Raw genomic sequence first — 57,671 nt, 5'->3', positions numbered from 1 at the left:
CGGTGACGTCCTTGATGTTCAATTCCTTCTTCGCTTTGTCCAACTCGTGCTGGATGGGCTGGTTTTCAGGAACCGGATTGAACCCGTCGGCGGGATAGAAGCCGGCCGTGGTCGAGATCGAGACCTCGATGTGATTCTTCTTGGCTTTCTCGATCTCTTCCTCTGCCTGTGCCAATTCGCCGCGCGCCTTGGCCATTTCCTTTTCGGCGTCGGCGTAAAGAGCCTCTGCCCGTTCAAGGTCCGCACGGGCCTTGGCGAGATCGCGCTCAGCCTTTTCCAAATCGTCGCTCATGATCCTCCTCCATGCCGGGAAACCATCTTGGATCACCAGATAATACATATTTTTTATGTAGTCAATGGCCAATTACAATGTAAAAAAAGTTGACTTTATAGCCGGACAACACATAGTACAGCCCTGCAACGAGCAAATTCGTAGGTTTGGGCCATGGATCGCCGGCAAATGACGCTCATCTTGAGCGACAAGGAGATGGAAGTTCTCGATGAACTTTCGCAGCGGCGCGGCATGTCGAAGACCGCCGTGCTGCGCCAGGCGCTCCGCCTGTATCAATCGGTCACCGAGCGTATCGGGCGCGGAGAGAAGGTCTTCGTGGAGCATCCGACCACGAAAGATAAGGCCGAGCTCGTCGTGCTATGAAAAAGCTTCTCGGCGCCGCAGTTCTGTTGAATCGGCACACGGGTGAGATTGAGCCTGCACAGATATTCTCGGGGTGCGACGACGCGAACCGTCGACATTACGAAGAGCTGTGGAAGCCGGAGCTGGTGCGGCGCAACGCCGATTTCACGAACTGGGATGAATCCGCAGAAGGCAACGCACAAGACTCGCACTGGGAATGGGATGAGATCATGACATCGAGCCTTTCCTATGAGAGTTTTGTCATCGAATGCGGCGGCGTGATGCAAGGCTTGATAAACGTCAACGTTGCGACCAAGTTTGCGAAGCTCCCGCCGCACAACGGGCGTGAGCTCGCTTATATCGACCGTATTGCGACCGCACCCTGGAATAGGCACAAATTCACCGAGACACCGAAATACAAGGGTGTAGGTCGCGCGCTCGTCGCCACCAGTGTCAGCTTGAGCTTCGAACTTGAGTTTCGCGGCAGGATCGGCCTGCATGCGCTCGAACAATCCGAGACCTGGTATCAGGAGTTAGGTCTTACCGATTGTGGCTTCGACGAAGCAGAGGGAATGCGCTACTTCGAGATGACCGAAGAACAGGCGATCGAATTCCTCAAAGGAGCGGAGGTTTGACCATGAAACTTCTGTTTTCGACGCAATGGCTTGAGCAGAAGATCAAGTCGGATCCGGATATCGAGACGGATGCCGGCAGGCCACTTGAGCGGAATGCAGTGGCGGACGACCTGGCAAGCGGAAAGTCATCCATCGTGGCGCCGCGTACCGCGCTTCAATTGAGGATTGCGTTAGGTGCGCTCGTTCGCCAATTGCGCATGCGGGATCGCCTGACGTTACCTGAATTGGCCGTGAAGGCTGACGTCTCAGAAGAAGAGCTCCGACAGGTCGAAACCAATCCAAGCTACACGGCGCGCCCTCGTCTTCTCCATAATCTCTCCAATTTTTTTGGAGTCTCGCTGAACAATCTTTCTCAGATGTCCGGCGCGACGGTCGCAATAGATCGAAAACTGTACAATACGGCGGTCCAGTTTGCGGCTCACTCGGACGATGTTTCCAATCTTTCGCAAGAGCAGTTGGAAGTGTTGGAAGCGTTCGTCGGGGCGTTAAACGAATTGGCATAGGTGAGTGCGAGTGATGATCGAGGCCGAGGTCGGAGAATACGAAAGGCGCGAGATCGACGCTCAGGTCAACCGCATCTTACGCGACTTGGGAAATCCGAAGCCGCCTGTCCGTCTCGCGGAAGTACGAAAGCTCCTCAAGCTCGATCTTCGCTACTACAAAAGTACTGATCCCGGATTTCTCGATGAAATCACTCACCGCTTCAAGCTATTCGCCAGAAAGACCATCCCCGACGTAGGCAGAATACTGAGCGACGCATTGACCCAGTCAAAGCTGACGGCGTTCTGGGTGCCGTCGTCCATGCGTATTCTCCTGGACGAGACCGTACCGGAACCAAAGCACCGCTGGATCGAGAGCCACGAAATCAGCCATAGCGTCATCGGATGGCACAAAGACTTTTTGCTGGGTGACAACAGAGTCACCCTTGATCCGACCTGTCACGCCACGATCGAGGCCGAAGCCAACTACGGAGCAGGTCGCTTGCTGTTCATGTCGGATCGGTTCACTGCGGAGGCTCGGGACTTGGCACCGACCTTCGACTCGGTCAAAAAGCTTGCCAAGCGGTACGAAAACTCCATCGTGTCGACGTTCTGGCGCTTGATCGAGAGCCGCGACCCCGAGCACGCCGCGTTTGGTGTTGTCAGTTCACATCCCAAGTTTCCGAAGATCGGTGCTCACGATGGGCCGTTAGCATGGCGCTACTTCATCAGGTCTCCCGCCTTCAAAGGCAAGTTTTCCAACTTAAGTCCCGACATGGCATATTCTCTCGTCAAAGCACACGCTACCAATCGGACGAAGGGCCCTGTCTTCGAGGTAATCGACATACTTACGGACGATGCGGGTGAGAGTTGGGAATTTCGGATCGAGTGCTTCTCGACCACGCGGGCGGTGTTGACGTTGGGCCTCGCATCGAAGAAGAAGGCCTCCGTATTTGCATAGCGGACTTTATCGAAGCTGCCCGGGAGCATAAGATTTCACGCTGGGTAAATGGAACACTCGATTTCTTTCGTTCGATCCTTCCTCGCCGGAGGCGAGGAGCCCGCCGTCTCGCAATAAGGCGGCAGGTCGACGGCGTGGACCGGCCGCAACGTGGTGCTTGGTGTCCGTGTCATCCGTCCACAAGGGAGCGTTTCAAGGCTACGATGGCCTGCACATCAGGGCACGTTCTGACGCTGCGAGGGCACCGCGTGGACTCGGAAGGGAATGTCTTTCCGAGCGTAGTATGCCCTGAACCGGGATGTCGTTTCCACGCATTCGTCCGCCTCGAAAATTGGACATTCGGAAGCGTCGGATAGTCCACCCAAGCAGCAGCCTAGTAGTCGCCGGAACTGACTTGCGTTCTCACGTTCTTACTAACAGAAGGCATATGCCCACAAACCGCCGCTCATATGGACTGGTTGCAGGTTGAAGTCCTTCTGGTCTTTCGTATTCCAACTAGCCGGCATCAAGCGGGTCAGAGCGCAGGTTGTATGGAGACCTGCACGGATCGAGATGCCTCCTCTTCGGAAACTTCTCACAACCTTCTCTCGGTTTCAGAGGTCACGTCGTGCCGCCGCGAAAGGCGCGGAAGCAATTTCATCAGGTTGAGTGATGCCGCACATCCCTCGAACCTGTGCCCTCGTCACTACGAATGACCTGCGTTAGAAGCCGACCGCGCTTCCCGTCGCCGTGGTAGCTATTTGGTAGCTAGCGCTAGCTGACTGATTTCGTTGGTACAGTTGGGTGGGCTCGAACCACCGACCTCCTGTTCCACAGACTAAAGGTCGAAATTCAACCGCACCAATATCGCACCAGAAACGGCGTGAACGCACCGCAAAGAAAGCGATCGAGCTCGAACGAAACTGCAGCAAAATCAACCAATCCGATCGATAGTCTGCCGCTCATAATGGTCTGGTGAGGTTCGAGTTACTCGCTCCACTAGGAATCAGAAACCTATATAGCGCAAGCCAAAGAGCGCCGCCACAGTGATCGCGTCGAGGCGATAGCTGCTGTCGAGCGGATCATCCGAGCAGCATTTGTTGTAGAGAGCCCCTCCTCCCGTGCGATTTACGTTCGGGCCGCTATCGCTGAACAATGCCGCGGAGATCGCCGTGCAACAGCCTGGAAAGAAAAACCCGACGGACTCGGAACTTGTGGATAGGTTGTGGTCAGGCTGTATGAGGAGATTGTCATCGCGATCACGATATTACCGCGGCCTGAGGGCAAACATATACCAGGCAGGTGCCGATGATGAATCGAAGAGTTGTTCCCGGCTCGTGTAAACTCTCGATCGCAAGACTCGACGGGTGGCTCGCGACGTGCGGAGCTCACATCTGTGAGCTTGCTGAAGAGAGGACTTCCCGGTCATATCGGCGCTCGTCGGCAGATAGGCCCAATCCGTTGTGGTGCTTTCTGTGTGCGACTTTGTACCGTGCCGCCACCGCCCTGTTTTGCCGTGCTCGTCTTGATATAGATTTCAAGGCGATGTTTGTCAGCAAGAAGTCAGCACCCCGTCGCTGCGATCGATCGACCAGCCTCACGCGACGTCCTCTCGAGTGTTGGCTTGCGCGTCATAGATTCTCACTCGCAGCATGAGAAACCTCTTCTTCAGCTCGCGTGCGCCTGTTTTGGCCCCGTCTCTCGTCGCAAATTCAGTGTTGTGTCGCCCATCGATTTCGAGTGCGTAATCTGAACCGGCATTCACAGGCGTGAGGGACCATTTTTTTCCTTGACAGTAAGAAGACGCGGTCGACCACTTAGCGGAGCCGCGCAAATCGCGCCAGCTCACTCCTATGTTGAGTAACGTTTTTAACCGCTGAAGTTCGCGATTTGCTGCACGAAGGTGAACCTTTGCAATCTCGACCGGAGCCAAGGGCATTCGCAATCGGAACTTCGCGGGTCGATGCCAACCATCATGATGACGTGGTGCTCGGGGCAGGCTACACCGTCAAGATTCATAAGAAAGCTGTCATTCAGCTCATTTTCGAGAGAGCTTGAATCGTACGTAGCGTCATATTGTACTCTATCGATTGCGTCGAGTTTCACCTCGGTCGCGCATTTGGGAGGACATTCATCGCGGACGTGTCGAGTTAAGGACAGTACCGCCAATGGCATGAGAGATGCTTCTTGAAATAAGCGAGACGTTAGACGAGCCCCATCGACGGATGTGCATTCGGCAGCCGTCCAATCCTGCTGGACTGGGGTGTTATGGGAGAGAGCCGTGGCGCATTCTTCATCTGCCGCGATCGCGCTTGCGACCATGCCGAGTCGCGCTGGTGGACGACGAACCGAGAACTGAAGCATGAGCGAACCGGCATGAGATGCAAATCGACGGTCCCCTCAATATCTCTTTGTTCCAAACGCGGAGCGCGGAAGTGGACAATATAGAATCGATGACTCCACAGGAGCTGCGCTCTGCAATCAGCGGCGGCAGGGTCTTGGAGATAACTACGACAACGGGCTGTGTCGTCGGATGTTCTTATTGCCCACAGGACAAGTTTGCCGAACGGCAAAGAGCGATATCCGACGTGAAGCATCTTTCTCTCCAAGATTTCAAGCGATGTCTGGCGCGCGTACCAGCAGCTGTCGACATCAGCTTTTCCGGATATTCGGAGCCTTGGCTCAATCCAGCTTGCACCGAAATGGTTGAGCATGCCTATGCGTGTGGCCATGGAATCCGAATTTTCACAACCCTGGCAGGAATGAACGGGCGGGATCTAAGACGTTTGCGTGCGATGCAGTTCCGCGTTTTCCTGGTGCATGTTTTTGATGACGGCACGCACATGCATAGTGGTCTCGTCAGGCGCAGCTATGTCGATTTGATGCGCCAACTTGTCGATGCCGACTTTTCATCGTTGCTCTTCATAGTCATGGGCGAGGTGCATCCCGAACTTGTCGGCATAATTCCTGACGAAGCGCTGGTTCGTTCGCGTCCGCCGCGCAGCAGGGCTGGCAACGGCGAGAAGATGGTTGGGGCGCGGCAGCCAATCGTTGGAGCACTGACATGTCCTGACGAACGGCAATATCGTAATGTTCTTCTCCCAAACGGCGACGTTACTTTCTGCTGCATGGATTTTGAGCGACGACACGTTTTGGGCAACCTCCTCCGCGACAGGTACAAGGATCTCTTTGAGGGGGCAGCTTTTTGCAATATTGCCGATCGCATGAACGGAACGGATGGCTTTCTGCTTTGTCGATCGTGTGAATTCGCCGAACCAATAACGTCGGAATGCTGATCTTTGAGAGAAGTTGACCCCTGCTCGAAGCGAATCGCGAGCCCCGGCAAGGATGGCGCCCAGCTCATCACCACATCAGCCGCGGGGGCGACCCTGCCATGAACGGAGGGCCGCCATGGCCTGGAGCATTTTGTTGGCCGCCGGCCTGCTGGAGGTCGCCTGGGCAATCGGCCTCAAATACACCGAGGGCTTTACCAAGCCCGTTCCGTCCGTGCTCACGCTCGCGGCCATGGCCGGCAGCGTGATCCTGCTCGGCCTTGCTCTAAAGACGCTGCCCATTGGAACTGCTTATGCGGTCTGGACCGGCATCGGTGCGGTCGGCACCGCAGCGCTCGGGATCATCCTGTTCGGAGAACCGGCCGCCGCGTTTCGCCTTGCCAGCATCGGGTTGATCGTCGCCGGCATTGTCGGGCTGAAGCTCGTGTCCTAACGAAAACACCGAAAGCATTGACCCCACCAGGTCAGCGCCGCAACGATCGCCGAGGCCGGCACGCTAATTCTCCAGGCATGGACGATCGAGCTGGCCACGTTCCAACGCACCGCCGAGCGGCGCGGCGCCGACAGTGGCACGGAAGTCGCCAAGAACAACGAGCGGATGCAAGGCCTCTGGGCCGAGACCATCTGGCCGCGACTTGGTCGTCACGCGAAAGCCCTAGTGCGGACGAGACGCCAGCTGCCCATCAGGGTCCCACCTGCATCGGTCTGGCACAATAGCACCACCCAGAACGGCACGAACAATTCGCTGCCGAGCTCGCCGTGCGAATAGAACAGCTATGAAACACAGCTATGGGGCTGATCTCGGGGAGACGGTCAAGACGTGAGCTTGCGGTCTTTGACTGAGCTCAGCACTGCGCCTCGAATTAAGGTGCGACTTCGTTGTGTGGTTGCAAAAAAACTCGATCACCTAATCTCTTTCGCAGGAGCGTTCACTGAATCTAACCGGCGGTGCCGGCGCCCGGCATTCGATTCGTGTTCGACCTCAAACCCGGGGCTTGTTTGAGCAATGACTGCTATTGTCGGGTTGGCGACATCGCGATCGAAAAAGGCCAGGAGCTTGCATCGTGCCCGTCGGCACAGAGTCTGCACACCACTAGGTTATGGGAGCGACGCTGCGCGTTCAGTGGCTCACGTTTCGTTCTGGAAGGCGCGCACTTCGTGTTCGGTAGGTGATATGCGATCTGACGTTCTTGTTGGGGCTGCCGCAGCAGTTGTCCTCGTCGCATGCGGTTTTGCTCATTCAGCGGATCTCCGGCCAGTCGTCAGCGAGCCGTGCTGTTTCCAACCGAACGAGCAGCTGCATTGTCTTCTGAGGCATTGTTGTGATCGGCGCCTGCAAGGCAGGTCCACACGTCTTTATCGCCGAAACCGCGCGTGTGGTGTTCAGCTTGTTACGCGCCCGGCCAAATTCTGGCGTAAATCGGAGCAGCCGTTGCTTGAAAAGGCAATCGCCGCCGATATCGCCAACAGCAGCGAAGTCCGGGAAGGGACCTATGCGGCGTTCCCGCGGCAAAGGGCCCAATTCGATTACCGTCCTTTCGATACGCCCCGCGGAGCCGGCGTTGAGCAAGCGCTCACACCGGCTTGCTGCATCAGATTTGAGTGCGAGTGTATGAGTTTTGGTGGACGGCATCTGGCGACCTCTGGGAATCAGGCTGCGAGCCCTGGGCATGTCAAAACCTGAAAGTTTGCGTCGAATGGAGTGGAGGTCGGCTGCATCCCAAGCCTCATTCGTGTTGCCTACCGCGCCCAATGGTGCCTTGAACGCCACTGGCCTTCTTTCTTCCGCTCAACCTGTACCCGGCGAAACTGATTGTTTTCCGTGCCACGCCTTTGCTTTGTCCGGAGAGCCCGCCATTCTTCCGAGTAAATGCGGCTCTTTCGAACTCAAAAGGCGCCGCCTTGGCATGACTGCAAGTCCATGATTCCGAAGAATTAGGGCGAGAACCATGGCGTTCCTGTGGAGCTCGCGATTTTCTGTCTTGCGACTTTCGCGCTTACGAGAGCTTGAGACCATCTTACCCCTTTTGAGCATGGTGGCGCGGCAGTGGTAAGCTTGCTCACTCGCGGCCGACGCCAGCTCGCCCGTGACGGTCACTTTGTGCGGAACGACTCTGGCGTATATTCTGGTGTGAGGAATACCGGTCAAGGGTGAGCATTCGCGTCGTCAGAACAGCTGGCTGGTCCACCACCTAACCGAATGCACGCTCGATATAGCCAAGGTACGGCAAAGCTGCCCGCCCACAAGCCCAGTCCGGCACGATCGGCCGCGCGTTGCGCAGCGTGGTATCGGCGCCTGGAGTATCGCTCCCAATCGAGCACGAGACCGTTGCGCACCAACCATTCTCCGAGATCGATGCCATCAGCTGAACAGATCGCCAATGTCCGTCCACACTCATCCTCCAGGACTGACAGACAACTGACTTCGCGCTCTGCAATGAAGGCTTCAAGATCGCTCGCGGCCATGAGGCCACATCGATAAGGATTGAGGTTGATATCTCGGCACATTTGAGACTTGTCCGGCGCGTCGATGCCCCAGAGCCTAACGCGTGTCCCGTGAATTTCAAGGGTGTCGGTGCTGATGACCTTTGCCGGCCCGGTCAATTCGCCGGCAAACACGATGCTGCACAGTGCGAGCGTGGTCAACACCACGATCAATCCATACATGGCGATCTTCTTTGTCGAACTGCGAACATTCCGGCCGAGTGCAGCAGAGCGTGGGAAGCCGCCGAACGGCGGTCCATCGCGGCTGTGCTGAGGAGGCTGCCAATGTTGCATGGATAAGCTCGTTCGACGGATGACTCCCAGTGTATCAGCAGCGCAAGACGCCCTCGTGTCCAACCTCGTCCCCGATGCTCTGCGACCAGGCTGCTGCCCTGAGCGCTTCCCGCCATTCCTCCACGTCGTGGCGGCAGTTCGCCTTCGCCACATCACGCACCAGCAGGTCGAAATCGGTAGTGCGCGTCCGATCACCAGCGACCGGGCCGGCGCAGACGGCCGGCCGCAATTCGGCGAGAAATGATTTCCTGGTCGCCTTGTGCGGAATGAGCCTAAAGTCGGCCCCCTCGCGGACAACAGCGAGTGCGCGTCGCCCGGGATCGCTGCAGCCGGCTGCTATCGGGGAAAGCGTACGTATCGCTTGAGCAAAGCGGCCGAGATGGCGGCCATCGTTACTTTCGACCGCAACATGCCTTCTGGGAGCGGTAGGCGACAGATCCCCTCACAGTCACGCCGCCCAATTTGTTTCCCGAGCGCCAGCGCAGCCAGATCAGCCAGCGGCTCGACCAAGGCCACAACTGCATAGTCAACCGCGAGCGATGCGACTTTACCGAGGTTGGCGGCGCCGAAGCCCGCGCGATAGAGCGCCAAAGACGCGATCCAGACAGCGATACCGGATTGATACGCAGTCGAGAGCGAAAGCGCCTTGCTGTACTGCAGATCGCGATAGGCAGCCTTGGATGGAATGAGGCGCTTTGCGAGCGCCTTGATCGCAAACAGCGGTATTAGAGGCGTCGTGACATTCATCCGATATTGCGGCAGGTCCGTCGGAACAAAGAGGACGCTTTGCAGCAAGAGGCCGAGCGCAAGACCTAAGGCCGCCGGCGCCGCGCCAAACAAGAGGAACAGCGTGGAGCCCAGGACGAGGTGCACTTCCGATGCCCAAACCGCAAAGTGCGGCAGGAATTCGAATAACGTGAACACAAGACCCGTCGCGGCGATGGCTTGCACAGCAAATGACAGAGCGCGCCGCTCGTGTATGGTCTCGACCACAAGCTTGGCGACGACGCAGCCCATCGCAATGCCTGTCGCGCAGCTCAATACGAACTTGGCGCCTGTTACTATTCCCGGTTCGATATGCACGGTCTCTAGTCCTTTCTGCCGTTGTACTCGGGCCTTGGCTCAAGAATTTGCCGCGACGTTCGTGTGGCTGACGGTTGGAAACGGCACTTCACCTTTCCCATCCTCGGTCCACGGGCAACGTGCTGTTTTCGCCCGATCGGACCAGGTCTGCACTCAGCCTTCGCTCGGTCTTTGCGACATTTCATAGCAACAGCTATGCCAGCGCCGCTGCCGCGGTTAAGGCTCTGATTGCGCTTTGAAAGCTTGTGCGGCGCCCAAGATCCGCCGTGTTCTGTAGCCGACATGCTCTGGAGGAAATTGAACACACATCGCGACCAGCTTTTTGATCAACCTGCGCCGTTCCAATCGATCATTTTCGCTCGCCCATTGAAGCGGAAATCCTGACGCCGCTGGCGCGAAGACACCGGTTCGGCATCAATCTTGCTCGACGTTGTTCGAGGAAGGCGCCTACGACGCAGCCAAATGTTTGGCGGCCGGGGATCGTCGAATTCCTCGAAGAGCTTTGCTGGGCGTTCGATTGAGCTTGCGGGCAAGCATGCACGAACATGAATTAGAGACCACCCATCCAAACTCTGGAGCCGGCATTTGCTGGATCTCAGCGTCATCTCTCACCAACGCGCTCGGCAAATTCCGCTGCACCATCTGCGACGAAGTTCTGGACGTGTTTCTGGGGAACGCTATCGCGTCGCAGTGGCGCCAAACCGGATGCTAAAGTGAACATGGATCAACTTACGCCCGGTAAGGCTGTGGTCTCCGGACAGACGGCGGCCGCCTCGGTGCTGCGCATTCGGGCAGTCATGCTGGGGGATCGTATCAACCCGTCGGCTCTGGAAATCGGAACGCTGGTGTCCTCGACGCCGGTCGCTTTCCGCATTCATGCGGGCCTTGTCGTGGTCTTCCGCTATGGCGTTGTAGTGCTCATCGGGTTGTCGCCCTCGGAGGAAACCGCTCTGATCGAAACCCTGATACCGCGCGTCATCGGTGAACTCACCTCCTATGAGGAGGATAGCGCGCAGGCGCAGCTCTGCAACGAGCAGAGCGCTGAGGTCATCCTGCCGGGCGGGCGGATTTGTGTTAGAAATTTTAGTGACGATCGGCTGCTGCTGATCGCCGATACGCTAGCCAAGAGCACGGCGCTGGAGCGAGATGAGCGCCGTGTCGCCGCGGTGTTCGACGTGATCGAACCCTTTGCACGCGAACTGGCCGAGCGCGGCCGGACGCCGCGGGGCCGCAAGGGCATTCTCCAACTGATCGGCAATGCGCTCCTGGTCGAGCAGCGCGTCGCGGGCCGCATCGCGATTGCCGAAAAGCCCGACGCACTCTGGGAGAAGCCGGAACTCGAGCGGCTCTATGCGCGTCTGAAAGACGAATACGAACTGAAGGAGCGTCTTGAGATGCTTGAGCGCAAGCTGTCGGCCATCTCCGGAACGGCTAACGCACTGACGGACATTATCGACACACGGCGCTCGCTGCGTCTTGAGTGGGTTATAGTCGTGCTGATCGTGATGGAAGTTGCGATCGGATGCTTTCAGATTATTGCAGCAGGTCGCTGACGTGCCGCTGGCCGCAGCGCGTGAGGCGCCTTCGTGGGGTTTGAGCGGGCCTACTGACCGACCTGGCCGGCATTGACGTGGGACGCGCCGTTCGGCCGTACTCAGCTGCGGATTTCGGCTGTGTCTTCGGCGTGCTCGTGGACACGACGTTCGGCGAAAGCCGGTACGGCTCGCGAAGACAGCGAATAGCCGACGCGAGTTCGGCGTATTCCCGGCCTCGAGCAAGGATAGGGGGTTTATGGCAGACGCTCGGCGGAGCGTTCATGTCGACGATCCAGCGCCACCCAAGAAGGCCCTTTCGTCCAATTTGCAGTGGGCCGCCACTCAGCTTTTCTGCTATTCTCGACTTGCTCGCGGAATACTTGCCAGCCTTGCCTCGCCGCCCCAGGGCGCAGCCAGCGACTACCGAAACAAGGGCTATCGATTTCACCAGGACGCCTCACCGAGTTGAGCGACCGCCTTTCGCCGCTTTGGCACATCGCCGCGGCTCGGTCGACGTGTCCTGCCGTGATTTCCCTTGCATGGCTGTTAGCGAACGGTTCCATGATCCGCCAGCGGGCAAACGCGCGCTGCAACTGAACATGAAAGCTCAGAATGCGGATCTCGTCCTCGCTAACGCGAAGGTCGCCGAGCTTGACGCGGCCGGGGACTGCGACCGGACGTGCATAGCGGCTCCGCGCCAGCGATAAACGGGAAACGGATGACAAAGGAGCTACGCCGCGAATTTCGAGGCGGTTTTGACCTCGCAAGCAGGCGCCGAGATTTTCTGACGTCCCCATCCGCTCTGGACATTCAATCTTGCAGGACTGTCCCTCAAAGCGCCCTGGACACTCACGCACGCTCGGCAGCTCCTCTCAAATCCGCTTCCGAACCGATCCCGGCATGGCGATCCTTCGCTGGCTGGTTCAGGAGCCCGGCGAGCCTAGAGGCCTTCAAGGACTCCTTCGAGCCGGTGTTCGCGAATGATTGCGGCCAGTAGCGAAACGGCCTCCTCCCGATGGACGGTGAAGCAGACGTCAGGCGCTCGCTCAACCAACAGGTCCAGCAAGGTCGGAAGGTCAGCAACGTGGTGGCGTAAGGTCGAGACCACATCATTTGCGAGATAGGTCGCGAAATCAGCATTCGGCGGCGGATCAAAGTCCAAGTCGACCTCGGCGCGCTTCTCGATCGCATGTCGTATCAACTCGCCCTGCCGTCTTGCATTCATCGAGAGCATGAACACCGCATCCGCGAGCTTCTCGCGCGGCAAGCTTCTCAGTTCGGCTATGCGGGCCTGGATGTCGCCCACCGAACTCTCACGGCGTGCCTCTGCTCGCCGCGCGTTAGCGGCTGCCCTGCTCTTTTGTAATCCAACCATCGTCATGCTCTCCGGCCGACCATATGTCCCGGCGATACAGGCGAATGAAAGGGCAAAATTGTGTGCTGCATGCGCGCAGCCCGCCTGACGATGCGCAACCCGGCGGTCGCGCGGAGGAGTCGCAAATCGCTAATTTTGTGATCCGCCGTGCTTGTCTAGTCTACAAGGCGCTCGATGGCACGTTGTCGGGTCGGCGGCTATGGCGAAGCGAAATCCTGCTTCCAGCGTTCCGTTTGAGGTGATAGGCAGCGTTGCGAGGCAGTGGCGACAGGCGGATCGCCTCGAACTCCAAGAAGGACGAAACCGGCGAGATTTTGGGGAGAGAACCAGGATCGGTCGATCCGAGATGGACGACCTATTCCCGCCAATGAGTTGAGCCCTGTCTCGGATCCGGCTCGCTTTGGGTATCTCCGGGCATATTGTAGCGGAACCTGGGAAGGGCCCGCCCGGTAGATGGAAAGATCGGGACTCGATTGAATCAGGTGAAATCTCAAACTCGCGCGTGATCTCGTTGTACCGCCACAACGCCGCAGCCTGCCAATCAGCCCCTACCCCGAAGCTTTAACCAAATTTGAATAGCACACCGTAACCGCCACGTGGGTAGCTCCACTCGATATCACCACTTTCTTCGCAGATCACCCGGCAGGTGCCGCACTCGACACACCCGTCGACTGTCACCTCAACATGACCTTTATCGCTGAGCTCGTAGCACCGTGCAGGGCAGGCCTTCAGCATCGATAAGAGCCGCGACGAAGGTGTGGTGTGCGGCCGCACCTTGATATGGGCGCGGCCGGAATCAACGAGATAGCGGTTGTAGAATAGTTTGTCTTCGACACGTCGGGATGGCTCGCTCGGCATTGTTTCTGGCTCCGTCGTTCGTCGTTGTCTTTGGTTTATGATCACCGCCAGGCCCGGGCAATGCGCAGGGCATCGCTGAACAATCCACTCCACGACCGCGCCTTGATGAACGAGCTCAGCATCAGCTTCTCTTTCTCAAGCTTTGGTGTGCCGTCGACGCGCACGTAATCCTGCATCGCCTTGGAGAAGAGCTGCGGATATGTGAGAAAGAAGTTCTGCGAGTGGGTGTGCATCAGTGCCGGCATATCCTTGTACTTCTTCAGGTCCTTGATCACGAAGGATTCATTCAGGAGTTTTTTGTAAAGCGAAAGATTTTTGGCCGTCATCGGATCATTTCGCGATTTGATAAGACAGATCGCTTCCGCGGCGATACGGCCCGACGTCATCGCCAGATTGGACCCCTCGCGATGGATGGCGTTGTTGAGCTGGGCGGCGTCTCCGACAACGACCCAGCCCTCACCACAAAGCTGCGGGATCGCTCTGTATCCACCTTCGGGGATCAAATGCGCGGAATATTCCTTTACTTCCGAACCCTCGATCAACGGCGCGACGGACGGGTGACGCTTGAAGCCCTCGAGGAGGCCGTAAGGCGTCTCGCCAGTACGCTGGAAATCGGCAACAAGACAGCCGATACCGAGCGATATGCATTCCTTGTTGGAATAGATGAAGCCCATACCGGTCATGCCGCGGGAGATGGTTCCGGCGGCTTCGATGACGAGCCCCTCGTCGCCTTTGAGATTGAAGCGAGCATCGATTGTCTCGCGCGACAGGAAATGCATCTCCTTGACCGCGAGTGCGACCTTGTCCGGTTTCGGCCGCCCTCTTAAGCCCGCACCCGTCCCGAGCACTCCGTTTACCCCCTCGGCCAGCACGACGACATCTGCATGGATTTCACCCCCATCTCGGTCTGTGCGCACCCCGACGACCCTCCCATGGGAATCCTGGAGGAGCTCGGTCACCGTGGTCTCGCACAGCACCGTGGCGCCGGCCTCGCGGACCTTCTGCGAGAACCATTTGTCGAACTGCGCGCGGATGATGGTGTAGCGGTTCGGCTTCTCCTCGTTGAAATCATCGGAGCGATAGTGAATCCCCGTGTGCGAACGCTCGTCCACGATCCAGAAGCGTTGCTCGACGAGATGCCGCTCAAGCGGTGCATCTTCTCGGAAATTCGGGATCAGCTTCTCCAGCATGTCGGCATAGAGGATGGCGCCTTGCACGTTCTTCGACCCCGAATACTCGCCGCGCTCCAGCTGCAGCACTTTTAGGCCCCGCTCGGCCATGGTAAGCGCTGCCGCATTTCCGCCCATCCCAGCACCGACGACGATCGCGTCGAATCTTTCCTCGATCATAACAAGCTCCCCTAGCCAGCGATGCGGTCGTGCGAGTGCGGCGACAGCTGCGCGCGGAATGCAGAGGTCAACGCGGGCAACAGTCGAATGGCGTCGGTGACGATGCCGATATGGGCGAAGTCGAAGATCGGAGCGTGCTTGTCCGTGTTGATCGCAACGATGAGGTCGCCCCCCTCCACGCCAACGCGATGCTGGATCGCGCCGGAAATACCGGCCGCGATATAAAGCTTTGGCCGAATGGTTTTCCCGGTCTGGCCGATTTGTCGGTCCGCGGTGACCCAGCCCTTCTGGACCAGCGGCCGCGAGCAGCCATATTCGGCGCCAAGCACGTCCGCGAGCTGCTGTACCAGTTGGAAGTTCTCAGGCGATCCCAGACCGAGCCCTCCAGCGACGACCACGTCGGCATAGGCAAGGTTGGACTTTGTAGAATCGCGGTCCGGGAGGAACGACAGCACTTTTGTGACGATATCTTCCTCTACAAGCCCGAGCGGATGCGAGATCACGCGCCAGACGGCGCCGGTCACGCGCTCGGGCATCGGCATCACGCGCGGACGGACGGTTGCCATCTGTGGACGATAGTTCAGTGTGTAGATCGTGCACAATAGTGAGCCGCCAAACGTCGGCCGGGTCGCTGCAAGCGAGCCGTCGGCATCGACATCGAGCTCGGTGCAGTCGGCGGTTAGACCGGTGAGCAGTGTGGTGGCCACTGAGCCGGCGAGGTCGCGGCCCAGTGTAGTTGCCCCTAGGAGTAGGATTTCCGGCTTGTACGTATTGACCAGCTCTGACAGGGCCTTGGTGTAGGATTCATTGCGATAATCGGCCAAGAGATCATCCGCGACGATATAGGCAAGATCCGCGCCGTAGCAGAAGGATTCGGCGATCGCCTGCTGCGTTGTCTCTCCGACCGGGCCGATGACAACCGCGGCGAGGTCAACGTTGAGCTTGTCGGCGAGCCGGCGGCCGGCACCCATCAGCTCCCAGGAGACGGGATGCACTATCCCGCGTTCCTGCTCGATGAAGACCCAGACGTGCCTATAAGCCTTGAATCGTTCGGGCAGCTCCCTCTTGGTCGCCGCGCGACCACCACCCGCGGCCGGAGCTGCGCTTTTGGGTGCGGTGCTCATCATCTGTACTCCCATCCGTGTTCAGTAGCGGCTCGCCAGCGAAGCGTGCTCCGCCTCCAGCTTTGAATTCGCGCGTGAAGATTGCTTCAGTTAAGAGTTCGGCCGCGTGCCCGCCGCCATTTTTTCAACACTGCCTGGCAGCAGCGCGGGGCCCAGACACCCGTTGCTGGACCTTTGTCGACGAGCCCGGAAGCACCCCGCTTGGGCGTTCTTTCCCGGTTCGGCATTCTGGGCCACCGTTTGGCATTGGAACTAGTGAGGCACGCAACCGCGCGGTCACTCGATCCGATCGATTGGTCCTCCTCATCTTCGAGATGCAACCGAGTTGGAACAGACCGAGGACCTGCCAGAGGCTCGGCTGGTCCTATTGTCGGCCGCGAGCTTGCCGGTGAAAACGCGATCCATTGCTCCGAATGCCCTCGCAATATTTCCGATTGCAGCGACACGCCCGCAACTCTTGGCGAGGGCACGAGGGCCGGCGGTGAAGCCGCCCGTCAACGGCGCCGCGCGACCAGCGCCGGAGAGCAAGGGCGCCGCCCGCAAAACCTCGGCCATAGATCGGCCAGCGGGAGTGATTTCGTCCACGAATCTTTGGCGCGGATCAAGCGCAGCTTTCAGCTCAGCCGGGCCGGAATATGCAACCATCGCTTTGGCGTCGCGACGTATCATGGTGTCGACAGGCAGCGCGCGCGAAACTGCGCGGCGTCAAAAACAAACTCGATGCGGACCAAGATGTGCATTCGTTTCTCCAGACTAGCTGAGTAAATGTCAGCAATTGTCGTACCAATTGCGCAGACGATGAAAATTGACCGCCAATACAGAATCTTACTGAAGGAAATCGGATTGGCAGCCTCTCACGAGGATCGGAACATTCGACACGGTGCTGGACCTATGTCCAGAATGCGACAGAAGACAGTCATCCGCATCTTGGTGCTCTTTCCTCGCCAAATATGTGCTCCCCGCTGCCGGCGTACAATTGCAGGAGATAGGTGCACCATGGGCACCAGCTTGAAACGACGGAAATATCAGCGCTGAGCCGTGATTGGCTCTTAGGGAGCCGAGTGTCCAAGCTGCGGACCCGCGGCCGTAACTGCAACTTGCGTTTGAATTCGACGCCCTGGGTGGTTGGCAGGTTCTCTGAACCTTCACGCTCCAGAGCACGATATAAACTGAATTCACTCCAAAGAACCGAGCTGCACCAATGCTGGATGCTTGTTCGATTGTGGTGCGGCCGCATCCTTCAAGACCTTGAACACGCGCTGTTCGATCGGGGAGGACGTGACGAAATCGGCATAGGCGCGCTCGAGCGTGGCCTTGCAACGCGAGGCGATGTCGGGATCGGATGCACCGGTAAACTCCTCGCCCGCGAGATATTCACCCATGCGACGCAGAATATGAAGCCGCGCCACGTCGATGATTTTCGCATCGTACTCGACGCCGAGCAGTGCAAAAAACTCCTCTGCCGCGGAGGCCTTGTTCAATTGCGAAAGGATCCCGTCCGTCGTCATTCTCAACCTCCATCTAGATCCGCGACCAGAAGCCGTCCTGGCCCGAATGTTCCAACCTGATCGCGCGAAGCGCATGGCTGACCACCTGATCGCCTCCGTTGAGGAGCGATCTCTCATGAATGTCGCGCCACATCGCCACCACCGTTTCCTCGGAAACCGGGCCTTTGTGCTCGACGGCATGCTTACGGACGCGCGCGAGAATGGTTTGGGTTTCGTCGGCGGTGACCGAAAGCTGCAAGTCGGACAACAGCGAAGTGATAGCGGCAAGCTCTGAATGCTCGCCGATCACAATGCGGTGGGTCGATCAGGAAGTTGACATCGGCACGCGAGGAGTCTTCGCCACCTAGCGCGACACCCAGTCCCTTGTCGCGAGCGTGGGCCACGACGCGCTTCACCCGCTCCAGCACGGCCAAACGGCGCCACCGAGTTTCGCCGCAATCTGCGCGTCCGACGATGGAATCGATAGGATTACCACCGAAACACCGGCCTCGATCTCCGCATCGACATCCGCGGGTTTTATCTGGCACCAGCCGATGATCGTGGCCGCGAGGCCAGCTTCGGCGACCGCTCGGATCGCGGCAATCTCTTCCTGACCCATCGCCGGCGTGCCGGCCTCGATCTCCGTGACTCCGGCCGCGGCCAGCGACACGCGCCATCGAGACATTTTCCGGTGTCGCGAAGGCCACGCCCGGTGTCTGTTCGCCGTCGCGCAAGGTGGTGTCATTAAGGACTATGGACCTCGACTGATCTTTGTCGGGCGCGGTGATTGCGGCAGCTAACGCCATCAGCGGCTCCGTAGGTTTATTCCGGAAGCTGTACAGCAACTGCTGTGCCAAACCGCTCGAATTCCCGAGAACTTGTGAATGACGTCGAATTTCAGATTAGTCCGGTGTGTCGCAAATCCGCCAGGGTGGAAACGGCGGAGCGCCAGGTCCGGTGCGCTTGCGACCGAGCTGAAGGCAGGCGCCGAGCTTGGAAGCTTGGCAGCCGGGCAACGGTTCGGGCCTGACCTCAAGCTGCAACACTTCAGGGAAAGGCGCGTGCATCCCGGCGCTGATCGAAGAGGATTCTTGAGCCATCCGGTCGTCCAACCACAAGTCGTCGTTCGTAAAAAGTCAGCGGGCGCGATCGAGAGGGCGGATGTTGGCCTCGATCGCGCGTCAACATAGAACATTTGGGCGGTAAATGTGACGGTCGCATCCACCAGTTATCAAGCTCGATGATCAGGCGCCGCCGCGTCCTGCTTAGGCTGCCTGCGCGAAGTTGTTTACCCGGTGTCTTTTCAAACCCTCAGTCCGGTCATGTGACCGTTGGCCGAAAGCTGGTCCGATACACCGGGACTCGCGCCGAGGAGCGGGCATCCATATGAGCTCAGCCCTGCGAACTTCGGATGGCTTGGACGGGGTCATCGAGACGACGCAGATGATCCCGCCGGCGTCCGGCCATCCGGCTCTCCCCGCTCTCCTCGCCGAAGCAAAGATCAAAATCATTGCATTCCGTGCAGACCGGCGTGGTACACATCACCAGACCGTCATCTTCGCATAGCGTGCGATAGAAGAAGCGCTTCCACCGCATGTTCTTGGTGTTGCGAGCCGCCAGCGGCCCGAAATGGCGCATCAGGAGGCGGGACAATTCGTCACGCTCCCGCAGACCGAGATCTTCCCACAGGTGATTAGGCTCCATGGCGCGCCGCGCGATCATCGTCGCGAGCCAGCCGCCGACCTCTCCATGAGTGGAACGTTGCGCAAGCAGGAGGTCTCGCACCATAATCGTCTCGTCAGGAGCCGGTAACGCGGACTGTTCGCGCCAGGTACAACTCCTGATCGGCGTCGATGGAAAGTATTGCACCAACAGCGCATCGAGCTCCTGGTTAGTCAAGCCAGCCCATTCGGGAAGTTGGCCGCCATCCATAGCGGATGCGGCGAGAGCGCAAGCGAGCACATGGCGATCGAAATCGTTATCGTCGCTGATGTCGACTTCTGTTGGATGGCGCCCGGTCAGAAGCCCGTAGAGCTCACTCGCATCGCGCTGCTCGGCGACGTGAGCTGCTGATACAGGAGATGACACTGTATTGGCAAATTCGCTTTGTGTGCCAATCATAAAGGTCCCGCAGTGGACGATGTCGGCCTTCCCCGGTCGAGAAGGCCGACAAGATGAACTATGCCGAAACAGCGGCGAGCTCGGCGGCGGTCTTGCCGACCAGGCTCTCGTCGACAGGCTTGATGATGCCGTGCTCCATGAGCATATCCTCGAGCTCGTCCATGCTGATTGGCGTCGGGATGGCGCCTTGTCCCGCATTATTGTGGATCTTGGTCGCGAGATTGCGATAGTGATCCGCCTGCTTGGACTCTGGCGCGTATTCCAGCACAGTCATGCGGCGCAGCTCCGCGTGCTGCACGACATTGTCGCGTGGCACGAAGTAGATTAGCCGGCTGCCGAGCTTCTTGGCAAGAGCATCTGCCAGCTCCAGCTCCTTGTCGGTCTGGCGCTCGTTGCAGATCAGGCCGCCGAGGCGCACGCCGCCGGAATTGGCATACTTCAGAATACCCTTGGAGATGTTGTTGGCGGCATACATGGCCATCATCTCGCCGGACATCACGATGTAGATTTCCTGTGCCTTATTCTCGCGGATAGGCATCGCGAAGCCGCCGCAGACGACGTCGCCCAGCACGTCGTAAGAGACATAGTCGATGTCCTCATAGGCGCCATTCTCCTCCAGAAAGTTGATCGAAGTGATCACGCCTCTTCCGGCGCACCCGACCCCCGGCTCTGGACCGCCGGACTCGACACATCGAATGTCCTTGTAGCCGAGCTTGATGACGTCCTCAATTTCGAGGTCCTCAACGCTGCCGGCATTCGCCGCCAGACTCAGAATGGTGTCCTGCGCTTTGGCGTGCAGGATGAGGCGAGTCGAGTCCGCTTTGGGATCACAGCCGACGATGAGAATCCTTTGGCCCAGCTCAGCAAGAGCCGCCAGCGTATTTTGCGACGTTGTCGATTTGCCGATGCCACCCTTGCCATAAAACGCGATTTGTCTCAGCGAAGACATGTTGCTCTCCATCAACCGATTGCCAATTTTGCGCGCCGAACGCGCGAGGCTGTTTCTCTCTCAGAAACGTGGGCACATGGGTTTCGGGAAGGAGGCCATCGCTCGCCATCGGCGTCGGCGTGCCCTCAGCCCTCACTCCTTGTTGCTGCATTCAGTTAGCAACTGGCGTGCCATTCGTTCGCACGCGCGTTAAGCATCTGATTAGGCTTGACTAATAGCGCAGCGCCCGAGACCGGAAGCTGTGGTGGACCCGACAGCGGCAAGGGCTCTGACAGAAAACCGACAAAGCGGGGCGCGTGGATTCCCCTGCGAGAGGCGGGCGAAGGAGCGCGCAACGGGGAATGCCGGGCCGAGACAATTGAGGAGACCACACGGTGCAGATAGGGTCCGAGGACACCGCCATCATCAAAGGCGAATGTTCCACGACCGGCATGATGGGGCTTACCATCAGCGGGGTGGCATATCGCTTGCTTTGCCAGTCGCGGAACGCTGTTTCCGTGTGACGCGATGCTGTGAGGACAATATGCCTGGAATTGGAAGTAAGTTGCCGCCGTTCGACATCACAGGCGTGAAGCCCGGCTTTCACCTGCCAGAGGAGAACGGGCAGAGCGCCTTCGAGACGCTGACTGAGAGGAGTTTCCCCGGAAAATGGAAAATTATCTTCTTTTACCCGAAGGATTTCACATTCGTCTGCCCAACCGAAATCGCTGAGTTTGCTCGCCTGTCCAAGCATTTCGCCGATCGCGATGCAATCGTGCTTGGTGGCTCGACCGATAACGAGTTTTGCAAGCTCGCCTGGCGGCGTGAGCACAAGGATCTGCACCGTCTATCGATCTGGCAGTTTGCGGACACCAAGGGCGCACTGGTCGATGGCCTTGGAGTGCGATCGCGTGATGGCATCGCGCATCGCTACACGTTCATCGTCGATCCTGAGAACACGGTCCAGCATGTCTATGCGACAAGCCTCAATGTCGGCCGCAGCCCGACGGACACGTTACGCGTTCTGGATGCGATACAGACGGATGAGCTCTGCCCTTGCAACCGCGAAATCGGCGGCGACACGCTTAAAATTGCCTGAGGCAACATATCGAAAGTGCAGCAAGGAGCAGCTCCCGAATTAAGGACGTCAGATTCAATCGTTTCTGGATACGGACGATCTTACCGCAAATGCGGCCTGCTGCTAGCGAGTGCGGCATGCAATTCAATTCTCATTGCCACCATCGAGTCTACCGCGACCGCCGCGCTGTCCGCGCGCGGCAGTCGTGGCGGCGAATCGACAGTCTCGATGATGACGCTGAACAAGGTTCACCACCGCTCTTGCTCACCTCATAACAAATCCCGCATACAAGAGGATGCCGAGGCGGCTCCGCATGAACATACAAAATACTTGTACGCTTCTGCGCCTACTCGACGCACATCTCCTGCCGAAGTTCCTTTATGTTGTCGCCATAGGCCGGACCGCGGCTATTCCCTTCTTTCTGCGCCTTGCCGGCCGGCAGCATCATCGGAGCGATCTGCGTCAGCCGCAGGCCGCTAATGCTGTAGGCTGACATGCCGGCACCCACGGACTCGGGCCAAGCTCCCTCTTCGGGGCAACTAGGGTTCCAGTAGTCGCGCCTCGAGAAGGATGGAGGCAGAGGGAGATAGCTCAGCGCCGAATGACGTCTACCGGCCGGGATGATGATCCGCCGGCACGCTCGCGGACCGTATTTCCGGGCTCGATAAATCTATATTGACCGATGTAAGCCGCACTATGAGACGAACGAGTCGGGCTTATCAGTCCCTGATTAAAACCATGACTCGACGAGTTTTAGGCCAAGTGAGCCGGTCTATCAGGAAATCGGTCAGCTCGTTCATGGCGAGCTGACCCTTGGGCGCAGGGACCTGAAGCGATCGGGTGGCCTGGCGGTCGTAAGCCGCCTGGCCGTCTCGATCATCACGCCGGTCAATTTCCGAACATTGAGGCGGATCTCAGCGCTGGTGACCCAAGCCAATCCCCAAGGTACGTGCTTTCTGTCTTAGAGAGCCCTCGGATCGCTTCATAAGCTTTGAAACCCTAGCTACAGGGGTGCGGGCCTTTGAGTGCGCCTTGAGCAGCTTGACGTCATCCTTACTATACTCTTTGCGCTTGGTGCTTTTTGCCACGTGTTCTCCGATTTCGCTTTGCACATCTGCCTGGAGCGTCTTGTTTTTGGCGAAGACGCAACTGCTTCCCATTACCATATCAATGGTCATCGACAACCATTCAAGCGGATTTTTCTCTTTGAGATAAGAACTGGAACTACACGCGAATTTGTCCTCTGTCATCTGGATCTTTATTCGCGTGACAAACCTGATTTTCTACGTGCACGTCAGCGCCTTCAACATGGAAGCAAGCGATAGAGATGGGACACTCGATGCGTCTTCGAAACAACAACTCGAAAAGCGCTTCTGCTTGAACGCGCCGACTTCACTCAGTAGTTTGTAGTATGATATTTCCAAGCCCCAATACTATTGGTGCACTAGAGAGAGCGGATGGGCCGGGACAGTCGCACTGCCTCACTTGCGCGCGCATCATCAACCGGCCTTCACGGCGAGTGCACGGCGGTGGACCTAAGGGCGAGTACTCACAAAGGCACATCTTACAAAGCCTGAGCGTTATTCCTCGTCAGCAGATCGAGCACGGCTCGCTGATCCAAACTTCATCTACCGCAGTATCCTTGGTTTAATAAGCCACGTTGACGTTCCCAGGCGATTCCGTCCTCAGCGAACAGTTCTGGGAGACCATCGCCTGTCCCCGTCTTATGGACCCGATGGACGAGCGAGCGACCTGATCGTGATATTCCCGGGCCGGGCACTACGGCATGGCAAGCAACCCGCGGGCCTAGCCGTCCTGTGTGAGCTTGGCACCGGCAGGCGATTGCTTGATCGGTTTGCCAGAGCGCTTGGCCAGCACAATGCCGGCGCGCTGCGGATCATTCGTGATCTGTAGCAGTGACCTGGTGACCTTCACTGTCGAGTAGATGCAGGTCGAACCTCCAACCCGGCGGAACGGATTCTGCGTCATCTCGGACGCCTCGCAACAAATCCAGGCAAGATGTGGAGCTTTCTGCCGGAGCGTCAGGCAGGGCTCAGAGGCTGTATGAATAGCGGCGAGCGTCTACTCGATCTCCGTCAAGGCGCCTTCGAGCACCATCTCCACGATCTATTGCCAGAACAAACGTTCAGGGTCGGCGTTCAGAACCGCTGTCGCCAGGCCAAGCCGTTGATGGGTTGAATGCCACTCCCAAAGGCCCCTGCGGTGATCTTTGCGGAGCAGCTGCCATGCCGCCGCAGTCCTATCGTGGTGCAGCAGCGCGACGTCGACGAGGCCGCCCTCCGCATTGATATTGCCTGAGCAGCACGGGCTCTCGACCAGATAGCCACCAGCAACCGCTGTCACCTTTGGCGAGACATATCGGTAGTGCTCGCGGTTCTTCAGCGCGCGCACGATCCGCCACCGGTCGAGCTCGTTGGGATGCGCAGGCAATCCGGAATGATGTCGTCTGATGATTGCTGCGTTCATTGCGCGATGTCCTAGACTGCAGAGATTTCTGCCTCGAGGCAGCCAACCACCAACTGCTTGCCGAAGTCGACCATATAAATGGGTAGGTTCGCTCCCGTATGGCGACCGACCTGGACGATCTGACCAATATACCCGACGCTGACCAGACACTCTTCGGCCGACGCGCCGGGAAAGGAACCGTCGTTGAGCAGATCGATTGCCGCCTTGACACGTTGGCCTGACCGGTATTTTGGCGATCTTGGTTCGATCATCGGGGTGCCGCTCCTGGCAAGAACGGCTCCTCGCCTTCGTGGCTTGGCGAGACTAGATCGAGCTCCTTGCATTTCATGCCGACGCGATTGCCGGAGCCGAGGAATTCGACTCCATAAATATAAAATTGTTGCAGGAACGTGCCGATCGAGACGACATAGCCAAGCTCCCCTTTCTTGACCAGAACCTCACCGATCTCCTTGCCCACATAGGTGCCGTCGTTGCGGATGGTGCGGTTGGCCCGCACGTTGTCACCATAATCAAAGAAGGGGGCGTCCGTCAGCTCGACGATGTCACTATCACGGGCGATGTTGCTCATGCTGCCGTCCCCGCTCCATGGTTCAACTGTACCGCGCCTCGCGAGCGCCCGGGCTTACGAACCGCCCTATCATGATGCTCGATGGACCCCCTCCATTCCCGCACGGCGGCGCTTGGGGTCGCGGATTGCATGAGCCTGTCGGGATCCCGGTGCAGCAACATCAATGCCCGCAGCCTAAAATCGAGACGATCGAGACAACTATCCGTGAGCCCATCGTTGATGTTGAAGAAGCCGTCGACGCGGCACGCGCGTCTGTCATCGAGCCGGGCGTGCTTGAGCCGGCCGCGAGCCGCGTGCTTCAGCGCGGGATGCGCACAGCTGACAGAGTCGACCTGATTACCCCGCCAACCGAGGGCATTGTGGACGTGATCACTCACGGTCCCGCCCATACGCTCGCCCAACAACACCTTGGCGCTAGCATCGTCCGCCGGACAAAGCCCCAGCAGCCTCCGACAGTTGCCGTCCTTCGCCGGGTTGCCCGAGACGCACCTGCAAGTCGGCAATAGGCGTTGAGCGAGAACAGGAAGACCCGCACGAGGTGCTCTCATAGCAGCCGAATTCCAACTTGGTGGCGCCGACCGCACCGGTGGCAGGAAATTCGTTTCCGCATCACGTGATCGGGTCCGAACGCCCTGCCGTGGCGCAGGTGTATTTCTGCACCTTCATCGAGGTGATAGGATAGCCCTGTCGCCCTGTGATGATGCTTAGCCGGCTCGATACCGTGCGACCAAGACACGGCTCGGTGAGGACGCCCTCTCTCGGATGACCAACTGAAGAAGGCCTCGGGCATGAATGTCGCCTGTTCAATGATGGCCGCACATGACTGGATTGATATCGTGGAAGACGGGTCAGCCCTTTGTGGGTCCATCGGCGAAATTGATCCTTGACGCCCAAGACAGCGGCCTTCGGGTCGACAGGAATAGCTCGAGCGCTCCCGCCCACGTGCGCGTTGCCAGAATATGGGTCGACAACTGGCGAAAAGGTTAGCGACCAGGGAGAGCCGTCCACCCGGTCTGAGAAGGGGAAAGCCGTGGCCGGCGCCTCGTGAAGGCGGAGCATCATCCGCCCGAGTTTCTGAACGAGTGTCGTAGTGACATCCATCGTGGCCCTCAAGCAGCCTGGTGACGCGGCAGCGCCGTATCAAGCACGCATGTATTGTCAACCGGGCAAACCGCCACGCATTGGGGCTCATCAAAGTAGGCGGCGCACTCGGTGCATTTCTCAGGATCGATCAGGAAAATGCCGGCTCGCTCGGAAATAGCGAAGTTCGGGCACTGCGTTTCGCAGGCCGAACAGCCCGTGCATTGCGAGGCGATGATCTTGAACGGCATTGTCTGAACCCATCCTCAGGCGGCGGAAATCAGCGCATTGCGGCGGGCCGCCGGATCGACCCGCTCAATGTGCTTGATCTTCCCCTCATTGACTTTATGGAGATAGAGTTTGAACCAGGCGATCGCCGAGCCATCAATGAACTCCCAGGCGTACTGATCGACCGGTTCGATTCCGGCCTTGATCAATTCGGCCTTCGGGCAGCCGCCGATCTTTGACACGAGCACGGCATGGCAGTCGTTGATGGCATCGATGGCGATTTCGAGCTTGCTGTCCTCGCCATCGCCGCCCTGGCAATAGGAATGAATAGGACGATGGCCAACGAATTTTGCGCCCGAAGTTGAGAGCTCGTAGATCTGGAACTCCTTGGCATGACCGAAGTGCTGGTTGACCAATCCCGAGCCCTTGGTTGCAACCGCCACCAGCACCTTGATTTCGCTGGACGCGCTGGCAAGCCCAGCAAGCTGCTCCTGCTTGGCCGCAAGCTTTGCAATGCGCGCCTTCTCGACTTTGGCCTGATACTCCTTTCGGGCCTGTTCATCATATTTGATGTCCATGGCCATGATCTTTTCCATGGTGAACTCGGCGCCGCGGTCCTCCCCGAGCAGTCCGACGGCGTCGGCGCGGCACTGGCGACAGTGGCGCATCATGTTCATCTCGCTTTCGCAGCTATCCTGCAATGCTGTCACTTCCTGTGCGGTCGGGCCGCGTTGCCCGCTGAGACCGAACACGGTGCCGTGCTCGGGTGACGAAATCAGCGGCATCACGTTATGCAGGAAGGCGCCGCGCGACTTCACGGCCTTGTTAACCTCAACCAGATGCTGATCGTTAATCCCGGGAATCATCACCGAGTTGACTTTGCACAGGATGCCGCGCGCGGTGAGCATCTCCAGGCCCTGGAGCTGCCGATTGCTGAGGATGCTTGCAGCTTCAATGCCGGTGTAGCGCTTGTGGCGGTAAAAGATCCAGGGATAGATTTTTGCGCCAATATCGGGATCGATCATGTTGATCGTGATCGTCACGTGATCGACCTTAAGTCTTGCAATCGTGTCGACATGATCAGCTAGCGCCAGACCGTTCGTCGAGAGGCACAGCTTGATATCTGGCGCGAGTTTATTGACGAGCTCGAAGGTCTTGAATGTCTTGTCCGGATTCGCCAGGGGGTCGCCGGGGCCAGCAACGCCGACCACGCTCATCTGAGGGATGGCGGAAGCGACCGCCAGCACCTTCTTGGCGGCCTGCTCCGGCGTCAACTTCTCGCTGACAATGCCGGGGCGCGATTCGTTTGCGCAATCGTATTTACGATTGCAGTAATTGCACTGGATATTGCAGGCGGGTGCGACGGCGACATGCATCCGGGCATAATGATGGTGCGCCTCCTCGCTGTAGCAGGGATGGTTCTTCACCTTTTCCCAGACCTCATTTGGCACATTGCCGATGCCGGCCTGAGATCGGCACCTGGCCTTGTCGCTCCCACCGACCGTACCGCAGCTGTTGTGCTTAGCCATGACTTGCATGGTCTCGCTGATGTCGCTGCCGCCGCAGGCTACCTGGTGTTGCGCTGAAGTACTCATTTTTCCAATTCTCTTCGCAAGCCGAATCCCTCCAGCAAGCATCCCCAGAGTTCTGAAAAGGCAAGAGCAACTGGCGTGCCATACCTGCCACAAACGTATTTTGTGTTTCGCTCCAAGCAGTTAAGCATCGTCCGTTCGAATGTCCGTTTTACCAACTCATGTTCGAAAGCTGACAGAATTGCGATCACAACAGCGCCCGGCAGCGCTATTACGAGGGCGGTACGCTGGTTCATCTATGCCCTTGGGCAAAGACATGGCGGCTGGTGTCGTTGAAAGTTGATCTTGTCGCCGAAATGTGACGCGTATGCAAAGCACAATCCGCAAAAGACGTTCCGGACGCTTTGAAGGACAACTTGAACCGGCGATGCTTCCTAGATGCAGACAAGAAACCCGTTACCGACCTATGTCGTGAAGATCACGCGGGCCCTTTCCTGACACTCCGGACGCATTGTCGGGCAGGTGAAGAGAAACGCCTGGTGCCCAGAGTCCCGACGGCCACGAATTGGACCGTGCGTCCAAACGTTGGTAGGCATCTCGAATAGGTGGTGCGGGTGTGGACGCCTCAGATTCGTAAAGCTGCAGCCGCCTCGGTCGACATCGCACGAACTGCCGTCCAACAACTACACTACGTCGCTCCCGTCCTCGGTATCCAGCCAGCCGATCCTGCTCTTCAGGAAACGCAGGCCCAGCACCAACAAGCCGGCGTGCTCCCTGTTGTCCTTGCCACAGCCGTGGCCGCCGGCGGCATGCTCGTATAAATAAGCCTCATAGCCCATCGCCTGCAGCTTCGCTGCCATTTTGCGCGCATGTCCGGGATGGACGCGATCGTCCCGCCGCCTGGTGGCCATCAGGATCGGTGGATAGGACTGCCCGGGTCTTGCAGCATGATAGGCAGAATAGGTCTTCAGCCACTCCCACTCCTCAGCGTTGTCGGGATCGCCATATTCGGCGAGCCAGTTCGCCCCGGCGAGCAGTTTGGTGTAGCGGCGCATGTCGATCAGCGGGACGGTGCAGAACAGTGCGCCAAAGAGCCCAGGATATCGCGTTAGCATGTTGGTAATGAGGATGCCGCCGTTCGATCCACTCTCGGCCCCGATCCGCTTGGCCTGTGTCACGCCGCGCTTAACGAGATCGGCGGCGACGGCTGCGAAATCGTCATGCGACAATCTCTTGCCGGCCAGCCGGCCGGCGTCGTGCCAGCGCGTGCCGAACTCACCGCCGCCGCGCAAATTTGCCTGAACCGTGGTGCCGCCGCAGTCAAGCCAAAGCTTACCGAGCGCGGAATTGTAATACGGTTTCACGGACGTTCCAAACCCGCCATATCCGCTCAGATGGACCGGCGCGTTGCCGGTCTGTCTGACCGGGCCGGTCTGTAGGTAGGGAATTCGCTCACCGTCGATCGAGACGGCCTCGTGCCGCGTGACTACGCAGTGCTCCGCGGCAAACGTCTTCGGCGCCTGCTTCAGCACGGCGGGACTGCCAACGCCGCGCTCCAGCAGGATGAGGGACGGCGGGGTGAGCGGATCCTCGACGTGAGCCAGCAAGTCGCCATTGCTCTCGGACGGATCGCGATCGAGAGACCAGATGTCGACGACGCCAAGATCAGGAAGCCCGCCCAATTGCTCGCGGTTCCAGCGATGATCGGATGGCGTGCAGATCTCGAACACTGGGCGGAGTTCGTCGAGAATGCAAAGCACAAGCTTGCCCGCACTCCAAAAGAAGCTCTGCAGCGCACGGCGCGGGCCCGGCTCGAATAGAATGTCGAACTGGCGGCTGCCCGCCAGGAATGCCGGCAGCGCGATGACGAGCACCGTATCCGCGGCATAGGTCTGCCCTGCCACAGACCAGGATTCGCGCGGCTTCAGGGCAAGCCAATTGCGATGCGACCGCATCCAGATGTTACTTGGCAAATCGAGCCTCGTCTTGGCTCCCGTTTCATCGCCCAGCCAGACCACGCAATTGGAGACGTCTGTCGCATCGAGGAACCAGATCCTGGGCGGCACGACAGTGTCGTCAACACTGCAACCGACTGACACATGAGCGGCCTTGGTCTCAAAGATCACTGCCGCGTTGTCAACATGCGTACCACGCCGCCACAGCCTCACCGTGCGCGCATAGCCGGTGGTCGCGGCCATGCCGTCACCATGGGAGCTTAACAACACCAGCGTATCAAAATCGAGCCATACGCCGCTGCCTTTGGCTTCCGGCAAGACAAAGCCGTCGTGGATGAAGAGCTTCGTGTCTGAGTCGAATTCACGCAAGGTGACGGCATCGCTTCCGCCGCGCGATAGACTCAAGATCCATCGCGAGTGATCTCCAGGCGGTGCGGCCGTGGCTTTCAGAAGCCAGTCTTTGCCTTCGCTGACCGCAAGTTGATCGAGGTCGAGCAGGATGTCCCATGATGGCTTCAGCCTGCGATACTCTTCCAGAGTGGTTCGCCGCCAGAGGCCGCGTGGATTATTGGCGTCCCTCCAGAGATTGTAGAGATACTCGCCGCGCCGGCTGACATAGGGGATATTGTCAGGTCGGTCGTAAATCGCCGTCAGCGCATCTCTGTCTCGTTCGGCTGCGGGTCCGCCAAACACCTCCAGGGTTCTGCTATTCTGCCGCTCGACGAAGTTCAGCGCCCGCGCGCCTTCTATTTGTTCCAACCACAGATAGGGATCATCGTCAGGAGCGGAGGGCGTTGGCCTTCCAGTTCGCGAGTCGTCGACGCTCCTTGTATGACGATGCGTCATTTACAACCTTAGTCTTCGCGCAATTCGACTGATTCAAGGATTTGCATCGCGACCGTTGCATCACGATTTGCGAGCTACGACTTGGCCCGGTGCGAGATCCAATCCTCTCGAAACTGTATCTTGCGGAGTTGCAGCGATTGGCCTGACGCTGTGAAGATGTGCGGAATGTAACGACCGGGCTGGCGATGTCAGCACAATGGGCCCTCGCGAGGCCTCCCCGGCAACGCCATCTCGCTGGCCCAACAGTGCAGGCCTAGGCCGAGTATTGCGTTTGACACCATGCGTCGGCGCCATCTTGGGTCCCAAGGACGGTTCGACCGCTTCCGGAGTCATCGGCAGGTTCGGCTGGAACCTTCGACCACGCCAAGCCAAAGCCAGGGATTGATGGCCTTCCTCGCAAAGGCCGGACCGCTACGCCAAGAACAGCTTCCGCATCCGCTGGTTTGGCGAGGTTCTGTGGAGTCGCAGCATTCATCATTCGGTTGCTTCGCCGCCGCGCTTTCTGGCATTGATCGTAATTGGAAGGATGGTGTCACTCGCCATCGCGGGTAGGTCGAGCACCCACCCGTTCGCGATTCTAATCCAACCACCCCACAGCGTCTCGTGCTCACATTCGACAATCGACTCCTCAAGATCCTTCTTGGGCACATAAATCGAAAGCCCCGTCTCGGGCGAACGGCGAATCATGACCTTCATAGGAGCTCCGCAACTTGTGAGCTCTCGCCCGCGCGCTCCTGACACGCACGCCACAAGGCTCTCTGTTTGGCATTGATGTCCGCCAGGACTTGCAGAACACGATCGATCTCATCCGGCGCCGTCTCGCGCGACAGCGAGAAGCGAACCGCACCGCGCAAAAAGGCCGGTGGTACTCTCATCGCGCGCAGGACATGGGACGGCTCCATCGAGCCGGACGCGCAGGCTGAACCGAGCGAGGCGGCAATTCCGTTGCGGTTCAGGTGGTCGACGATGGCCTCTGCTTCGAGATGCTCGAATGCGATGTTGGACGTATTTGGCAAGCGGTTCTTGATATCACCAAGCACGATGCAACAGCCGAGAGCGAGTATGCCTTGCTCCAGCCGGTCGCGAAGCATGCCAATCTGCGTCTGCTCTTGTATGAGGTGTGCCGCAGCGAGTTCCGCCGCCTTGCCCAGCCCAATAATGCCCGGAACGTTTTGGGTGCCAGCGCGGCGATGCCGCTCCTGTGCGCCGCCGAAGATCAGCGGTCGGAACCTGGTGTCCTTGCGCACATACAGCGCGCCGATCCCCTTCGGACCATGGAGCTTATGGCCGGAGAGCGACAGCATGTCGACGTCCGTAGTCTTCAGGTCAATCGGAATCCGCCCGACCGCCTGGACCGCATCGGTGTGAAAGAGCGCGCCGACTGAGCGCGCCATCTTGGCGAGGGATTTCACCGGAAAGATCGTACCGGTCTCATTATTGGCCCACATGACCGAGGCGATTGACGTCCGCCTCGACAATGCGTTGCGATAAGCCTCGATGTTCAATCGGCCGCTTGCATCGACCGGAATGACATGGGTCTTGATTCCGCGTCGGCCCAGCTCCTCGGCAAGGGACAACACGGCTGGATGCTCAACGGCCGTAGTGACGATCTCGTCGCGTCCCTCCTGCACGGCGAGCGCGGACAGGATCGCGGTGTTGTCGGATTCAGTCGCGCCCGAGGTGAAGACGATCTCGTGATCGAATGCCGCGCCAACGAGGGCCTGCAGCTTCCGGCGCGCTTGTTTCAATGCGAGCGCAACCTCAGTGCCGAATGCATGCCCGGACGACGCATTGCCGAATTGCCCAGAGAAGAACGGCAGCATTGACGCGACTACCGATGGATGTGCACGGGTCGTCGCGTTGTTATCCAGGTAGATCAGCTGCACGGACTGTCCGCTCTGCACTTAAGGCCCCTCTTTGGCAGCCGCGGCGAGCGGGATCAGGCGGACGAACTCGCCGAGCCGCTCGATCAGGCGCGCCTGATTGGCCGCGAGCGTCGTTCTCGCGAGCTTGCATAACATGCAGGCGCCGGTGAGCCTGACCATGATCTTGTTGCCTTCGATTTCGACGAGCTCACAATCCCCACGATCACGCCTGAGGCTTGGCCGAATCTCATCGAGCACGGCACGGACAATCCGCTCGCGATCGGAAGCCTCTGCACTCGAAGACTGCTTCGTTCGTTCAGCCTTCAGGCCCATGTTCGATGCTCCTTCCATTGCGAATGGTCCGAAGGCGGCTCAGCTGAACGATTTGCCGCAGGAGCAGCTCGATTTGGCATTTGGGTTATCGAAGCGGAACCCTGATCCTTCGAGCGACACCACGAAATCGATCGTGGTACCGTTGAGATGCGCCCGGCTCGCCTTGTCGACGAAGACTTTGATCCCGTCATGCTCAAACACGGGCTCATCGGAGACCGGCTCATGAGCAAGACCCATTTTGTACGTGAACCCTTGGCAACCGCCGCCTTCGACCATGACCCGCAAACCGCTTGCCGGCTGGGCCGTCGAGGAGATTGCGGCCTTCAGTGCGTTGATGGCGCTATCCGTTAGGCTGATCATTTCTGGCTCGCTCTCAGTTTCTGTCGGAGGCACAATTCGCAAATCCCATGCCAATCGAGATGCAGCTGAAGTCCATTGGTTTTGAACGCGGCGACCATTCGATTTGCGACCTGTCTGATTTGCGACAGGCGGTTTTCGGGCGTCCCGCCCTTATCCGGCCGAGACCTCGTGATGGTGCCAGCACGTATTATCCCTGCACATTGCGCCAATCCGCCGCTTACCGTGTGCGTCGCTGCAGACATGGGCGCACGGCAAACAACTTGCATAAGGTCAGCGGACACGCCGCATTGGCGATGCATGTACACGACAGATTGATGAGGAGCCTTCCATGACGTCGATCGACAACACCGCTCTTGGCCAGTTGGACAAGGAGGGGCGGTTGCTGAATGCGGTGCTTAAGACCGAGACAACGAAGCCGGGGCGATTTGGATTTCGGGGCGACATCGCGCTGAAGTTCCAAGCCCAGCTCGCCGACGAAAAACGACCGCCGGACTATTCCATTGAACAAGTTCTTGCAATCGCGCAGGAAGGCGAACCGACTATCCCAGTCCTTGCCGGATATCTGCATTCGTTCGGGTATCTACCTGAGGCTGCAAAGGTTCTGGATGGCAGGCTGAGCCCCAAAGGCAGCTATTTCATTTTCTGCAACAACATTGATCTGCTGGCGAAGTACCGCACCAAGATAGGCGACATCACCTTCCGCATTCTGCCTTGCGACGAATCAACTGTCTGGAAGGAGATGATGGACCTCGCCGGCGTCGACAAGAATGACATCAAGAAGCTCGGTACGGCCGGTAGGCTCGACTACCTGCTCGACGCGGCCAAGGACATCGGTGGATCATACAGGGAAGTTTCATACGAGGACGGCCTGGCCAAAATGGAGCCGGTGAAAAACAGAAGCGAAAACCGCCCCGTCTGAGGCAGACCTCTCTCTCGCCAGCTCGACGACTATGCCGCGGAGAGAGTCACCGCGCCCGCTTCACCGGGACTGGCTCTGACAAACCCTGGTGATGGACTACCGGCCTCCCTTTCGGGAGATCACACCGCCACTCTGCTAGTCGTGTGTCGGCCAAGAGCACTGTCGTCAACTGCACTGAGGGGCGGCTGGCCACGACCGTGCGCCTGACTGCATCCATGGGGATCAGGACAATCCAATGCTGATCGGCTGATGGTCGCGGTCACATTTCAGAGGGCGGATCGCCGATGTATGGTTCGGCTTTGGCGCTGTGCTCCAGGCCTTTGCCAGCCTGCGTGGCGCAGAGATGTCGCGCGTTCGATGCTCGCCAACCGATCAACGAGCTGCGCCCATGAATGATGGAGACCGAACCGAGGACTGAGTAACGCACACGTTTGCATCGTTCGAGAGAACCCAGGGAGCCAGTGTCAAGCGGTTTGCCTCGTACATGCAATTCCGCAGAGCCGTAAAACGCGACGGCGGGGTGCCGGTTGGTCGAGCCAGGCCAAGCGATAGCTGAGCAGACTTTGCCGCACGTCTTCAATGTTGTGAGAACGAAGCGAAGCTATGCAGCATGTCGCAACTGAGTCTGTCCTGGGAAGTTGCTCGAGGTCGCGAATCGCGCGGCCGACCCGCCCATCCCACAGACGCCACTTCACAGTTCTGACGTCCCTGCCGATGGCTGGAAGCACTCAAAAAGGGCCTGATCGGAATCGTACGATGCGATCGGCGATCTGCTGTATGGGCTGGATCTCCATGGCAATATGAAACCAGTCGATGATGTGGGTCGTTGGTTTCGGCATGGCGCGGGGCAGCCGCTTTAAGATTTCGGCCCCGTCCGAGATCACCGTCACATCCCCAAAGCCGCGATATTCCGACTTCCTAGAGAGGGCGAAGAGCACGATCGCGGATTGCCTGATGGTCGGTGCTGCCGGTTAAGAAATAGCAACCGCCCCTTTCTCCCCGTCCCCCGCGGGCGCATCTGGCCACGACGAGCTCGAAAATTCGCGCCGAATGTTGATCAGGCGCTACGAACGTACGCCGTATCGATGCTGATGACGAACTCTTTGCGCCGAGCTCCGGGAAGCTGCATCTCAAGGTGCCATCGGTCATCCGTTTGGGACCTCGCACGCCAGTTTCCTGCATGACCTGGTCGTCGAGCCGCTTGCCGATCCTGATCGTACCTTGCGCACGATCGCATGCGTCTCGGTCGGTTCAGTCGGCAGGAATCGGCCAGCACCTTTGGCGCCTGCCGCTAGGGCAGCATGCTTCCTAGCCGCGCCATCAGTTCCATCAGCTCCGGTGTCGTTCGATCGGCCTTGGATGGCAATCGGGGATTGCGAACCTCAATGGTGCCGCAGACGGTTCGGATCCGGCGTGTCGTCTAGTCGCTGACCGGTCGGAGTGTATGGCAGTCCGGGCAAAACCGGCGAGAAGGGCATATGTCTCCGCCTCATGATTCACGACCGCGCTCTGCAGCGCTGCCATGATCCGGCGCATCGACAAGCAAGATGTCGCCGTCGAACAGGCTCTCCCAGCTCTTTGTCTATGCGGACCTCCTCCGGCATGTGTCGTCAAATTCGTTCCGCCCTCGATCGTAACCTTCATTCCACCGCCACCGCTTTGTCTCAAAACGATGCTGACAAACTGCTTGAGCCTAACAACCTTGTTTGACACCACAGAAAGTCTCCTCACGACGGATCGCCCATGACTCGGGGTCGATCGCTACTCCTTCATTGCAATGGACTTGCACCATCTACTCCTTGCCGGTCTCCCGGCGCACCTTGTTCCGGCCCCGTCAGGGGCTCAGCTCGTTCGGCGTGGCCGATCACCCCGATCAAAGCATCGACATAGGCGCCGAATGCGGCTTCACTCTCGGCTGTCCAGTCGGGCATGGCGGGGCGCTTCCCTGGCACGAAGCAGCACCCGAGCAAATCCGCCACCACCGCGAATCCCCGCATCCGCGACTTTCTGGCTGAGTAAGACTAGGCGCCCGCCGCAAGTGCGGACGACGCCGCCATCAACCGGCGGGCAGATGCGCCGATGGCAACAAGCGCGCGTGACGCAACGCCGCCAGATCAGCCGAGCCGGTGCAGAAGCAGGCGACGGCCAACTGGCGGATGACGATCTCGAAATGCGCGACAACCGCCTCGGTGGATACCGTAGCCGCGCGCAGCACGCCGGCCGCCTGCCCGGCCATGTCCGCGCCCAGGCGAATGGCCTTGGCCACGTCGACGCCGTCGCGGATTCCGCCCGACGCGATCAGCTTCACCGTTGGCAGCGCCTCACGTACCGCCTGCAGGCTGGCTGGGGTCGGAATCCCCCAATCGGCGAACGCCATTGCCACTGTACGGTCGGCGGCATCGCGGGCGCGCTCGCCCTCCACCGCGGCCCAACTGGTGCCGCCGGCGCCGGCGACATCGATCACCGCCACGCCCGCCGCAACGAGCGCACAGGCCACCGAGGCGGACAGGCCCGACCCCACTTCCTTGGCCACGATCGGCACGCCCACGCTGCGCGCGGCGCGAGCGATCTGCGCCAGGACGGCGCGCCAGTCGCGGTCGCCCTCCGGCTGTAGCGCTTCCTGCAGCGGATTGAGATGGACGATGAGTCCATCGGCCTCCAGCGCATCTACCGCCCGGCGCGCCAGGTCCAGGCCGTCGGCCTCGCGCAGTTGCGCGGCGCCGATATTGGCCAGCAAGGGAATGTCTGGGGCTAGGCGGCGCAGCGCGCGCGTCAGCCCCTGGGAGTTGCGGGATTGCAGGCTCACGCGCTGCGAACCGACGCACATGGCAATCCCCAAGGCTTGCGCTGCCTCGCTCAGATGCCGGTTGATGGCCTCGGCGCGTGACATGCCGCCGGTCATGGAGCTGATCAGCAGCGGGGCGCGCATGGTCTTGCCCAGCAGCGAGGCGCGCAGGTCGATCTGCGTCAGGTCCAACTCGGGCAATGCGCAGTGTTCGAAACGGACGTACTCCCAACCGGGGGCGATCGTGGCCGGCGCCGTTCGTCGGTCCAGCACGATGTCCAGATGGTCGTCCTTGCGCCGGCTCAGGGCGGTGTCGCTCATGCTCGCTCCGTCCGTCGCATCGGGCGACGGCGTTGCGTCGGATCGGACCGACGGCAGCGCGCGCACGCCGCCGCCTCCCGCGCCTTCAGGCCGGCGCACGCTGGCCTCCCCCGCAGCGTCGCTGCGGTAGCGGCTGCTCGAGGTCTGGTAGTACTGCGCGCGGATGGCCGCCATGGCCTCGATCAACGGTCCCCACGGCGCGGGAAAGCGTTCTTCCGCCATCACCCGGTGCAGCATGCGCGTATGGCCGGCCAGCTCGTCGTTGAGGAACTCCACCGCAGGCATAGCCGGATAGCGCTGCAGCAGCAGGATCGCCGCGTTGTCGGCCTCGCCGGCCGACCTGTCCTTGTCGCGTCCATGCAGATCGTTGTGCAGGCGCCCTATCGCGCAGATGAGCCGCAGGACCTCGCGAAACGCCGGACGCGCGCGCAAGGTCGCCATGTCCAGCCCCCACAGCAACGACAGGCAACAGAACACGTTCGTGTAGGCGATCGAATCGATGCCGTTGTGCAGGTACTCGGCGTAGGACCAGCGTTCCGCCCCTACCGCCTGCGCGTGTCCGCCGCGCAGCGCCGCGCAGTAGCACCGGGTATCGTCAAGAAGCTGAACATAGTCGCGACGATCGTAGGCGAGCGCGGCCAGCGAAGCGCGCAGCACAGCGCAGCCCTCGAATCCGGGCAGCGCGCACGGCACGCCCTGCCCCAGCGCCTGCTCCACGGCAGCGAGCTGCTCCGGCGCGATCAGGCCAAGGTCGTTGCAATCGTCGAGCCAGAACAGCAGCGCCAGTTCGCGATAGAACGCCACGATCAGCGTTTCGTCGTGCGGATCGCGGCCGGTGCGGGCGCTGGTGTCGCGCAGGCTCGCCTGGATGCGCTGCAGGATGTACTGGCCGCCCCTGACCGCTTCCACGGCATGCTCGTCGGCGAACCCGGTCAGGGAACGCCCCCACTCCAGCACCTGCTGCAGCGCGCGTTCGGTCTGGATCATGGCGCCGCTCCTGCTCCCTCGGCCGGGACGCGCCGCCCCCAACCAAGCGCCAGCCACAACCCGGCGAGCTCGGCCACGCGCACGACCCGGGTGGGGCAATACAGTTCCTTACCGATCCACAGCGGCGTCTGCGGCAATGCATGCGCCGCATGGCGGGCGAGCATCCACTCGAGCGCACGCGCCACCGCCTGCGCGATGCGCCGGCGCCCTGTCGGCTCTTCGCTCCGGTCCATTGCGTACAACGCGAACAGCGCATAGGCGGTTTCCTCGAATGTGGACGCGCGACCGGCGCCCCAGCCGCCGTCGTCGCGCTGCGCCTGCAGCAGCGCCGCCAGCGCGCGCTCGTCGCGCCACTGGGGCTTGCCTTGCGCCAGCGCAGCGACCGCATGCGCGGTGGGATACAGCCACGAAACGTGCCATTTTTCGTTGTCCCATACACCATGCGGGTTGCGATTGGCCTCGACGTAGGCACTGGTCCCGGCGGCGGGCTTTCCCAACAGTCGCAACGCATGCAGAGCATGGATGTTGGTCGACACCGAGGCATTGCGCTCGCCGGGGAAGGTGACGAACAGCTCGCCGAGTTCGAAATGGCGTAACGCATCGACCGCCGGGTCGCGGCCTGCAAGGCGCAGGACGCACAGCGCAACGGCGGTGTCGTCCGCATCGGCCGCGAAGTGCAAGGCCGGGCCCAGACCGCGCACGCCCAGGCGCGCGTCGAGCTGCGCGACGATCACGCGCACCGCCTCGGCGAGCGCGGGATGCGCGAACAGCCCGGCCAGATGCAGGGTGTACAGCGACCAGCATGGCTCGAACACATTGATCGGCCAGACATTGGGAACGACACCTTCGATGCCGCTGCGCGTCGCCCGCGATGCCGCTAGCAGATACGCGTCGGCGCGCCCGACCTGCGGCGTGCTCCCCTGTGTCACGGCGTGCGCACGACACGCGGCGGTGGCCGCCGGACTGATGCCGATACTGCCGTCGTCATCCGGGCATGCGGTGCTCAGCGAGGTTCCCCAGGCTTCCCAGGAGTGCAGCAACGGATGGCCGCTCGGCAACGTCGCTACCGCCCCCAGCTTGACCAGGCACGCTTGCCGCAACGGCAACAGCGCCGGGTGGCGCGGAAACGCCACGCCGCCCAGTAAGGATGCGGCCTCGCCGCGCAACTGCGGCAGGATCAGCTCCGCGGCGATCGGCGCGTCTTCCGGCACCGTATGCGCGTAGGGATCGGGCTCGCGCTCGAGGAACCGTGTTGCAGCCTGGACTGCGTCGGCAGCGCCGGGAAGAGGATCGGCACGCTGCAATGCCAGCAACGCCGCCCAAGTGGGCGCATGGCGGAACAGCGGGAAGTCCGCGCTTCCCCATCCGCCATCGGCCTGCTGCTGCGCGATAAGCCATGCGTATGCGTCCTGCCGACCGGTGACGTTGCCGCGGAACTGTAGAGCTCGCGCCGTGTCATAGACCGACGGGCCGACGCTGCCGCCGTCGCTCATCTCGCTCAGCAGGTGGCGCAATTCGGAAAGGATCTGTTCGGAAAGCGCGTTCACTCGGGATTTTCCTTCTGCAGACGGTCCGGGCAGACGCCGCGCACGTCGCCGCGGGCCGGTCGCGGCCCCGCGCATGGGCAGCGCCGGACGGTCGCCCTGCTCCGGTGCGGCGACGCGCCGATGCTGGCGCCGGTCCGCCGCATAGGCTTGCGCGCAGCGCGCCGCGGCCGTTCTGGGCAACCGCTGCGATTGGCGCCGCGGACTCGGACACAGTGCAGCATGCATCGCTCCCGCCCGCCGATCGCAGCGGCACAGGGGCGACTCCACGCAGACGGGCGCGCTCATGCGCATGGCGCGTGCTTGAACAGATACGCGTTGGCCCGCAGCAGCATCTGCGCCAACCGTTCCGCACGCGGCCCCAGTGGGGCGATGGCCTCCCCGGCGTCGCGCAACAAATCCAGCGCGAACTGGCGCGCTGCCTGCAGCCCCATGATCGACGCGCAGGTCGGCTTCTGCGCCGCCGCGTCCTTGCCGGGGGTCTTGCCCAGCGTCGCGGTATCAGCTGTCGCGTCGAGAATGTCGTCGACCACCTGCAACGCCAGGCCGAAACAGGCGGTGTAGCGATCGAGCGCACAGTACAGCGCAGCGTGCGCGGCATCCTCGGCGATGGTGCATAGCGCGCCCATGCGAACGGACGCGCGCACTAGCGCTCCGCTCTTCATCCGGTGCATCGCCACGATCCTGTCCAGCTCGACGTGCTTTCCGACCAGCGACAGATCCATGGCCTGCCCGCCTGCGGCACCCTCGGCGGACACCGCCTGCGCCAGTTCGCGCACGAGCGCGATACGGTTGTCGGCCGGCACATCCAGGCTCGCCAGGGTCAGGAAGGCGTGCGCCTGCAGCGCATCGCCGACCAGGATCGCAGTGGCTTCGCCGAACTTGACGTGCACGGTCGGAAGGCCGCGGCGAAGCACGTCGTCGTCCATCGCGGGCAGGTCGTCGTGGACCAGGGTACAGGCATGGATCATCTCGATGGCGGCGCCGATGTCGTCGAGCATGTGCGCCGGCGTGTCGGCCAGTGCGCCGGCAGCCAGACAGAGCAAGGCGCGGGTGCGCTTCCCACCATTCAAGGTGGCGTAGCGCATCGCCGCCATCAGCTCGGCCTCACCATCGTCTTCGGCGCAGAGAAGACGCGCCAACGCCTGTTCGACCCGCTTTGCGCCGTCCTGCATCCAGATCTCCGGCAGCAGCCTGCCGGATGCGCCGCGCACCTGCGCGCCCAATCCGCCGAGCGCGGAAACGCCAGTTCGGTCGTCGTGTAGCGTAGAACCGGTCTGCATGTTGTTCATGTCCTTGTACCTGACACGGCCACGGCGAGCGCCGAGCCGCCGCGGTGTTGCCGGCGTCGCACCGAGCGCACGCGCCCAGTGCAGCAATGCCGCCCGTCGCCGGCGCCGCTGCCTCGCCACACGGGGATGCGATGCCAGCTCATGAGAAGCCGATGCGGATTGTCATGGACGGATGTGCGGTTGGGTAATAGCGCCGGCCTTTTTCGACGCCGCTCAGCAACCGTGGCCGCACCCCGGCCTTGTGCATGGTGAGCGCCAAGGCGATGCAGAACTGCACTAGTTCCAGCCATACCAAGTGGTAGCCGATGCAGACGTGTGGGCCGGTACCGAACTGCAGCATGTCCACCGGCTGGATCGGCTCCGTGCGTTGCAGCCACCGCGACGGGCGGAACTGATCAGGCGCCTCGTGCAGCAGCGCCGAGGTCGAGAAATGGAGCAGCGGGATGCACAGATGGGTGCCCGCGGGAATGCGCCGTTGGCCGAGTTGCAATTCCTGCAGCGCGCGACGCGGCAGGAGCGTGGCCGTCGGATGCACGCGCAGCGTCTCGCGGAACAGCGCCTCGGCGACCGGACACTGCGCCAGGTCCGCGTGCCGGGTCGGCACCGCGCCCACGCGTTGCGCCTCCTCGACCAGGGCGTCCCACAGCACAGGCTGCCGCGCCAGCTCGATCACCATCCAGGCCATCGTCGAGGCAGTGGTGTCGTGACCGGCAAGCAGCAGCAAGCGGATATTGGCGACCAGGACGTCGTCGGACATCCCATCATCGCTGCGATCGAAGGCGCTCACCAGGTCGTTGATCAACCCCGTGCGCGCGGCATGCGCGCGCACGTCGCGGACGAATTGGCGCAACTGTGCGTCGATCCAGTCGCGGGCGGCGCGGCCGCGCCGCAGGGGCAGTCCGGGCAGGTCGACCGGGGGCGCGACGATCAACTGCACCAGTTGCCGGTACTTGCGATGCCATTCCGGCAGGTCCTGCGCGGGGATTCCCAAGAGGCTGAAGATCAGCTTGAGCATCAGGTCGCCGGTTTCGCGCAGGATAGTTACGTCGCCGCGGTCGCGCCACGCCTGCACCCGCGCTCGGATGACGGGCACGAACAGGTCGCCGATGCCGGCCTGGGTCAGCCCCTTGGGCAGGAACGCCGCCTTGATCGCATCGCGCGCCTGCCGGTGCGCGCCGCCGTCCTGGGTAACCAACGTTCCGCCAAGCAATTCGGGCGCGATCTCTTCGATCAGCGCCGAGGACACGTCCTTGTGCCGGAGCAGTGCGAACGCATCCGGATCCACGCATGTCATCATGTGTCCGGCAGGGCCGAAATCCAGCCAGAAGTGGCTGCCCAGCATCCCTTCCGCGCGCCGCAGCAGGCGCGGCAGGTCGCAGACGATGGCGGGAAGATGCCCCACCAGGGGGAAAGCGCCGGGCACGACCGGGATGTCGTGCCGCAGCCGGTGCCGACGGTCCAGCGGGTTGAGCAGCATGTCCGTCAGCAGCGCGGCGCCGCGGCCGCTTCGGCGGTGTGCCGGCAGGCCGCGCGGCGCGGCTGTTGCCACGCTCGGCGTACGTCGGCACATGCGCCAGCATGCCGCCGTCGATGCACACGACCCGGCCGGTGATGAACGCAGCATCGTCGTAGAGCAGGAATGCCACCAGCGCGGCCACGTCCCTCGGCGCAGCCGATGCGCGGCAGGAGCTGGTGCCGCCGCAGATGCCGTTGCATGCACTCGTCCAGCTTGGCGAGGAGACGCTCGGTCATGACGAGACCCGGCGCAATCGCGTTCCAGCGGATCTGCGCATGACCGCACTGGGTGGCGAGCGAGGCCCACAGCATTTTCATCGCCGCCTTCGACGCGGCGTAGGACGTCTGCGCGGGGTCAGCGCTGAGCCCCTGCCACGACCACATGTTGACGATCGCGCCACCGCCGCGAGCGATATGGCCTGCGGGCAGCAGAGCAGCGTGCCGCGCAGATTGGTCGCCATGGTCTCATCCGAGACGGTCAGGGCCAGGTCGAGGATCGCGCAGTGGCGCGGGGTCAGATGCATGTCGCTCGCGTTGTTCACCAGCAGGTCAACCCCACCGAAGTGCCGCTCCGCCGTCTCCCGCAGCGCTGCCACCGACTGCGCGTCCGCGATGTCCATGGCCACGGCCAGCTGCGTGGCCCGCTTCGGCCGCGATCTGCGCGGTGCAGGCGATGCCCGCCGAGCCATCAATGTGGACCACCACCACTCTGCCGCCCTCGCGCGCGATGGCGAGGGCGCTGCCTTGCCGATGCCGGCGCCAGCGCCGGTCACCACGGCCACCTTGCCTTCAAACGGCGCCATCGTGTCCTCCTGGATTGCGTTGTTCTTTCGCGGCATGCCGCTCGGCCTCTCCCGGAGAAGGCGCAGGGTCGGCGCTGGCGCGCTCGTCATCGCCAACGTCGCTTTCGATGACCCGAATGGCGGCGACTGGGCATTGGCTGGCCGCGAGCCGCACGGCGGCGTGTAGCGCCTGCGGGACCGTCGCCACGCACACTTCGGCCACGCCGTCCGGTTCGCGCTGGCGAAAGGCGCCCGGCAGCGTCAGCACGCACTGCCCGGTGGTTGCGCACAGATCCTGGTCGACCACGACGCGCATCTCAGCCCCCCTGCCCACGCAGCCGCACCGGCAGCGCGCGGAACGTCCTAAGGAACTCGGAGGGCTCCCGGGTCGGCGGCTCGGCCAATGCCAGCGTGGGGAAGCGCGCCTGGATCCGCGGCAGGCTCTCGGCCAACTGCACCCTGGCCAGTTGCGCACCGACGCAGAAGCGGATGCCGTGGCCGAAGCTCAGCATGATCTTTCCGTCCGTCGACATGCCGGGACTGGTGCCGTAGAACCGCGCGGGATCAAAGCGGTCGGGATCGGCGAAGGCGTCCGGGTCGCGATTGCCGGCCGCGATCAGCACGCGCACGTCCGCGTTCTTCGGGATCACCACGCCGCCCAATTCGATGTCGCGCTGGGCGATCCGCATAGTGGTGCTGAACATGACGGGCGAATCGCGGCGCAGGACTTCTTCGACGAATGCCTGCACCCCCACGGCGTCTCCCTCAAGCCAGTGCCGCTGTTCGGGATACGCTAGCATCGCCAACACCGCATGGTCGATGGTCGCAGCAGTGGTTGAGAAGCCGCCCAGCAGCATGCCCCAAAGCATGCTGATCAACTCCGCATCCGACAGCGTGTCGGCATCGTCGTCGTGTGCGCCGACCAGCATCGACACGACGTCGTGGTGGGGATCGGTGCGCTTACGCTGTATGAGGTCCCCGAAGTAGGCCTGCACCCTGGCGCTGGCCGCGTCGGCCGCGGCGAGCTGGGGGTCGCTAGCGTGCGGGCCCAGGCCTTTCAGAATGGGGTCGATGACGGCGGCGAGCCCGAACATGTCGTCCTGGGGCATGCCGAACAGTTCGGCCAAGACCAGCATGGGCAAGGCCAGCGCGAATTCCCGATGCAGGTCCACCGGCTCCCCGCGCTCCAGCGCGGGCGCCATGCCGTCCAGGCGCGCTGCGACGATGCGCGCGATGCTCGGCCGCAGGTTTTCGATCTGGCGCATGGTGAAATCGCGCGAGATCAGCCGGCGCAGACGCGTATGCGCCGGTGGGTCCTTCATCGCTATTGTAGACGCCAGCAGATTGAGTGACCGGCTGGTCGCCGCACGCGGAAAATAGCGCGCCAGTTCGCCCGGCGCCGGTGCCCGAAACGCATCGCCCGTGGCCTTGAGCGCCCAGTAAATATCGGCGTGGCGGCTCAATAGAAAGAGGCCCGACGCCGCGCGATGCACCGGATCGTGCTCGCGCAACCACCGCATAAACGGATACGGGTCGTGGGTGCGCGCTGGCGACGCCAGTTCGGCGAAGGCGTCCCGGCATGCTGCCGTGGTTTCTTGCACGTCCATCTTCCTTACCTGTTGGCTGGCTGATCCGACCGGCGCGCGCCAGGCGCTCGGGCAAACTGCTGAGAACATCGGGGCGATTTCGCCGAGGCCCCCTGCCCATAGAATGCTGTCTGATGCGGATTTGACATTTTGCTTTTCTTTCTTCGTTCCATCGATCGCGGTGTCATCCACGAAATGAAGGTCGGTCGGCGGCTCCCGGCTCGCAACGAAGGAGCTTCAAAACTCGTGCCAATTTGGCCGACCCAGCAGAAGGAAAAGATTGTGATTGCTTTCAGCGGATTAGCCTGAGGCCAGACAAGAGCTCGCGAACTAGGCCAGTGTCGCGGACCAACAAAGGCGACAGAACAGTGTCGGATAGTCGTCAGACGCCAGACTGGCGACACCTTCTTTATCAGTTCTCCTGAATGACGATTCCAGTTGCTGGAATATATGCGGCCTCTCGCAAGTGGACTGCTGTTGCAGGCAGGCCATAATGAGATCCGCGCACACGCGTTCCCAATGAAGGTTTGGGGCACGAAGCCCGCTTTTTTGCACAGGGCTTACGGTATGCTGATCCACTGTTTCGTCATCACTATCGCGAACCTTGCAATCGAGCCAGAAGCGTCAGGCAAACGCGGGATCTCTGCCTTCGTCGCCACGCATCTGCTCGAAGCGCTAACAAAGACAGTGCTCCAGATCGACTTCACGTCCGTCGCGATGTCCGGGACTGTTAGCATTCTTGCTCTTCGGGGGAGCGCTCCACGTCGATCTCGCAACGTTGGTAAGCCGCGCCGTACCCCGAATCGAGCTTGCCACCTTCGCCACGATCACGTCGACGTTTATCCTTGGCTTTCTATTCTGGCAGCCCGCTGGTCTCCTTGGTTAGTCGCTGCCGCTGTCTTTGGCGCTCGTGTCTGGCGGCCTCATCAGCCTGACCGATCCGGTAGCGGTCATGGGTACGCTCAAAATGTAAAGGCACCTGAAAGTCTCGAGGTCGAGATGCAGGGCGAGTCACTCTTCAACGAGGTGTCGGCATTGTCGTTTTCACGATCCTGCTGGCCTTCGCCGCCGGCGGTCCATGCGAGGTCGCGGCCCGATTCGGCAACTGCCGGCTTCACGCCAGAACAGGTCGGATCTGGGAGTTCCCTACCAGCTTGTATCTGACAACTCACTCGTCGATCTCGTCGGAGAAAGCTGAATCAACGAGGTGGTGTGTGGGTCTGACAGTTTGTTGGGCACACCCGGGCGCAGGCGCTGCAGCCGATGCAAGCGCCTTCGTCCTTCAGCACCATGACCTTCTTTTCGAGCTCATCGTCGTCCTCGTCGAGATCGATGATCTCGCCACCCTCGCTTAGCCCCTTCAGCGTCATGACCTCACGGCCGCAGATCTTGTAGCAGCGGCCGCAGCCGATACACTTGGTGGGATCGATAGAAACCAGGTAGTCCGGCCTCCAATTGCGACCGTCGCGGGTCTTGAATGACATGGCTAACCGTCCGCTATGTTTTGTCCAGCGCCTCGAGATATTGGCGCTTGCTTTCGAGCTCGCTGAAGGCAGCGTGGGCCTTCTGGGCCACGCTCAGGATCGACGACCAGTTGACCGGCAGCTCCTCGGAGAGGTCGTGGAGGTCCATCTTGGCCTGGGTCGCCTTGGCCGACAGCTTCTTTATTTCCGCTTTCAGAGTTTCGATATCGCTCACACTTGCCTCAACAACTCGCCACTTCCGGGAACTTACGGATCATCTCAACGCCGCTGTTGACGAATTTGTCGCCTTGATTGGCGAGATCAGAGAGATGGTCGAAACCAAAGCGATGCACGTCGCGCAGCTGCTTGCTCACGACAACGAGCCGGCCGCCGATCAGCACGATCCGACCGAACCCTTCGTGATGCATCTTCAGCATTGGCGAGATCATCACACCGGTTGCCTTCTCGATAGAGAGCGCAACGGCGTCGAAGAACAGCTCCAGCCGCCATGTCGTGTCCGGGTCGGGATTGCCGACGATCGGCAGCGCACGGCGCTTGCGCTTATCGAGAACGTAGGGTTCGAGCAGCTCAAGATCCTTTTTGCCCTCCCAGGCGCCGTGGGTGTCCTGGGCGCGCCAGATCTTGATGAGCTCTTTCAGAAATGGCCATTCCGCGGCGGCGGCGGCTGGAGTGACTTCAGACGGATCGGCCATCTTTATTCCTTCAGGCTTCGAAATCCACCGTACGATCCCGGCTTTTGGTGAGCAGCTTCCGCAGCCAGGGCGGCGGCGACCCCTTCAGCACGGTTTCGAGTTTGACGCAAAGGTCGTGGATGGGCTCTGGCTGCAGCACCTTCATCGGATGGATGTTCCTGGCGACGACTCGCGCAGCACCCGAGCCGCCAATCGCCGCAACATAGAGGATTGCGCACTCCCTGATCGCCTCGATCTTCGGCGCGAGCTTATCCTCATTGCCGTCTTCGGTGAGGTCACCGTCGAATTGGATCGCCTCGATGAACCGATGCCCGTCCGGGCCGACCTCGTAGATCACGATGTTCTTGGCCCAGCCGAAGTGGGCATCGACGTGCTTCAAGTCCTGAGTGGCGAATGCAACTTTCATCCGGGTTGTTTTCTCTCCCTGCTCAATGCAACTGGGGTGGATGGACCTGTGGGCCGCCGCAGCTTGATCGCCAGGTGTCGGGCGTCGGCCCATGGTTCGCTTCGCGGTCGGTGATGATCAGATTGGCAATGTCAAAGATCAGATCGCGCGTGCCGCGATAGCCAACCATCGTGAGGTGCGCAGCGCCAAGGCGATCGAACATCGGAAAGCCTACCCGGAAGAACGGGACATTGAGTCGCGAAGCGGCCTGGCGACCATGTGAATGCGACATCAAGAGGTCGCAGTCACGCGACCTGGCAAGCTCTTCAAGGTCCTCCAGATCGCCGATCAGGACGTCCTCGGTCCTGACCCGCTGGAGCACCGGTGAGTTCGTCGTCGTCACCGCAGCACTTACCTGTGCGCCCATCTCGTGGAGCAAGCTGGAGAGATCGAATAATAAGTCCGGCTCGGCGCCGATCGCGAGCTTGCGGCCGCCGATATGGAAATGTGCATCCAGCATGGCGTCTGCCAGCTGTCCACGCTGCCGGCGATATTTCCAGGGCACCGACCGGCCGCTGATCTGGCTCAGGAAGGCGATGAATTCGTCATTTGGGATAAGGCCACAGAGCCGCTCGAACAGGCGGAACGGCGCGCCTGTCTGCACCTGCATGGCCTCGGCCGCACGGCGCATCTGCGCGCCGATCGCGATCGTCCAGGCCACCTGCCCCATGGTCGCAATCTCGTCCACTCCAATGCCCCCGATCGTGGTGGGCGTGAATTCGTCGGGGATGTGACCGTCCAGCGAACCGGCGACGTCCGGCAGGAACGAGGGCTTGAGCCCAAAATCCTCAAAAATCGTGCGCAGCTCGTCGAGATCGCCGGGCGTGAGGTGGCATCCAGGTAGCACGTTGACGCGGGAGATATCGCGCGGTCTCGCCGTGTCGACGGGAGCCACAAGCATCTCGATCATCCGCGCCACTGTCTTGCCCCAGCCATCCTGAAAGGCATCCTTGAAATCCGGGGTGGAGACGTAGACAAGGGGCAGCTTTTCGAGCTTCGGATGCTTCTGTCGGATCAACCGGATGAAGGCTTCGACGTCATCGCCGTTGGTCTCGGTGACGCCAGTCGAATTGATACCAATGATCTCAGGCTCGAGCCGATTGTAGATGTTGAGGATCGCCTGTTCGAGATTCTCGTGGCCACCGAGCACGGTGGCAACCTCGCTCATGGCCGTCGTCTGCATCGGCACGGCTTCATTGAAATGGCGCACGAACAGCGTTAGCCCGAAGGAGGTGCAACCTTGCGGACCGTGCAAAAGCGGCATCGCGCCGCGCAGTCCCAGGAAGGCAAATGAGCCGCCGATCGGCTGGCTCATTTTGAGCGGATTGACCGAACAGGCTTTCTTCGAGGTAGTGACGATCGCCATGCCGTTCCCCTACTCCGCCGCCTGCAGCGCAGGGGGCTGCAAATCGGAACGAATGTCCTTACAAGCAACGCACCGTGAGGTGGAATTGGTGCATGGCTTGGCGAGGTTCAGCCCATGGGCCGCAATCGCGCTCTCGCCACCGCTGGCCTCATTTTCATTCGCGAGACTTATCGCATTGACGCCGTTCTTGCTCGCGTCTCGAACCGGATCAGCGGCTTGCGCATACATCTGCGCAACCGTCCTTCCCTGACGCTTTCGGTCGAACTCATCCCATGGCGCGGCTTGGCGGAGCTGATCCCATATCGGATTGTAGAGCGCTTTCTCGATCTCCTCCATGAGCTTGACAATCCCGATATAGCCCATATAGGCGTAGCAGCGCTCCTGGTTGATATCGAGCCACGGCATCGCCGCCTTTAGTGCGACGAATTGCGACTTGCCGCCGGAGAGCATGATGTCGGCTTTTGCGTCCTTTAGCATCTTGTAGATCTCGCGAGGCGACATGTCCTCGATCATGTGGGCGTGCTGGCCCATTAACTCCTTGATACGTTCCTTGTCCTTCTTGGTCGATTTCTTCACGGACGTGCCGACGATCTCGAGCCCGGCCTCTTGCAAAGCGGACACCATCGACCAGGATTTCACGCCACCGGTGATGAGAACAACCCTCTTTACGGCAAAGCGTGGCTTGAAACGTTCAATCGCAGCCCAGGCTTTGGTCTCTTCGCGTGCGATCAGGGCTTGCGTGCGTTCCATCAGCTCGGCCGGCGCGCCGCGTTCGATCAGCATGCGCGCGATCTGGCGTAGTGAATCGCTGGAATCCTCAATACCGTAGAAAGAGCCTTCAAAAAACGGGATGCCGTAGCGCTGCCTCATCTTGCGTGCGACGTTGATCATTGCCTTTGAGCAGACCATCATCGCGGCTTTGGCTCGGTGCGAATAAGCCACCTCGCGATACTTGCCGTCCCCCGAGATGCACGACAGGATCCGGATTCCGAGCTCATCGAGCAGCGGCTTGACCTGCCAGAGCTCGCCGGACAGGTTGTATTCGCCGATGATGTTGATGTCATACGCAGTGGTGTAATCGGGCTCTCCGGTACCGATGACGTGCTCCAGCAGTGCTTCGCCTGCGAGCTTGTTGCCGAGGTTCTTCGACCCCACAAATCCCGGTGCATTGATGGGAATGACCGGTTTGCCAAGTTTGGCGGAGGCTGCCTTGCAGACCGCATCGATGTCGTCACCGATCATTGCGGGCACGCATGTCTGGTAGACGAAGATGGCCTGCGGGTCGTATTTCTCTGTGATCTCCTTGACTGCCCTGTACAGCCGCTTCTCGCCGCCGAACACGATGTCGGTCTCGCTCATGTCCGTGGTGAAGCTTCTGCGCCAAAGATCGGAGCCGGAGGAGGCGGAACCGCGATTGTCCCAAGAATTGCCCTCACAGGCGATTGGACCATGCACAAGATGGGCGACGTCGGTGAAGGGCTGCAGTGCGACTTTGGCGCCATCGAAGGCACACCCACCGGCGACGCCGCCCGGCTTCAGCTGCTTGGTGCATCCATTCTTGCGCTCGACGTTCGACTTGCTCGCATTCCTGGCGCAGCCCGGTTCGTTAAAGAGGTCCTGTATGGTCCTGGGAAGCGAAGTCATGGTGTCTCTTTCGGGGATGTCAAGACATTCGCACAGACCAAGAGGATGGCCCGGCGGAAAACCCGGGAACCCCGCCACAGCGCCGCTGTTCCTGCGGACGATGAGGCGGGGCGCTCGCCTCAACGTATGATGTCGAAGCTGTAGTCTGTCTTGCCAACCGAGCTGGTTTTTCTATCGATCTCATCAAAGATCTTGTCGAGAATCTTGACCAGCACATTCATGCTACCCTGATAGCCCCACACTGGATAACGATGGTGATGATGGCGATCGAAGATGGGAAACCCGATGCGGATTAGCGGCGTTCCAGTGTCACGCTCGAGATACTTGCCGTAGGTGTTACCGATCAGGAAATCGACTGGTTCTGTGAACAGGAGCGAACGCATGTGCCAGAGATCCTTGCCCGGGAAGGCGCGGCAGTTTCTACCGAACGGCGAGCTCGCGAACAGCGCCTGCATCTTCTGCTCCCAGCCCTTACTTCCGTTGGTCGAGAGCACGTGCGTCGGCTCAGCGCCAAGCTCCAGCAAGAATGCGGCAAGGCCATAGCAGAGGTCGGGATCGCCGTAGATCGCGAACTTCTTGCCGTGAACATGCGCGCTAGAGTCAGCCATTGCGTCTACCAGACGCCCGCGCTCCCGCTCCAGCGCATTGGGAATTGCCTTGTTGGTGATACGCGACAGCGTCATCAGGAAATCGTCCGTGGCGCTGACACCCAGAGGGTGATTGAAGGAGACGACCTCCTGGTCGTGCCCCTTGATGAAGGGCAACGTCTTCTCCGTACAATATTGCTGCATGGAAATGGTTGCCTTCGCATGGACTGCGTTCGCGGCATCCTTTAGTGTCGTGCCGCCATCATACATGCGGAACTCGCCGTCGGTGGGGGTATCGAACACATCACTGTTATCCGCGAGGATCGTGTAGCCGATCCCCATCAGCTCGAAGATGCGCTTTATCTCACGGATGTTTCCGACAGTGTAGCCGTCGAAGCCACCGATGAAGTTGATCCAGTTGTTCGCCTTGCGCTGGAGTTTAGGCGCCGTGCCGGCTTTGCCATCCCAGAAATGCTCGAGGATGCCCTTGAGCGCGTTGTCGTAGCCCGTAATGTGACTACCGACGAATGCAGGAGTGTGAGCGAATGGTACGTCGTAGTCCGCGGGGACTGAACCTTTTTCCTTTGATGTTTTGATGAAGGCGTTGAGGTCGTCGCCAATGACTTCCGCCATGCAGGTCGTGGCGACCGCGATCATCTTCGGCTTGTACATGTTGTAGCTGTTGGCAAGCCCGTCGGTCAGGTTGTTGAGCCCCCCGAACACAGCCGCGTCTTCCGTCATGGACGAGGAGACGCACGAAGTCGGCTCCTTGAAGTGCCGCGACAAATGGCTGCGATAATACGCGACGCAACCCTGGGAGCCGTGGACGAACGGCAGTGTGCGCTCGAACCCGAGCGCGGCGAAGACCGCACCTAGCGGCTGGCAAGCCTTCGCCGGATTGACGGTTAGCGCCTCGCGGGCGAAGTTCTTCTCGCGGTATTCGGGCGTCTTGGACCATTCTCCGATACGGTCGACTTCGGCGGGATCGTGCGGATTCTCAAATAGCGCCTTCTTATTGGCCAGCATCTGCTGGTATTCGTCTCCCCGGAAAAGCTCAGAGTGGTCGAGGATGTGTTCGGCGTTCTGTGTCATCATGGCACTCTTCAGGTTCTTGTGTTCGTTCTCCTGCCCTTCCCTCCTCTGCGGAAGAAAGGGCCCGAGCGTCGGCTTTCCTATTCCGCCGCCATGAGGCTCGGCCGCGGAGCGTCCTTCCAAGGTGCGGTGGTCTTCCCCCAGATCGGGGAGTTGATTGCCATGTCCATGTCTCGGGCGAAGATCGCGAAGCCGTCATAACCGTGGTAAGGACCCGAGTAGTCCCAGGAATGCATTTGGCGGAACGGCACGCCCATCTTTTGGAAGACGTATTTTTCCTTGATACCGGAGCCGACGAGGTCGGGCCGGATCTTTTCGACGAAGCGCTCGAATTCGTAACCGGTGACATCGTCGTAGATCAGCGTGCCGTCCTTGACGTAGTGCTGGGCGGTGCGCTGATAGTCGTCGTTGTGACCGAACTCATAGCCTGTGCCGACAACATCCATGCCGAGGTCCTCATACGCGCCGATGACGTGGCGAGGACGTAGGCCGCCGACGAACAGCATTACGGTCTTGCCATCGAGCCGCGGCCGGTATTTCGCGGTGATCGCATCGACCAGCGGCTGATATTTCGCGATGACGCGCTCGGCGCCCTCCTTGATCTTATCATCGAAGAAGCTTGCAATTTTGCGCAGCGACTCCGCGATTTTGGAAGGCCCGAAGAAGTTGTACTCGCACCAGGGAATCCCAAATTTTTCCTCCATGTGCCGTGAGATGTAATTCATCGAGCGATAGCAATGCAATATGTTGAGCTTCGCCTTCGGCGTCGCCTCCAATTCAGCGAGAGATCCATCCCCGGACCACTGGGCGATGACGCGCAGGCCCATTTCTTCGAGCAGGATCCGTGACGACCAAGCGTCGCCGCCGATGTTGTAGTCACCGATGATGGCGACGTCATAGGCGGTCGGCTGAAATTTAGAGCTGGCTTCTGGGGCGCTCTTGTCGAAGATCCAATCTCGAATGGCGTCGTTCGCGATGTGATGGCCGAGCGATTGTGACACGCCACGAAAACCCTCGCACCGCACAGGCACGATGGTTTTGCCGCCATATTCCTTTGACTTTTCTCTGGAGACTGCCTCGATATCGTCACCGATCAAACCAATCGGACATTCGGACTGAATGGTAATGCCCCTGTTGAGAGGAAACAGCTCCTGCAGCTCGTCGATGAGTTTGGTGACCTTTTTATCTCCGCCGAACACGATATCCTTTTCTTGGAAATCGGAAGTGAACTGCAGTGTCACGAACGTGTCGATGCCGGTCGTGCCGACGTAGTAGTTGCGCCGCGAGCCCCATGAGTACTGACCACAGCCGACCGGACCGTGGCTAATGTGGATCATGTCCTTGATCGGCCCCCAGACCACGCCCTTGGAGCCCGCGTAGGCACAGCCGCGGATGGTCATTACGCCCGGAATGGACTTGATATTGGATTTGACGCCACAATCCGACTTCCCCGCCTCGTGAACACTCAGATGCTTGGCGCGCCTTTTGGCGGTCTTCTCTGGGTAGACCTTCAACACCTCATCAATTAGCTGCTTGTTGCGCGCCTTGATCTCTGCGACGCTTTCGGTAGTTGCTCGGCTCATACAAATTTCCTTTCCATTGTCGTCTCAAATGAAGAAGCGACGCTTTTCCGGTAGACCGACGGATTTCCAATCCGGCGTTGAGGTGTAAAGCGTGCAATCTCCCTGGCCGGTCCGACCGGACGCAACTCCGCGGGGTTCTGGATCATGCCGCAGCGGCCGGTCAGAATGTTGCAGCTCATCGGCTAAGCGCTTGCGAGCGCCATGTGTGACGCTGTTGATTTGTCGACGGAATGGCTGACCAACACGCGTCTCGGTGATGTCATGCCTGCCCTCCAGCCTTGGTCATATCGGCATCTTTACTCGCTCGCGTGCCATCAGGGGGCGGCCTGCCCCTCTGCATGTCGATGCAAAGGCTAACAGCCGCCTGTTGCGCAGGGGTTTGCAACGAGTGTGCCAGCGCTGATTGAACACAAAAACCCACGTCTGTAGAACTAGATAGCTGGCAGGATGCGGATGTTAGAAACCCGACCCTGCGTGGCACCGACAGGCGTACCCGCTAACGCTCTGTCTGAAACAAAACAATCACTTGCGCTCTCCGCCAGCGAGATAGGTAGAGTCTTCGCGCGCCGGCGTCACTCCGGTGCGCAGCTTTGCTTGGCGCCCCCATCGAGCGATCGCAAACACGATCGGCTCGAGAGAGTTCAGCGCACGTAGATGCGCCCATGGTGTTTGCGATCGATACGGAGCAAGTGATGATTGAGCGCTGCAGCACCTCTTCTGGATGACTAAGAGAACTCAGTTGTCAGCAGACGGCGTTGTTTCACTTACAGGCGATCTTTCGGTTCGCTCGTCATTCCAGTTGATCTCGTGGAGACGCGCTCTAAGTGGCGACACCCGATCTCGTGGAGAGCATTGGGGCTGATCGATTCTCAGCCCGCGATAGCCTTAAAGGCGCAAGCTCGTGGCCCTTGGTCATTCGGGGTAAAGAGGTCGGCGTTCTACAATGGCCCGTCCTTGTCATTCGGCAGTCCAGTTGCAGCTCGCTCCAGCATCTCGGTAAGACAGGCCGCGACGCAATTCGGCGCTTCGATCGGGCGCGCGTCGACTTTTTTTATCACCGCTTGCGGAAGCGTGACGCGGTGAGCCGACGCCGGCACGCGGCACCGAGTGCAGCGACAACGAGGCCTGTCTGATGATGAGCGCGAGGCGCTGCTCCCACTACAGACGGACACCACTAGAGCGGCTCGATCAGCGCGGGCTACCTAGGGGGTGTTTGGCAGGCCGTCCGCAATGACGCTCCCGTGCATCCGACCCACCGCCATGCAACGGCCTTGGCAGGCGAACTCTATCCCGTCTGGGCGGACAGCGCGAGCCGCGCCCGGAGTGTCGCCATAGCTCATGCGCCCGGTGTCGGCTGGACGCGGACACTGAGAGTCACGAGGAGCAGGAAGCTCACTGGGCGGCCGTAACGGAGATGCGGGAGAGGGTCGGCCAAAAAATTAGAGAAGCTGCTCGGGCCCATCGTGGACCGCGTCTTACTGACCAAGGGCATCCGCGGCGTGGACAGCGAATCGCGCGCTCTCTTGCTCACCGGCTTTTGATGGCGCTGAGGGACGCGATCGCAAGCCGGCACCACAACGCTGGCCGAGACTATTCGTCCGACCCCAAGGCGGGCCTCTCGCACCCGTGGAAGCGACCACAGACACCTGCCAAGCGCTTGATGCAACGTGGGCTCGATCAAGCGCGGGCATGGCAGTCGGCCTTCAACGGCCGCGGCCCCTGGTGGAATGCCGGGGCCAGCCCCATGAACGACGCTTATCGCGCCGCCTTTTTTCGTGCATCTCGGTCTGCCGTTCCTCATTGGACTGCACCGCCATCTCAATCGGGCTTGACTAACCGCGGTATACGGGTCCGTACGTAGGGTGGTGTGGGAGGGGGAAGCCGCGAGGCTTCCTCCTACCCGATCGCTTGGTTATGAGTGACAGCACGGGATCATTCATTTTAACGTCATTGCGGGACGCCGGGTTCTTGCGTCGCATCTGTTATCATTCGGCAAGATATGAGGCCGGTGCTGATAATCCTATCTGTCTATTGAAGGCTTTGGCGTCGTGTTCGTACGGGTGGGTAGTATCGGATACTCGATCTTAGGTAGCCGCCCGGTAAGCGAATTCAGGAACGCGACAATGTCGTTTTCTTCCCCATCGCTAAGCTTGGCGCCGAGCTGGATTTCACTCATCAGGGCAACAGCTTGCTTCAGGCTCCAAACCTGGCCCGAATGGAAGTAAGGGGCTCGCAAAGCAACGTTCCGCAACGGCGCAGCGCGGAAGACATATTCGTCGCCGACCGCCTTGGTGACCGCGAATCGGCCCTTATCGGCTTGCGGAAGCAGGGTTGCGTCCGGCTTCTTCATCACGCCGAACTGGAAGTAGGCCTGTCCACCAACATTGATTCCATTGTGGCAAGAGGAGCATCCCTTCTCCATAAACAGCGCCAACCCTGACTTCTGCTGATCATCGAGAGCATGTGTATTGCCCTCCAAATACTGATCGAACGGGGCCGCAGGTGTGATGAGAGTGGCTTCAAAAGCCTCGATTGCCTTCGCAAAGTTTTCAAAGCTGACCGGTCTAGCCTCGTTCGGGAAAGCATTTTTGAACAACACGACATAGCTGGCCATTGAGTTCAAGGTGTCGAGCACATGATCCGGAGTCGCATTCATTTCGGCACTCGCCTGCACAGGGCCAGTTGCTTGCGCCTTGAGGTCCGCGGCGCGTCCGTCCCAGAATTGCGCCGCATTGAAGACCGCGTTGTAGACGGTTGGGGCCCGACGTAGGCCGACCTTCCAGCCGTGACCGACTGAGGTCGGACCGGCATCGACTCCGCCGCTGCCGAGATTGTGGCACGTATTGCAGCTAATGATCTCGCTTGCCGATAGCCGTGGATCGAAGAACAGAATCTTGCCAAGCTCGACCTTTTCATGCGTGACTGGATTGTCCTTTACCGCAGGAATGACTGAGGGGATCGGATGGAAGATCTGCCTGGCGGCTCTCATCAGATCATCGTCCGCGCTAGCTCCTGACGACATCAACAGGCCAATCGCCAAAACAGATGCTTCAGCCACAAGCCGAAGCTCCCGGATCGATTTGTTCATACACCCGCCTCATCAGTTCTGATTCACATCAAGAAAACAGTCGAAAGCGATGCCACACTCTGTTCCCTCAACGGGCCGGCGCAGCATGCACCGGATCCTGTGAAGCGAGGCTGCATCAAATGTTCGATTTCGAGGTGCTCGCTGCCGGCGTTCGCCCAAGAGGCTTTAAGCCGTTATTTGATTCGCGAATTCGCTTTGAGCTTAGATCACGACCTTGGTAGATCAGACTAGCGCCTCACCCTTCGGAATGATGGCCGATCTGACAACAATAAGCGTGCCGAAAAAGGATAATCTGTCCGGTGGCCGCATCGGTTCTCCATTGAGCGATTGGGTGGCCAATACGCTCCAGCGAAGTTGATCTATCCGTGTTGCACCGCTGGTCGCGCTCAGCGCTCACGGTGCCGCTGGACAATAGCAACCCCCATGCCAGTCTTGCATCTGACATGCAAGCTGCTGATTTAGTTACAAAACGAGTCCGGGCTGCCGAACAACGTCGGATGTCTTGCTTTGATGAATACATACAGTGTCACAGATGCGACAAGCGCCAGCCCGGCTAGTTTTGTGATGAGATCCGATTGCCAGGCTTGCCGGCCACACGTGGCACGGCGGTACAAAGATCAACGCTGGCCTACGGCGAGACACTGAGCCGAGGCGCCCGGCGGTGCGCATCGCTCACGATTGCGCCTGCCCTGCCGACTGAAGGCTCGCCGACTCATATCCGGGTCGGCTCTTTGCGCGCCGCCTCCAAAATCGCGCTCGTTTGTAACAGACGAGCCCCGAAAGCCTGAACATGGCTTGTCTTGAATCCCACCTGGGGTTCGCTGGCATAGCAATTGCCCATCTCAAATCTGTTACCTAGACTAGAGTTTGACGGTAAGACCGTCCGATTTACTTCGACACCAGCTGAAGTGCCGGCCTGACACCTGATCGGGCCGCGTGTGGGTTGGGATAAGATAACCATTTCGACCCACTCAGGGCCGAGTGGCAGCTTTTGAAATCCAGCGCGCT

Annotated in this window: 50 protein-coding genes, 1 tRNA gene and 3 pseudogenes (2 of these 54 only partly in view); 10 read left to right on the top strand and 44 right to left on the bottom strand. The window is 60.2% G+C overall.

What is annotated here, in order from left to right:
- Positions 1-340, bottom strand: partial view of a hypothetical protein gene (locus tag IVB32_RS28475; RefSeq protein ID WP_247384403.1) — the 5' portion only. It extends 128 nt beyond the left edge of the window; only the first 340 of its 468 coding nucleotides appear in the window; it begins with the start codon at positions 338-340; its stop codon lies off the left edge, out of view.
- A 132-nt stretch (positions 341-472) separates the two neighbouring features.
- Between IVB32_RS28475 and IVB32_RS28470 the strand changes: the two genes are divergently transcribed.
- Genes IVB32_RS28470 through IVB32_RS28455 form a run of 4 tightly spaced genes read left to right on the top strand, consistent with a single transcriptional unit; the run spans position 473 to position 2,709 of the window.
- Entirely contained in the window at positions 473-655 is a 183-nt protein-coding gene (locus IVB32_RS28470; RefSeq protein WP_247412047.1) for a ribbon-helix-helix domain-containing protein, read from the top strand.
- Complete coding sequence (locus IVB32_RS28465) at positions 652-1,269, top strand: hypothetical protein (RefSeq protein WP_247384399.1); 618 nt, start codon at positions 652-654, stop codon at positions 1,267-1,269. Before IVB32_RS28470 ends, IVB32_RS28465 begins: the two co-directional genes overlap by 4 nt.
- 2 nt (positions 1,270-1,271) lie before the next feature.
- On the top strand, positions 1,272-1,772 hold the full coding sequence (locus tag IVB32_RS28460) for a helix-turn-helix transcriptional regulator (RefSeq protein WP_247384397.1): 501 nt from the start codon (positions 1,272-1,274) through the stop codon (positions 1,770-1,772).
- 13 nt (positions 1,773-1,785) lie between these two features.
- The gene (locus IVB32_RS28455; RefSeq protein WP_247384396.1) at positions 1,786-2,709 is read left to right on the top strand and encodes an ImmA/IrrE family metallo-endopeptidase; all 924 of its coding nucleotides are present in this window, start codon (positions 1,786-1,788) and stop codon (positions 2,707-2,709) included.
- 771 nt (positions 2,710-3,480) lie between these two features.
- Here IVB32_RS28455 and IVB32_RS28450 read toward each other — a convergent pair.
- Positions 3,481-3,548: transfer RNA gene (locus IVB32_RS28450), tRNA-OTHER, on the bottom strand.
- Between the two features lie 1,575 nt (positions 3,549-5,123).
- On the opposite strand from IVB32_RS28450, the gene IVB32_RS28445 reads away from it, so the two are divergent.
- Both IVB32_RS28445 and sugE read left to right on the top strand, forming a co-directional pair.
- The gene (locus IVB32_RS28445; RefSeq protein ID WP_247412045.1) at positions 5,124-5,984 is read left to right on the top strand and encodes an SPASM domain-containing protein; all 861 of its coding nucleotides are present in this window, start codon (positions 5,124-5,126) and stop codon (positions 5,982-5,984) included.
- A gap of 115 nt (positions 5,985-6,099) precedes the next feature.
- Positions 6,100-6,414: a quaternary ammonium compound efflux SMR transporter SugE gene (gene sugE / locus IVB32_RS28440; protein ID WP_018458212.1), complete on the top strand. Its 315-nt coding sequence runs from the start codon at positions 6,100-6,102 to the stop codon at positions 6,412-6,414.
- An 807-nt stretch (positions 6,415-7,221) separates the two neighbouring features.
- Here the strand turns inward: sugE and IVB32_RS28435 are convergent.
- From IVB32_RS28435 to IVB32_RS28425, 3 genes are all read right to left on the bottom strand, one after another.
- Positions 7,222-7,752, bottom strand: a complete 531-nt coding sequence (locus tag IVB32_RS28435; RefSeq protein WP_247285955.1) for a hypothetical protein — start codon at positions 7,750-7,752, stop codon at positions 7,222-7,224.
- A 374-nt stretch (positions 7,753-8,126) separates the two neighbouring features.
- The gene (locus tag IVB32_RS28430) at positions 8,127-8,759 is read right to left on the bottom strand and encodes a thermonuclease family protein (protein WP_346658405.1); all 633 of its coding nucleotides are present in this window, start codon (positions 8,757-8,759) and stop codon (positions 8,127-8,129) included.
- A gap of 336 nt (positions 8,760-9,095) precedes the next feature.
- The gene (locus IVB32_RS28425; RefSeq protein WP_247412044.1) at positions 9,096-9,842 is read right to left on the bottom strand and encodes an energy-coupling factor ABC transporter permease; all 747 of its coding nucleotides are present in this window, start codon (positions 9,840-9,842) and stop codon (positions 9,096-9,098) included.
- Positions 9,843-10,561: 719 nt separating this feature from the next.
- Between IVB32_RS28425 and IVB32_RS28420 the strand changes: the two genes are divergently transcribed.
- Positions 10,562-11,395, top strand: coding sequence for an RMD1 family protein (locus IVB32_RS28420; RefSeq protein ID WP_247285971.1), 834 nt, complete (start codon positions 10,562-10,564; stop codon positions 11,393-11,395).
- 922 nt (positions 11,396-12,317) lie between these two features.
- Here the strand turns inward: IVB32_RS28420 and IVB32_RS28415 are convergent.
- From IVB32_RS28415 to nifH, 8 genes and pseudogenes are all read right to left on the bottom strand, one after another.
- Positions 12,318-12,683, bottom strand: a complete 366-nt coding sequence (locus IVB32_RS28415; RefSeq protein WP_018458223.1) for a hypothetical protein — start codon at positions 12,681-12,683, stop codon at positions 12,318-12,320.
- Positions 12,684-13,313: 630 nt separating this feature from the next.
- Positions 13,314-13,610, bottom strand: coding sequence for a ferredoxin family protein (locus IVB32_RS28410; RefSeq protein ID WP_083926516.1), 297 nt, complete (start codon positions 13,608-13,610; stop codon positions 13,314-13,316).
- 41 nt (positions 13,611-13,651) lie between these two features.
- Positions 13,652-14,959, bottom strand: coding sequence for an FAD-binding protein (locus tag IVB32_RS28405; protein WP_247285953.1), 1,308 nt, complete (start codon positions 14,957-14,959; stop codon positions 13,652-13,654).
- Positions 14,960-14,970: 11 nt separating this feature from the next.
- Positions 14,971-16,083 carry an electron transfer flavoprotein subunit alpha/FixB family protein gene (locus IVB32_RS28400; RefSeq protein WP_247285970.1) on the bottom strand — a complete coding sequence of 371 codons (1,113 nt, stop codon included), beginning with the start codon at positions 16,081-16,083 and terminating at the stop codon, positions 14,971-14,973.
- Between the two features lie 1,175 nt (positions 16,084-17,258).
- On the bottom strand, positions 17,259-17,591 hold the full coding sequence (nifW, locus tag IVB32_RS28395) for a nitrogenase stabilizing/protective protein NifW (RefSeq protein WP_247285952.1): 333 nt from the start codon (positions 17,589-17,591) through the stop codon (positions 17,259-17,261).
- Between the two features lie 118 nt (positions 17,592-17,709).
- Positions 17,710-18,376 (bottom strand): annotated as a pseudogene (locus IVB32_RS28390) (hypothetical protein); the annotation flags it as partial.
- A 586-nt stretch (positions 18,377-18,962) separates the two neighbouring features.
- Positions 18,963-19,691, bottom strand: a complete 729-nt coding sequence (locus tag IVB32_RS28385) for a nitrogen fixation protein NifQ (protein WP_247285951.1) — start codon at positions 19,689-19,691, stop codon at positions 18,963-18,965.
- Between the two features lie 58 nt (positions 19,692-19,749).
- Positions 19,750-20,640: a nitrogenase iron protein gene (nifH, locus tag IVB32_RS28380; protein ID WP_026233535.1), complete on the bottom strand. Its 891-nt coding sequence runs from the start codon at positions 20,638-20,640 to the stop codon at positions 19,750-19,752.
- A gap of 523 nt (positions 20,641-21,163) precedes the next feature.
- On the opposite strand from nifH, the gene IVB32_RS28375 reads away from it, so the two are divergent.
- Entirely contained in the window at positions 21,164-21,718 is a 555-nt protein-coding gene (locus IVB32_RS28375; RefSeq protein ID WP_247285950.1) for a peroxiredoxin, read from the top strand.
- A gap of 325 nt (positions 21,719-22,043) precedes the next feature.
- Here IVB32_RS28375 and IVB32_RS28370 read toward each other — a convergent pair whose 3' ends face one another.
- From IVB32_RS28370 to IVB32_RS28310, 13 genes are all read right to left on the bottom strand, one after another.
- A complete protein-coding gene (locus IVB32_RS28370; RefSeq protein WP_247285949.1) occupies positions 22,044-22,193 on the bottom strand; it encodes a hypothetical protein in 150 nt (49 codons plus the stop codon).
- A gap of 418 nt (positions 22,194-22,611) precedes the next feature.
- Complete coding sequence (locus IVB32_RS28365) at positions 22,612-22,947, bottom strand: hypothetical protein (protein ID WP_247285948.1); 336 nt, start codon at positions 22,945-22,947, stop codon at positions 22,612-22,614.
- A gap of 556 nt (positions 22,948-23,503) precedes the next feature.
- Positions 23,504-23,686, bottom strand: coding sequence for a hypothetical protein (locus tag IVB32_RS28360; protein WP_247285947.1), 183 nt, complete (start codon positions 23,684-23,686; stop codon positions 23,504-23,506).
- A gap of 138 nt (positions 23,687-23,824) precedes the next feature.
- On the bottom strand, positions 23,825-24,184 hold the full coding sequence (locus tag IVB32_RS28355) for a hypothetical protein (protein ID WP_247285946.1): 360 nt from the start codon (positions 24,182-24,184) through the stop codon (positions 23,825-23,827).
- Between the two features lie 11 nt (positions 24,185-24,195).
- Positions 24,196-24,435, bottom strand: a complete 240-nt coding sequence (locus IVB32_RS28350) for a nitrogen fixation protein NifZ (RefSeq protein ID WP_018457702.1) — start codon at positions 24,433-24,435, stop codon at positions 24,196-24,198.
- The gene (locus IVB32_RS28345; protein WP_018457701.1) at positions 24,432-24,752 is read right to left on the bottom strand and encodes a nitrogen fixation protein NifZ; all 321 of its coding nucleotides are present in this window, start codon (positions 24,750-24,752) and stop codon (positions 24,432-24,434) included. Before IVB32_RS28345 ends, IVB32_RS28350 begins: the two co-directional genes overlap by 4 nt.
- A gap of 1,109 nt (positions 24,753-25,861) precedes the next feature.
- On the bottom strand, positions 25,862-26,083 hold the full coding sequence (locus IVB32_RS28340; protein WP_247285945.1) for a 4Fe-4S binding protein: 222 nt from the start codon (positions 26,081-26,083) through the stop codon (positions 25,862-25,864).
- 15 nt (positions 26,084-26,098) lie between these two features.
- Positions 26,099-27,655, bottom strand: a complete 1,557-nt coding sequence (gene nifB / locus IVB32_RS28335; protein WP_247285944.1) for a nitrogenase cofactor biosynthesis protein NifB — start codon at positions 27,653-27,655, stop codon at positions 26,099-26,101.
- Between the two features lie 620 nt (positions 27,656-28,275).
- Positions 28,276-30,393 carry a prolyl oligopeptidase family serine peptidase gene (locus IVB32_RS28330; RefSeq protein ID WP_247285942.1) on the bottom strand — a complete coding sequence of 706 codons (2,118 nt, stop codon included), beginning with the start codon at positions 30,391-30,393 and terminating at the stop codon, positions 28,276-28,278.
- 474 nt (positions 30,394-30,867) lie between these two features.
- A complete protein-coding gene (nifT, locus tag IVB32_RS28325) occupies positions 30,868-31,089 on the bottom strand; it encodes a putative nitrogen fixation protein NifT (RefSeq protein ID WP_018457694.1) in 222 nt (73 codons plus the stop codon).
- Positions 31,086-32,279 (bottom strand): cysteine desulfurase NifS, encoded by a 1,194-nt coding sequence (nifS, locus tag IVB32_RS28320; RefSeq protein WP_247285940.1) that lies wholly within the window; start codon positions 32,277-32,279, stop codon positions 31,086-31,088. Before nifS ends, nifT begins: the two co-directional genes overlap by 4 nt.
- 18 nt (positions 32,280-32,297) lie before the next feature.
- The gene (locus tag IVB32_RS28315; RefSeq protein ID WP_247412043.1) at positions 32,298-32,591 is read right to left on the bottom strand and encodes a NifU family protein; all 294 of its coding nucleotides are present in this window, start codon (positions 32,589-32,591) and stop codon (positions 32,298-32,300) included.
- 39 nt (positions 32,592-32,630) lie between these two features.
- A complete protein-coding gene (locus IVB32_RS28310; RefSeq protein ID WP_247285938.1) occupies positions 32,631-32,951 on the bottom strand; it encodes an iron-sulfur cluster assembly accessory protein in 321 nt (106 codons plus the stop codon).
- 328 nt (positions 32,952-33,279) lie between these two features.
- Here IVB32_RS28310 and IVB32_RS28305 point away from each other — a divergent pair, with 328 nt between their 5' ends.
- A complete protein-coding gene (locus IVB32_RS28305; RefSeq protein ID WP_247285937.1) occupies positions 33,280-33,870 on the top strand; it encodes a hypothetical protein in 591 nt (196 codons plus the stop codon).
- Positions 33,871-34,598: 728 nt separating this feature from the next.
- On the opposite strand, the gene IVB32_RS28300 is transcribed toward IVB32_RS28305, so the two are convergent.
- From IVB32_RS28300 to IVB32_RS28215, 18 genes and pseudogenes are all read right to left on the bottom strand, one after another.
- Positions 34,599-34,808, bottom strand: coding sequence for a hypothetical protein (locus tag IVB32_RS28300; RefSeq protein ID WP_247285936.1), 210 nt, complete (start codon positions 34,806-34,808; stop codon positions 34,599-34,601).
- A 1,118-nt stretch (positions 34,809-35,926) separates the two neighbouring features.
- Positions 35,927-36,976, bottom strand: coding sequence for a type 2 isopentenyl-diphosphate Delta-isomerase (fni, locus tag IVB32_RS28295; RefSeq protein WP_247285935.1), 1,050 nt, complete (start codon positions 36,974-36,976; stop codon positions 35,927-35,929).
- An 85-nt stretch (positions 36,977-37,061) separates the two neighbouring features.
- Positions 37,062-37,963, bottom strand: a pseudogene (locus IVB32_RS28290) (hypothetical protein).
- Positions 37,960-39,510: a hypothetical protein gene (locus IVB32_RS28285; RefSeq protein WP_247285934.1), complete on the bottom strand. Its 1,551-nt coding sequence runs from the start codon at positions 39,508-39,510 to the stop codon at positions 37,960-37,962. Before IVB32_RS28285 ends, IVB32_RS28290 begins: the two are co-directional and overlap by 4 nt.
- Positions 39,511-39,791: 281 nt before the next feature.
- Complete coding sequence (locus IVB32_RS28280) at positions 39,792-40,790, bottom strand: polyprenyl synthetase family protein (protein WP_247285969.1); 999 nt, start codon at positions 40,788-40,790, stop codon at positions 39,792-39,794.
- A 148-nt stretch (positions 40,791-40,938) separates the two neighbouring features.
- Complete coding sequence (locus IVB32_RS28275; protein WP_026233421.1) at positions 40,939-42,276, bottom strand: cytochrome P450; 1,338 nt, start codon at positions 42,274-42,276, stop codon at positions 40,939-40,941.
- 5 nt (positions 42,277-42,281) lie between these two features.
- A pseudogene (locus IVB32_RS28270) lies at positions 42,282-43,117 on the bottom strand (SDR family oxidoreductase).
- Positions 43,104-43,412, bottom strand: coding sequence for a ferredoxin (locus tag IVB32_RS28265; protein ID WP_247285933.1), 309 nt, complete (start codon positions 43,410-43,412; stop codon positions 43,104-43,106). The pseudogene IVB32_RS28270 and the gene IVB32_RS28265 overlap by 14 nt, the downstream one beginning before the upstream one ends.
- Before the next feature lies 1 nt (position 43,413).
- Positions 43,414-44,703, bottom strand: a complete 1,290-nt coding sequence (locus tag IVB32_RS28260) for a cytochrome P450 (RefSeq protein WP_247285968.1) — start codon at positions 44,701-44,703, stop codon at positions 43,414-43,416.
- Between the two features lie 1,178 nt (positions 44,704-45,881).
- Positions 45,882-46,166, bottom strand: a complete 285-nt coding sequence (gene fdxB, locus IVB32_RS28255) for a ferredoxin III, nif-specific (RefSeq protein ID WP_247285932.1) — start codon at positions 46,164-46,166, stop codon at positions 45,882-45,884.
- A gap of 13 nt (positions 46,167-46,179) precedes the next feature.
- Entirely contained in the window at positions 46,180-46,380 is a 201-nt protein-coding gene (locus IVB32_RS28250; protein ID WP_018457678.1) for a CCE_0567 family metalloprotein, read from the bottom strand.
- A 7-nt stretch (positions 46,381-46,387) separates the two neighbouring features.
- On the bottom strand, positions 46,388-46,858 hold the full coding sequence (locus IVB32_RS28245; RefSeq protein ID WP_018457677.1) for a NifX-associated nitrogen fixation protein: 471 nt from the start codon (positions 46,856-46,858) through the stop codon (positions 46,388-46,390).
- Between the two features lie 10 nt (positions 46,859-46,868).
- Positions 46,869-47,264 carry a nitrogen fixation protein NifX gene (gene nifX / locus IVB32_RS28240; protein ID WP_247285929.1) on the bottom strand — a complete coding sequence of 132 codons (396 nt, stop codon included), beginning with the start codon at positions 47,262-47,264 and terminating at the stop codon, positions 46,869-46,871.
- A gap of 22 nt (positions 47,265-47,286) precedes the next feature.
- Positions 47,287-48,669: a nitrogenase iron-molybdenum cofactor biosynthesis protein NifN gene (nifN, locus tag IVB32_RS28235; RefSeq protein WP_247412042.1), complete on the bottom strand. Its 1,383-nt coding sequence runs from the start codon at positions 48,667-48,669 to the stop codon at positions 47,287-47,289.
- Between the two features lie 9 nt (positions 48,670-48,678).
- Complete coding sequence (nifE, locus tag IVB32_RS28230; RefSeq protein WP_247412041.1) at positions 48,679-50,313, bottom strand: nitrogenase iron-molybdenum cofactor biosynthesis protein NifE; 1,635 nt, start codon at positions 50,311-50,313, stop codon at positions 48,679-48,681.
- Between the two features lie 119 nt (positions 50,314-50,432).
- Positions 50,433-51,992 carry a nitrogenase molybdenum-iron protein subunit beta gene (gene nifK, locus IVB32_RS28225; RefSeq protein ID WP_247299153.1) on the bottom strand — a complete coding sequence of 520 codons (1,560 nt, stop codon included), beginning with the start codon at positions 51,990-51,992 and terminating at the stop codon, positions 50,433-50,435.
- Between the two features lie 80 nt (positions 51,993-52,072).
- Complete coding sequence (gene nifD / locus IVB32_RS28220; protein ID WP_247369443.1) at positions 52,073-53,575, bottom strand: nitrogenase molybdenum-iron protein alpha chain; 1,503 nt, start codon at positions 53,573-53,575, stop codon at positions 52,073-52,075.
- A gap of 2,020 nt (positions 53,576-55,595) precedes the next feature.
- The gene (locus IVB32_RS28215; RefSeq protein WP_249804628.1) at positions 55,596-56,663 is read right to left on the bottom strand and encodes a cytochrome-c peroxidase; all 1,068 of its coding nucleotides are present in this window, start codon (positions 56,661-56,663) and stop codon (positions 55,596-55,598) included.
- 991 nt (positions 56,664-57,654) lie between these two features.
- Between IVB32_RS28215 and IVB32_RS28210 the strand changes: the two genes are divergently transcribed.
- Positions 57,655-57,671, top strand: the start of a protein-coding gene (locus IVB32_RS28210) for a hypothetical protein (RefSeq protein ID WP_247412040.1). It continues 349 nt past the right edge of the window; 17 of the gene's 366 nt are visible here — the first part of the coding sequence; its start codon is at positions 57,655-57,657; its stop codon lies beyond the right edge, outside the window.

Origin of the sequence: Bradyrhizobium sp. 23 (genome assembly GCF_023073295.1) — a bacterium.
Classification (GTDB): domain Bacteria; phylum Pseudomonadota; class Alphaproteobacteria; order Rhizobiales; family Xanthobacteraceae; genus Bradyrhizobium; species Bradyrhizobium canariense_D.
This window is presented reverse-complemented; position numbering and strand designations above follow the sequence as displayed.

What these genes read in the sequence shown, in the direction of transcription:
- IVB32_RS28465 (WP_247384399.1), top strand. Translation starts at nt 652, where the DNA reads ATGAAAAAGCTTCTCGGCGCCGCAGTTCTGTTGAATCGGCACACGGGT.
- IVB32_RS28460 (WP_247384397.1), top strand. Translation starts at nt 1,272, where the DNA reads ATGAAACTTCTGTTTTCGACGCAATGGCTTGAGCAGAAGATCAAGTCG.
- IVB32_RS28455 (WP_247384396.1), top strand. Translation starts at nt 1,786, where the DNA reads ATGATCGAGGCCGAGGTCGGAGAATACGAAAGGCGCGAGATCGACGCT.
- sugE (WP_018458212.1), top strand. Translation starts at nt 6,100, where the DNA reads ATGGCCTGGAGCATTTTGTTGGCCGCCGGCCTGCTGGAGGTCGCCTGG.
- IVB32_RS28430 (WP_346658405.1), bottom strand. Translation starts at nt 8,759, where the DNA reads ATGCAACATTGGCAGCCTCCTCAGCACAGCCGCGATGGACCGCCGTTC.
- IVB32_RS28420 (WP_247285971.1), top strand. Translation starts at nt 10,562, where the DNA reads ATGGATCAACTTACGCCCGGTAAGGCTGTGGTCTCCGGACAGACGGCG.
- IVB32_RS28410 (WP_083926516.1), bottom strand. Translation starts at nt 13,610, where the DNA reads ATGCCGAGCGAGCCATCCCGACGTGTCGAAGACAAACTATTCTACAAC.
- IVB32_RS28405 (WP_247285953.1), bottom strand. Translation starts at nt 14,959, where the DNA reads ATGATCGAGGAAAGATTCGACGCGATCGTCGTCGGTGCTGGGATGGGC.
- IVB32_RS28400 (WP_247285970.1), bottom strand. Translation starts at nt 16,083, where the DNA reads ATGAGCACCGCACCCAAAAGCGCAGCTCCGGCCGCGGGTGGTGGTCGC.
- nifW (WP_247285952.1), bottom strand. Translation starts at nt 17,591, where the DNA reads ATGACGACGGACGGGATCCTTTCGCAATTGAACAAGGCCTCCGCGGCA.
- IVB32_RS28385 (WP_247285951.1), bottom strand. Translation starts at nt 19,691, where the DNA reads ATGATTGGCACACAAAGCGAATTTGCCAATACAGTGTCATCTCCTGTA.
- nifH (WP_026233535.1), bottom strand. Translation starts at nt 20,640, where the DNA reads ATGTCTTCGCTGAGACAAATCGCGTTTTATGGCAAGGGTGGCATCGGC.
- IVB32_RS28375 (WP_247285950.1), top strand. Translation starts at nt 21,164, where the DNA reads ATGCCTGGAATTGGAAGTAAGTTGCCGCCGTTCGACATCACAGGCGTG.
- IVB32_RS28370 (WP_247285949.1), bottom strand. Translation starts at nt 22,193, where the DNA reads ATGTCAGCCTACAGCATTAGCGGCCTGCGGCTGACGCAGATCGCTCCG.
- IVB32_RS28365 (WP_247285948.1), bottom strand. Translation starts at nt 22,947, where the DNA reads ATGACAGAGGACAAATTCGCGTGTAGTTCCAGTTCTTATCTCAAAGAG.
- IVB32_RS28360 (WP_247285947.1), bottom strand. Translation starts at nt 23,686, where the DNA reads ATGACGCAGAATCCGTTCCGCCGGGTTGGAGGTTCGACCTGCATCTAC.
- IVB32_RS28355 (WP_247285946.1), bottom strand. Translation starts at nt 24,184, where the DNA reads ATGAACGCAGCAATCATCAGACGACATCATTCCGGATTGCCTGCGCAT.
- IVB32_RS28350 (WP_018457702.1), bottom strand. Translation starts at nt 24,435, where the DNA reads ATGATCGAACCAAGATCGCCAAAATACCGGTCAGGCCAACGTGTCAAG.
- IVB32_RS28345 (WP_018457701.1), bottom strand. Translation starts at nt 24,752, where the DNA reads ATGAGCAACATCGCCCGTGATAGTGACATCGTCGAGCTGACGGACGCC.
- IVB32_RS28340 (WP_247285945.1), bottom strand. Translation starts at nt 26,083, where the DNA reads ATGCCGTTCAAGATCATCGCCTCGCAATGCACGGGCTGTTCGGCCTGC.
- nifB (WP_247285944.1), bottom strand. Translation starts at nt 27,655, where the DNA reads ATGAGTACTTCAGCGCAACACCAGGTAGCCTGCGGCGGCAGCGACATC.
- IVB32_RS28330 (WP_247285942.1), bottom strand. Translation starts at nt 30,393, where the DNA reads ATGACGCATCGTCATACAAGGAGCGTCGACGACTCGCGAACTGGAAGG.
- nifT (WP_018457694.1), bottom strand. Translation starts at nt 31,089, where the DNA reads ATGAAGGTCATGATTCGCCGTTCGCCCGAGACGGGGCTTTCGATTTAT.
- IVB32_RS28315 (WP_247412043.1), bottom strand. Translation starts at nt 32,591, where the DNA reads ATGGGCCTGAAGGCTGAACGAACGAAGCAGTCTTCGAGTGCAGAGGCT.
- IVB32_RS28310 (WP_247285938.1), bottom strand. Translation starts at nt 32,951, where the DNA reads ATGATCAGCCTAACGGATAGCGCCATCAACGCACTGAAGGCCGCAATC.
- IVB32_RS28305 (WP_247285937.1), top strand. Translation starts at nt 33,280, where the DNA reads ATGACGTCGATCGACAACACCGCTCTTGGCCAGTTGGACAAGGAGGGG.
- fni (WP_247285935.1), bottom strand. Translation starts at nt 36,976, where the DNA reads ATGAGCGACACCGCCCTGAGCCGGCGCAAGGACGACCATCTGGACATC.
- IVB32_RS28280 (WP_247285969.1), bottom strand. Translation starts at nt 40,790, where the DNA reads ATGCAGACCGGTTCTACGCTACACGACGACCGAACTGGCGTTTCCGCG.
- IVB32_RS28275 (WP_026233421.1), bottom strand. Translation starts at nt 42,276, where the DNA reads ATGCTGCTCAACCCGCTGGACCGTCGGCACCGGCTGCGGCACGACATC.
- IVB32_RS28265 (WP_247285933.1), bottom strand. Translation starts at nt 43,412, where the DNA reads ATGCGCGTCGTGGTCGACCAGGATCTGTGCGCAACCACCGGGCAGTGC.
- IVB32_RS28260 (WP_247285968.1), bottom strand. Translation starts at nt 44,703, where the DNA reads ATGGACGTGCAAGAAACCACGGCAGCATGCCGGGACGCCTTCGCCGAA.
- fdxB (WP_247285932.1), bottom strand. Translation starts at nt 46,166, where the DNA reads ATGTCATTCAAGACCCGCGACGGTCGCAATTGGAGGCCGGACTACCTG.
- IVB32_RS28245 (WP_018457677.1), bottom strand. Translation starts at nt 46,858, where the DNA reads ATGGCCGATCCGTCTGAAGTCACTCCAGCCGCCGCCGCCGCGGAATGG.
- nifX (WP_247285929.1), bottom strand. Translation starts at nt 47,264, where the DNA reads ATGAAAGTTGCATTCGCCACTCAGGACTTGAAGCACGTCGATGCCCAC.
- nifN (WP_247412042.1), bottom strand. Translation starts at nt 48,669, where the DNA reads ATGGCGATCGTCACTACCTCGAAGAAAGCCTGTTCGGTCAATCCGCTC.
- nifE (WP_247412041.1), bottom strand. Translation starts at nt 50,313, where the DNA reads ATGACTTCGCTTCCCAGGACCATACAGGACCTCTTTAACGAACCGGGC.
- nifK (WP_247299153.1), bottom strand. Translation starts at nt 51,992, where the DNA reads ATGACACAGAACGCCGAACACATCCTCGACCACTCTGAGCTTTTCCGG.
- nifD (WP_247369443.1), bottom strand. Translation starts at nt 53,575, where the DNA reads ATGAGCCGAGCAACTACCGAAAGCGTCGCAGAGATCAAGGCGCGCAAC.
- IVB32_RS28215 (WP_249804628.1), bottom strand. Translation starts at nt 56,663, where the DNA reads ATGAACAAATCGATCCGGGAGCTTCGGCTTGTGGCTGAAGCATCTGTT.